Annotated in this window: 53 protein-coding genes (1 of these 53 only partly in view); 27 read left to right on the forward strand and 26 right to left on the reverse strand. The window is 67.2% G+C overall.

The window, feature by feature from the left end:
- The first annotated feature begins 30 nt into the window (after positions 1-30).
- Complete coding sequence (locus tag AB4089_RS13010) at positions 31-354, forward strand: DUF4229 domain-containing protein (RefSeq protein ID WP_441409703.1); 324 nt, start codon at positions 31-33, stop codon at positions 352-354.
- Here AB4089_RS13010 and AB4089_RS13015 read toward each other — a convergent pair.
- From AB4089_RS13015 to AB4089_RS13035, 5 genes are all read right to left on the reverse strand, one after another.
- Positions 351-1,232, reverse strand: coding sequence for a 1,4-dihydroxy-2-naphthoate polyprenyltransferase (locus tag AB4089_RS13015; protein ID WP_441409704.1), 882 nt, complete (start codon positions 1,230-1,232; stop codon positions 351-353). The two genes, AB4089_RS13010 and AB4089_RS13015, sit on opposite strands and share 4 nt — an antisense overlap.
- Before the next feature lie 73 nt (positions 1,233-1,305).
- Positions 1,306-2,466 carry an AMP-binding protein gene (locus AB4089_RS13020; protein WP_441409705.1) on the reverse strand — a complete coding sequence of 387 codons (1,161 nt, stop codon included), beginning with the start codon at positions 2,464-2,466 and terminating at the stop codon, positions 1,306-1,308.
- Positions 2,467-2,474: 8 nt separating this feature from the next.
- The gene (locus tag AB4089_RS13025; RefSeq protein WP_441409706.1) at positions 2,475-3,428 is read right to left on the reverse strand and encodes a 1,4-dihydroxy-2-naphthoyl-CoA synthase; all 954 of its coding nucleotides are present in this window, start codon (positions 3,426-3,428) and stop codon (positions 2,475-2,477) included.
- Positions 3,429-3,449: 21 nt separating this feature from the next.
- Complete coding sequence (locus AB4089_RS13030) at positions 3,450-3,890, reverse strand: VOC family protein (protein WP_441409707.1); 441 nt, start codon at positions 3,888-3,890, stop codon at positions 3,450-3,452.
- Between the two features lie 55 nt (positions 3,891-3,945).
- Entirely contained in the window at positions 3,946-4,707 is a 762-nt protein-coding gene (locus tag AB4089_RS13035; RefSeq protein ID WP_441409708.1) for a CPBP family intramembrane glutamic endopeptidase, read from the reverse strand.
- A gap of 179 nt (positions 4,708-4,886) precedes the next feature.
- Between AB4089_RS13035 and AB4089_RS13040 the strand changes: the two genes are divergently transcribed.
- Entirely contained in the window at positions 4,887-6,536 is a 1,650-nt protein-coding gene (locus AB4089_RS13040) for an ABC-F family ATP-binding cassette domain-containing protein (protein WP_441409709.1), read from the forward strand.
- 269 nt (positions 6,537-6,805) lie between these two features.
- Positions 6,806-8,263 (forward strand): amino acid permease, encoded by a 1,458-nt coding sequence (locus AB4089_RS13045; RefSeq protein WP_441409710.1) that lies wholly within the window; start codon positions 6,806-6,808, stop codon positions 8,261-8,263.
- A gap of 75 nt (positions 8,264-8,338) precedes the next feature.
- On the opposite strand, the gene AB4089_RS13050 is transcribed toward AB4089_RS13045, so the two are convergent.
- From AB4089_RS13050 to AB4089_RS13075, 6 genes are read right to left on the reverse strand one after another with little or no spacing between them, the layout of a single operon-like run.
- The gene (locus tag AB4089_RS13050; RefSeq protein WP_441409711.1) at positions 8,339-9,172 is read right to left on the reverse strand and encodes an HpcH/HpaI aldolase family protein; all 834 of its coding nucleotides are present in this window, start codon (positions 9,170-9,172) and stop codon (positions 8,339-8,341) included.
- The gene (hpaH, locus tag AB4089_RS13055) at positions 9,157-9,942 is read right to left on the reverse strand and encodes a 2-oxo-hept-4-ene-1,7-dioate hydratase (protein WP_441409712.1); all 786 of its coding nucleotides are present in this window, start codon (positions 9,940-9,942) and stop codon (positions 9,157-9,159) included. The genes AB4089_RS13050 and hpaH overlap by 16 nt, the downstream gene beginning before the upstream one ends.
- A gap of 3 nt (positions 9,943-9,945) precedes the next feature.
- Positions 9,946-11,034 carry a 3,4-dihydroxyphenylacetate 2,3-dioxygenase gene (gene hpaD / locus AB4089_RS13060; RefSeq protein WP_441409713.1) on the reverse strand — a complete coding sequence of 363 codons (1,089 nt, stop codon included), beginning with the start codon at positions 11,032-11,034 and terminating at the stop codon, positions 9,946-9,948.
- Positions 11,035-11,068: 34 nt separating this feature from the next.
- Complete coding sequence (gene hpaE, locus AB4089_RS13065; RefSeq protein WP_441409714.1) at positions 11,069-12,583, reverse strand: 5-carboxymethyl-2-hydroxymuconate semialdehyde dehydrogenase; 1,515 nt, start codon at positions 12,581-12,583, stop codon at positions 11,069-11,071.
- Positions 12,584-12,592: 9 nt separating this feature from the next.
- Entirely contained in the window at positions 12,593-13,279 is a 687-nt protein-coding gene (locus AB4089_RS13070) for a GntR family transcriptional regulator (RefSeq protein WP_441409715.1), read from the reverse strand.
- Entirely contained in the window at positions 13,272-14,756 is a 1,485-nt protein-coding gene (locus tag AB4089_RS13075; RefSeq protein ID WP_441409716.1) for a fumarylacetoacetate hydrolase family protein, read from the reverse strand. The genes AB4089_RS13070 and AB4089_RS13075 overlap by 8 nt, the downstream gene beginning before the upstream one ends.
- A 224-nt stretch (positions 14,757-14,980) precedes the next feature.
- On the opposite strand from AB4089_RS13075, the gene AB4089_RS13080 reads away from it, so the two are divergent.
- The gene (locus tag AB4089_RS13080; RefSeq protein ID WP_441409717.1) at positions 14,981-16,894 is read left to right on the forward strand and encodes an FAD-binding monooxygenase; all 1,914 of its coding nucleotides are present in this window, start codon (positions 14,981-14,983) and stop codon (positions 16,892-16,894) included.
- Between the two features lie 85 nt (positions 16,895-16,979).
- Here AB4089_RS13080 and AB4089_RS13085 read toward each other — a convergent pair whose 3' ends face one another.
- Both AB4089_RS13085 and AB4089_RS13090 read right to left on the reverse strand, forming a co-directional pair.
- Entirely contained in the window at positions 16,980-17,750 is a 771-nt protein-coding gene (locus tag AB4089_RS13085) for a dienelactone hydrolase family protein (RefSeq protein WP_441409781.1), read from the reverse strand.
- 143 nt (positions 17,751-17,893) lie between these two features.
- Positions 17,894-18,070, reverse strand: a complete 177-nt coding sequence (locus tag AB4089_RS13090) for a CsbD family protein (protein ID WP_441409718.1) — start codon at positions 18,068-18,070, stop codon at positions 17,894-17,896.
- Positions 18,071-18,181: 111 nt separating this feature from the next.
- Here AB4089_RS13090 and AB4089_RS13095 point away from each other — a divergent pair, with 111 nt between their 5' ends.
- From AB4089_RS13095 to AB4089_RS13130, 8 genes are all read left to right on the forward strand, one after another.
- The gene (locus AB4089_RS13095; RefSeq protein ID WP_441409719.1) at positions 18,182-18,655 is read left to right on the forward strand and encodes an SRPBCC family protein; all 474 of its coding nucleotides are present in this window, start codon (positions 18,182-18,184) and stop codon (positions 18,653-18,655) included.
- Positions 18,655-19,329, forward strand: coding sequence for a pentapeptide repeat-containing protein (locus AB4089_RS13100; RefSeq protein ID WP_441409720.1), 675 nt, complete (start codon positions 18,655-18,657; stop codon positions 19,327-19,329). Before AB4089_RS13095 ends, AB4089_RS13100 begins: the two co-directional genes overlap by 1 nt.
- 109 nt (positions 19,330-19,438) lie before the next feature.
- On the forward strand, positions 19,439-20,650 hold the full coding sequence (locus AB4089_RS13105) for a thiolase family protein (RefSeq protein WP_441409721.1): 1,212 nt from the start codon (positions 19,439-19,441) through the stop codon (positions 20,648-20,650).
- Positions 20,650-21,459 carry an enoyl-CoA hydratase/isomerase family protein gene (locus tag AB4089_RS13110; RefSeq protein WP_441409722.1) on the forward strand — a complete coding sequence of 270 codons (810 nt, stop codon included), beginning with the start codon at positions 20,650-20,652 and terminating at the stop codon, positions 21,457-21,459. Before AB4089_RS13105 ends, AB4089_RS13110 begins: the two co-directional genes overlap by 1 nt.
- 2 nt (positions 21,460-21,461) lie before the next feature.
- A complete protein-coding gene (locus AB4089_RS13115; RefSeq protein ID WP_441409723.1) occupies positions 21,462-22,334 on the forward strand; it encodes a 3-hydroxyacyl-CoA dehydrogenase family protein in 873 nt (290 codons plus the stop codon).
- A gap of 32 nt (positions 22,335-22,366) precedes the next feature.
- Entirely contained in the window at positions 22,367-22,990 is a 624-nt protein-coding gene (locus tag AB4089_RS13120) for a GNAT family N-acetyltransferase (protein ID WP_441409724.1), read from the forward strand.
- Between the two features lie 65 nt (positions 22,991-23,055).
- Positions 23,056-23,736 (forward strand): tyrosine-protein phosphatase, encoded by a 681-nt coding sequence (locus AB4089_RS13125; protein ID WP_441409782.1) that lies wholly within the window; start codon positions 23,056-23,058, stop codon positions 23,734-23,736.
- Positions 23,737-23,760: 24 nt separating this feature from the next.
- The gene (locus AB4089_RS13130; RefSeq protein ID WP_441409725.1) at positions 23,761-26,598 is read left to right on the forward strand and encodes a trypsin-like serine protease; all 2,838 of its coding nucleotides are present in this window, start codon (positions 23,761-23,763) and stop codon (positions 26,596-26,598) included.
- Positions 26,599-26,771: 173 nt separating this feature from the next.
- On the opposite strand, the gene AB4089_RS13135 is transcribed toward AB4089_RS13130, so the two are convergent.
- Positions 26,772-27,980: a globin domain-containing protein gene (locus AB4089_RS13135; RefSeq protein WP_441409726.1), complete on the reverse strand. Its 1,209-nt coding sequence runs from the start codon at positions 27,978-27,980 to the stop codon at positions 26,772-26,774.
- 218 nt (positions 27,981-28,198) lie between these two features.
- Entirely contained in the window at positions 28,199-28,615 is a 417-nt protein-coding gene (locus AB4089_RS13140) for a PaaI family thioesterase (protein ID WP_441409727.1), read from the reverse strand.
- A gap of 165 nt (positions 28,616-28,780) precedes the next feature.
- On the opposite strand from AB4089_RS13140, the gene paaZ reads away from it, so the two are divergent.
- Together paaZ and AB4089_RS13150 are read left to right on the forward strand one after the other, a co-directional pair.
- Entirely contained in the window at positions 28,781-30,883 is a 2,103-nt protein-coding gene (gene paaZ / locus AB4089_RS13145) for a phenylacetic acid degradation bifunctional protein PaaZ (protein ID WP_441409728.1), read from the forward strand.
- A 173-nt stretch (positions 30,884-31,056) separates the two neighbouring features.
- A complete protein-coding gene (locus AB4089_RS13150; RefSeq protein WP_441409729.1) occupies positions 31,057-31,464 on the forward strand; it encodes a VOC family protein in 408 nt (135 codons plus the stop codon).
- Between the two features lie 167 nt (positions 31,465-31,631).
- Here the strand turns inward: AB4089_RS13150 and AB4089_RS13155 are convergent, their stop codons facing one another.
- The 4 genes from AB4089_RS13155 to AB4089_RS13170 form a co-directional block, all read right to left on the reverse strand.
- The gene (locus AB4089_RS13155) at positions 31,632-32,486 is read right to left on the reverse strand and encodes a DUF427 domain-containing protein (protein WP_441409730.1); all 855 of its coding nucleotides are present in this window, start codon (positions 32,484-32,486) and stop codon (positions 31,632-31,634) included.
- A gap of 84 nt (positions 32,487-32,570) precedes the next feature.
- Complete coding sequence (locus tag AB4089_RS13160) at positions 32,571-33,176, reverse strand: TetR/AcrR family transcriptional regulator (protein ID WP_441409731.1); 606 nt, start codon at positions 33,174-33,176, stop codon at positions 32,571-32,573.
- Between the two features lie 99 nt (positions 33,177-33,275).
- The gene (gene paaK / locus AB4089_RS13165; RefSeq protein WP_441409732.1) at positions 33,276-34,604 is read right to left on the reverse strand and encodes a phenylacetate--CoA ligase PaaK; all 1,329 of its coding nucleotides are present in this window, start codon (positions 34,602-34,604) and stop codon (positions 33,276-33,278) included.
- Between the two features lie 16 nt (positions 34,605-34,620).
- Positions 34,621-35,145, reverse strand: coding sequence for a hotdog fold thioesterase (locus AB4089_RS13170; protein WP_441409733.1), 525 nt, complete (start codon positions 35,143-35,145; stop codon positions 34,621-34,623).
- A 220-nt stretch (positions 35,146-35,365) separates the two neighbouring features.
- Between AB4089_RS13170 and AB4089_RS13175 the strand changes: the two genes are divergently transcribed.
- Entirely contained in the window at positions 35,366-35,815 is a 450-nt protein-coding gene (locus tag AB4089_RS13175; RefSeq protein WP_441409734.1) for a cupin domain-containing protein, read from the forward strand.
- Between the two features lie 117 nt (positions 35,816-35,932).
- Here AB4089_RS13175 and AB4089_RS13180 read toward each other — a convergent pair whose 3' ends face one another.
- Positions 35,933-37,129, reverse strand: a complete 1,197-nt coding sequence (locus AB4089_RS13180) for an acyl-CoA dehydrogenase family protein (RefSeq protein WP_441409735.1) — start codon at positions 37,127-37,129, stop codon at positions 35,933-35,935.
- 3 nt (positions 37,130-37,132) lie between these two features.
- The gene (locus AB4089_RS13185) at positions 37,133-37,627 is read right to left on the reverse strand and encodes a MaoC/PaaZ C-terminal domain-containing protein (RefSeq protein ID WP_441409736.1); all 495 of its coding nucleotides are present in this window, start codon (positions 37,625-37,627) and stop codon (positions 37,133-37,135) included.
- 132 nt (positions 37,628-37,759) lie between these two features.
- On the opposite strand from AB4089_RS13185, the gene AB4089_RS13190 reads away from it, so the two are divergent.
- From AB4089_RS13190 to AB4089_RS13200, 3 genes are read left to right on the forward strand one after another with little or no spacing between them, the layout of a single operon-like run.
- Entirely contained in the window at positions 37,760-39,343 is a 1,584-nt protein-coding gene (locus AB4089_RS13190; RefSeq protein WP_441409737.1) for an acyl-CoA carboxylase subunit beta, read from the forward strand.
- An 11-nt stretch (positions 39,344-39,354) separates the two neighbouring features.
- Entirely contained in the window at positions 39,355-39,681 is a 327-nt protein-coding gene (locus AB4089_RS13195; RefSeq protein ID WP_441409738.1) for an EthD family reductase, read from the forward strand.
- A 3-nt stretch (positions 39,682-39,684) separates the two neighbouring features.
- Positions 39,685-40,341 (forward strand): EthD family reductase, encoded by a 657-nt coding sequence (locus tag AB4089_RS13200; RefSeq protein ID WP_441409739.1) that lies wholly within the window; start codon positions 39,685-39,687, stop codon positions 40,339-40,341.
- An 88-nt stretch (positions 40,342-40,429) separates the two neighbouring features.
- Here AB4089_RS13200 and AB4089_RS13205 read toward each other — a convergent pair whose 3' ends face one another.
- Genes AB4089_RS13205 through AB4089_RS13215 form a run of 3 tightly spaced genes read right to left on the reverse strand, consistent with a single transcriptional unit; the run spans position 40,430 to position 43,396 of the window.
- Positions 40,430-41,467: an MBL fold metallo-hydrolase gene (locus AB4089_RS13205; RefSeq protein ID WP_441409740.1), complete on the reverse strand. Its 1,038-nt coding sequence runs from the start codon at positions 41,465-41,467 to the stop codon at positions 40,430-40,432.
- A 4-nt stretch (positions 41,468-41,471) separates the two neighbouring features.
- The gene (locus AB4089_RS13210) at positions 41,472-42,230 is read right to left on the reverse strand and encodes an SDR family NAD(P)-dependent oxidoreductase (protein WP_441409741.1); all 759 of its coding nucleotides are present in this window, start codon (positions 42,228-42,230) and stop codon (positions 41,472-41,474) included.
- Positions 42,227-43,396, reverse strand: coding sequence for an alkene reductase (locus AB4089_RS13215; protein WP_441409742.1), 1,170 nt, complete (start codon positions 43,394-43,396; stop codon positions 42,227-42,229). Before AB4089_RS13215 ends, AB4089_RS13210 begins: the two co-directional genes overlap by 4 nt.
- Positions 43,397-43,512: 116 nt before the next feature.
- Between AB4089_RS13215 and AB4089_RS13220 the strand changes: the two genes are divergently transcribed.
- Positions 43,513-44,184, forward strand: coding sequence for a TetR/AcrR family transcriptional regulator (locus tag AB4089_RS13220; protein WP_441409743.1), 672 nt, complete (start codon positions 43,513-43,515; stop codon positions 44,182-44,184).
- 134 nt (positions 44,185-44,318) lie between these two features.
- Here AB4089_RS13220 and AB4089_RS13225 read toward each other — a convergent pair whose 3' ends face one another.
- On the reverse strand, positions 44,319-45,671 hold the full coding sequence (locus AB4089_RS13225; protein WP_441409744.1) for an MFS transporter: 1,353 nt from the start codon (positions 45,669-45,671) through the stop codon (positions 44,319-44,321).
- A 398-nt stretch (positions 45,672-46,069) separates the two neighbouring features.
- On the opposite strand from AB4089_RS13225, the gene AB4089_RS13230 reads away from it, so the two are divergent.
- From AB4089_RS13230 to AB4089_RS13265, 8 genes are all read left to right on the forward strand, one after another.
- Positions 46,070-47,605, forward strand: coding sequence for a class I adenylate-forming enzyme family protein (locus AB4089_RS13230; RefSeq protein ID WP_441409745.1), 1,536 nt, complete (start codon positions 46,070-46,072; stop codon positions 47,603-47,605).
- Complete coding sequence (locus tag AB4089_RS13235) at positions 47,602-48,423, forward strand: fumarylacetoacetate hydrolase family protein (protein ID WP_441409746.1); 822 nt, start codon at positions 47,602-47,604, stop codon at positions 48,421-48,423. The genes AB4089_RS13230 and AB4089_RS13235 overlap by 4 nt, the downstream gene beginning before the upstream one ends.
- Before the next feature lie 28 nt (positions 48,424-48,451).
- Positions 48,452-50,212 (forward strand): acetyl/propionyl/methylcrotonyl-CoA carboxylase subunit alpha, encoded by a 1,761-nt coding sequence (locus tag AB4089_RS13240; RefSeq protein WP_441409747.1) that lies wholly within the window; start codon positions 48,452-48,454, stop codon positions 50,210-50,212.
- Positions 50,209-51,075 (forward strand): HpcH/HpaI aldolase/citrate lyase family protein, encoded by an 867-nt coding sequence (locus AB4089_RS13245; RefSeq protein ID WP_441409748.1) that lies wholly within the window; start codon positions 50,209-50,211, stop codon positions 51,073-51,075. The genes AB4089_RS13240 and AB4089_RS13245 overlap by 4 nt, the downstream gene beginning before the upstream one ends.
- Before the next feature lie 39 nt (positions 51,076-51,114).
- Positions 51,115-51,600: a MaoC family dehydratase gene (locus tag AB4089_RS13250; protein ID WP_441409749.1), complete on the forward strand. Its 486-nt coding sequence runs from the start codon at positions 51,115-51,117 to the stop codon at positions 51,598-51,600.
- 87 nt (positions 51,601-51,687) lie between these two features.
- The gene (gene pta, locus AB4089_RS13255) at positions 51,688-53,802 is read left to right on the forward strand and encodes a phosphate acetyltransferase (protein WP_441409750.1); all 2,115 of its coding nucleotides are present in this window, start codon (positions 51,688-51,690) and stop codon (positions 53,800-53,802) included.
- A gap of 8 nt (positions 53,803-53,810) precedes the next feature.
- Positions 53,811-54,980, forward strand: a complete 1,170-nt coding sequence (locus AB4089_RS13260; RefSeq protein WP_441409751.1) for an acetate kinase — start codon at positions 53,811-53,813, stop codon at positions 54,978-54,980.
- Between the two features lie 89 nt (positions 54,981-55,069).
- On the forward strand, positions 55,070-55,633 hold the full coding sequence (locus AB4089_RS13265; RefSeq protein WP_441409752.1) for a GNAT family N-acetyltransferase: 564 nt from the start codon (positions 55,070-55,072) through the stop codon (positions 55,631-55,633).
- A 146-nt stretch (positions 55,634-55,779) separates the two neighbouring features.
- On the opposite strand, the gene AB4089_RS13270 is transcribed toward AB4089_RS13265, so the two are convergent.
- On the reverse strand, positions 55,780-56,610 hold the final stretch of the coding sequence (locus AB4089_RS13270) for a hypothetical protein (protein ID WP_441409753.1). The gene runs 1,782 nt beyond the window's last position; the window shows 831 of its 2,613 coding nt (coding positions 1,783-2,613); the start codon falls outside the window, past its right edge; its stop codon occupies positions 55,780-55,782.

The following is a 56,610-nucleotide window of genomic DNA, read 5'->3' on the forward strand; positions in this document are numbered from 1 at the left end:
GGCCGCCGTCCCGGCGGCTAAACTTGTGGGGTGGCTTTCCTCAAATACACCCTGATTCGGCTGGCGCTGTTTGCGCCCTTGTTTGCGCTTTTCCTCTACTTGCAGCTGGGAGTGCTCCTGGCTGCCCTGTGCGCCGGGATGATGTCCTTCGCCGTCAGCTTCCTGTTCTTCCAGAGGCAGCGTGACGCGGCCACCGCGACGCTGCACCACCGGTTCTCCGGCAAAGCCAAGCCACTGCGCAGCGCCGGCGAGGTGGCCGACGCCGAGGCCGAAGACCGCCTCGTGGACGCGAACCCCGACATTGCGGTCCGCGCGGACCAGCGCCCCAAGGATTCCAGGCAGTCCGGGTCCTAGAACCCGTGGCTGAGGACGAGTCCGACTGAAAACAGCGCGGCGAAGCCCAAATTGATCAACCCGGTCTGCTTCAGGACGGGGATCAGGCTCTTGCGGCGCCGCCCGGCGATCATGAGCCAGGACGGCATGAGGCTGGCGGGGATCAGCAGCAGCACGATCAGCATCCACGGCCGTGCGGGCGCCAGGACGATGACCAGCAGGATCGCCACGGCAAGCATCAGCACGTAGCTTTCGCGCGCATGCTTGTCCCCGAGCCGGACGGCCAGGGTTTTCTTCCCCGCCTTCCTGTCGGTGGGGATGTCGCGGACGTTGTTGGCCATGAGCAGCGCGCACGCGATCAAACCCGTGCCGATCGCGCCGATGATGGCGGCGAGGCTGATCTGCCCCGCCTGCGTGTAGGTGGTGCCAAGCGTCGCGACGAGCCCGAAGAACACAAACACGAAGACATCGCCCAGGCCCAGGTAGCCGTACGGGTTCTTGCCGCCGGTGTAGCCCCAGGCGGCCAGCACGCAGCCGACGCCGACCAGGATGAGCCACCAGGCCTGCGTGATGATCACCAGGACCAGGCCGCACAGCATCGCCAGGCCGAACGCCGCGAACGCCGCCCATTTGACGTGCTCCGGGCGGGCCGCGCCCGAGCCCACCAGCCGGAGGGGACCCACCCTGTCCTCATCGGTGCCGCGGATGCCGTCCGAGTAGTCGTTGGCGTAGTTGACGCCGATCTGCAGGAGCAGGGCGACCAGGGCGGCCAGCACGGCGTTCAGCAGGATGAACGAATCCATCTCGTAGGCGGCCGCGCTGCCGATCAGCACCGGCGCGATCGCGGCGGGCAGGGTGCGCAGTCGGGCGCCTTGGATCCATTGTGCGGCTGTGGCCACGGTCAGTACCTCGTTGGTTCGTTGAATACTCGTTGGTTGGTGCATAGTCGGCAGGAAGCCGGAAGCTGCTTGTCTATTTTCCCTGATGGAGCGCATCCAACAGGACCGTCATGCCCAGGCGGTCCGGTTTGCCGTTGGGGAGCATGAGCAGGTCCGCGGCGGGCAGGACCGTTTTCGGGGCCAAAGCGCCCAGCATGGGCCCCCAGGTCTCGTCCCGGCGGTCCGCAAACGCTGCCAGGCCTTCCGGGGAAGTGTCGGCCACGGCAACGTACGCGGCCAGGGCGTGGCCCCATTCGGCAGAGGGCACTCCCGCGACAAAAGCCGCCCGCACGCCGTCGAGCTTTTCCAGCTCGGTCTGGACATGCGCGGCGGAAACCTTGACGCCGCCGGTGATGACGACGTCGTCGGCCCGGCCGAGTACGGTGAGCCGGCCGTCGGCGTCGAGCTCGCCGAGGTCGTTGGTTCGGTACCAGCGGACGCCGTCCTCTTCGATGAACGTCGCGGCCGAGAGCTCGGGGGCCCGCAGATACCCGGCGGCGATGGTTGCCCCGCCAAGCAGGATGCGGCCGTCGTCCTCCACCCGGACCAGGACGTCCTCGAGCGGGAAGCCGTCGTACACGCAGCCGCCGCAGGTCTCGGACGAGCCGTACGTGGCCACCACCCGCACGCCGGCGTCCCGGGCTGCCGCGAGCAGCTCCGCAGAGGCAGGACCGCCGCCGAGCAGGATGGCGTTGAAGCGCCGCAGTACGGCCAGGGTGTCGGCCGAGGGCGCGTCCAGCAGCCGCTGCAGCTGGGTGGGGACGAGCGAAGTGAACCTGATCTTGTCCGTGAGTTCCAGGGCCGCGGCGGTGAAGGCCTCCGGCGTGAAGCCGCCGGAGAGGTCCATCACCCACGGCCGGGTCCCCGCGAAGAGCGAGCGGACCAGCACCTGCACGCCCGCCACGTACTGCACGGGGAGGGCCAGCAGCCACTGGCCTTCGCCCTTGAGCGCAAAGGCGGTTGCCATTGACGAGGCCGCCAGGGCCTCGACGGTGAGGACGGTCGCCTTTGGCACGCCGGTGGACCCGGAGGTCCGCACCACCACGGCCGCGTCCTCGATTCCGGCCGTGTCAGGGAATCCCAGCTCCGGTGAGCCGTCTGGCCCGGCGGAGAGTTCGACGGCGGGTCCCTCGCCGTGGAGGGCAGCAGCCAGCGCCTTGAGCGCGGGCTCGATGTTCGTGGGTCCGGAGTTCACAGTGCGCCTTAGAAGTAGTACGGGAACGCGGACCAGTCGGGGTCGCGCTTCTCGAGGAAGGCTTCCTTGCCCTCCACGGCCTCGTCGGTCATGTACGCCAGCCGGGTCGCCTCGCCCGCGAACACCTGCTGGCCGGCCAGGCCGTCATCAGCCAGGTTGAAGGCGAACTTGAGCATGCGGATGGCCTGCGGGGACTGCCGGGCGATGTCCGCGGCGTACTCCAGCGCGACCTCCTCGAGGCGTTCGTGGTCCACGGCCTCGTTCACGGCGCCCATCCGGACCATGTCCTCGGCGGAATATTCGCGGGCCAGGAAGAAGATTTCCCGGGCGGCCTTCTGGCCGATCTGCCGCGCCAGCAGGGCCGAGCCGTAGCCGGCGTCGAAACTGCCCACGGTGGCGTCCGTCTGCTTGAATTTTCCGTGCTCGCGGGAGGCGATGGTGAGGTCGGAGACCACGTGCAGGGAGTGTCCGCCGCCGGCCGCCCAGCCATTGACGACGGCGATCACCACCTTGGGCATGGTGCGCATGAGCCGCTGGACTTCCAGGATGTGCAGCCGGCCGGCCCGGGCAGGGTCGATGGTTTCTGTCGTTTCCCCATTTGCGTACCGGTAGCCGTCGCGGCCGCGGATCCGCTGGTCCCCGCCGGAGCAGAACGAGTGGCCGCCGTCCTTGGCGGAGGGGCCATTGCCGGTGAGCAGGACGGTGGCCACGTCCGGGGTCATCCGGGCGTGGTCCATGGCGCGGTAGAGCTCGTCCACGGTGCCGGGCCTGAAGGCATTGCGGACCTCGGGACGGTTGAAGGCGATCCGAACTGTAGGCAGGTCCCGGACCACGGAGCCGTCCGACCCTCGCTCCACCTGCCGGTGGTAGGTCATGTCCTGGAAGTCGTCGAAACCGGACACGGTGCGCCACCGGGTGGGGTCAAAGACGTCGGATACCTTGGCGGGGATTTCGTTGCTCACAGTCCGAGTCTAGTAATGGCGTCAGCTGATGCAGAACTCGTTGCCTTCCGGGTCTGCCATGGTGTGCCAGGAATGCGGTCCCTGGTTGGCCGACCAGAGGTAGGTGGCGCCGCGCGCTTCGAGTGCGGCCCGCGCGGCGTCCTTGTCCGCGCCGGCGAGCCTGACGTCCCAATGGATGCGGTTCTTGACGGTCTTCTCCTCCGGGGCCGTCTGGAACAGGATCCGGCGGGCAGGGGCTTTGGCGTCGATTTCTTCGGGCGGCCGGATGGCGGCGCCGGCGCGCCACACGAGCCTGCCCTGGTGGGTCATGGTTTCCGCCTCGGTAGCGAAGCCCTGCTCGATCATGGAGCGGATGAAAACCTCATCCTGCGGCTCCACGGCCCACTCCAGTGTTTCGGCCCACCAGTCGGCGAGCTCGTGCGGGTTTCGGCAGTCAACGGCGATCTGGATGTTCAGTGTCATGGAAAGAACCTACGACGTCGGCGCCCGCGCCGGAAGTGGCACCACGCTGGGTTGGTTAGCCCTGGACCTGCTGCAACTGGTCCAGGACCTCCGGTGGAATCGCGTAAATGAAGACGACTGCCAGGAGGTTCTTCGAAGCGTGGACGAAGTAGGAGAACATCAGGTTCTTCCCGGTCCAGACGTACACGAACACCAGGACGGCGCCCATGGCGAGGTACGGCATCAGCACCTGCAGGGTCATTTGTTCCTGCCCAACGATGTGCAGGGCCGCGAACAGGACCACCGACAGGGCACAGCAGAGCCAGAGGTTGACCCGGCGGCTCAGTTTGCCGATCAGCAGGTGGCGGAAGATGTATTCCTCGACGAAGGGTCCCACGATCACCAGCAGGGGCACCATGAGCCAGACCGGTACCTGCTGCATGAGCGCCTGGAGCCCGGCCTGGTTGGCGGAGGTCTGCACCGGCCCGCTGACGGCTACGAAGATCGCGGTGAGGATGAGCATCGCCACCACGGCCAGCGGCACCATGAGCACCGTGAACCAGGGCCGTGTGGCAAGGACACGGAGGTCGCGGCCGGCAACGCGGTGCGCGGCGGCCAGGGCAAGGACGCCGATGGTCGCGTAGAAGACCAGGTTCACCGCATAGGAGGCCACCGCGGGATTGGGCGAAATCTGCAGCAGCAACGGCACCAACAGCCCGCCTGCGACGGCGAAGAAGCCGGCCACCGCAACATAGAGTCCGGCAGTGATGAAATCGAGCCGGGAGAACCGGTAAAGCTCCGGCTGCGGCGCGGGTGGTGTGCGGAGAGCTGTGCCCATGTCCCCAGCCTAGCGCCGAGGCGAGGCGGCGCGGTGATGCCTGCCGCCTGAGCCCGTCCGGCGGCAGCAGGCAAGTCCGACGGCGGCAGGCGCCCCGGTGCCCCCAGTGCCGGGCGGCGGTGCCATACTGGGGACTCAAGCCGCCGCCGGGCAGGCTGGCACCGACTTGCGAGGACCCCTTGAGCGAACATCTCCGCCTTACCGGCGTATCCCACGGTTACGGGGATCGCCAGCTCTTTGCCGGGGTCGACCTTGTTGTCACTGCCGGTGAGCACGTGGCGATCGTCGGCGAAAACGGCGCGGGCAAATCCACGCTGCTCAGGATCCTGGCCGGGATCGAGGCCGCGGACGAGGGGACCGCCGTCAGCCAGGGCCGCGTGGGCTACCTTGCCCAGACCCATGGCATGCCTGAGCAGTTCACCGTCAGCGACGCGATCGACGCCGCACTGGAATCGCTACGCGCACTGGAGGCCGAGCTGGACCGGCTGGAGGGCGGGCTGGCCGGCGCGGAGGCGGAGGACCTGGAGCGCTACGGGAACCTGCAGACGCAGTACCAGCTCAGGGAGGGCTACGCCGCGGAATCCCGGGTGGAGGCGGCGCTGGACCGGCTTGGCCTGGGCGGCCTGGACCGGATGCGGACACTGGGCTCGCTCTCCGGAGGGGAACAGGAACGCGTGGCACTGGCTTGCGTGCTGGCCGATCCCGCGGACATCCTCCTCCTGGACGAGCCCACCAACCACCTGGACGCCAGCGGCACTGCCTGGCTGGAGGGACGGCTGGCGGCCCACCGCGGCACCGTGGTGGTGGTCTCCCACGACCGCGTCCTGTTGCGCAAAGTGGCCTCCACCGTCATTGAGGTCGATGCCGAACGCCGGACGGTCAACCGCTACGGCAACGGCTATGAAGGATATCTGCGGGAAAAAGCAGCCGAACGCCAGCGCTGGGCGCAGCAGTACCACGGGTGGCTGGACGCGATGGCCGCCGAACGGCTTCAGGCTGACACCATCGCGGGGAGGATGGGCTACGCCCGCCAACGCGACGGCGACAAGATGGGGTTCGACTTCAAGGCCGGCACGTGGCAAAAGGCGGCCACCAGCAAGGTCCGCAATGCCCAGGAGCGGCTCCGCAGGCTGGAGGCAAACCCCATCGACCGGCCGCCGGTGCCCCTGAAGCTGGCGGCGGACCTGCGGGCGGACCTTGGCGAGGGCCCCGCCCTTGAAGCGAAGGGGGTGGCCGTGCCCGGCCGCCTGGTGACGACGGACTTCCGGGTGGAGGCTGGCCAGAAGATCCTCATCACCGGTCCCAACGGGGCGGGAAAGTCCACGCTGCTCTCCGTCCTCGCGGGCACGCTGGAACCGGCCACGGGCACTGTGGTGCGGCACGGCCGGATCGGCTACCTGCAGCAGGAACTGGAACTCCCGCAGCGCCCGGGGCTGCGCCTGCTGCCCGCCTTTGCCGCGGGACTGGGCGGCAACATCGATGAGCACGCCGAGGCCTTGCTGCGCCTGGGACTCTTCCGGGCCAGCGAATTCCACGTCCCGGTGGGAGGCCTCTCGGCAGGTCAACAGCGCAGGCTGGCCCTGGCCCGGCTCCTGCTGGGCGGGTTCGGGACGATGCTGGTGGATGAGCCCACCAACCACCTGGCGCCCGTCCTGGTGGAACAGCTGGAAGCGGCCCTGTCCGGCTTCGCGGGGACACTGGTGATGGTCAGCCACGACCGCGCGCTGGGGGAGTGGTTCAGCACGTGCGCCAGGGACAGCGCAAACGGGCCTGGGGACGGCGCCGGGAACTGGCTCCGGTTCGCGATGAGGGACGGCGCGCTGGCCTGATAGCCGGACGCGCCGGGATTTTCGGTGCCCAAATAGAACATTATTCGGCGATTCCGAAAATCATGCGGCATTAATTAGGAATAGTATCCGCCTGTTGTTGCCCTCGTCACGGTCAAGCCGGGAATTCTAGTACGATGGATGAGCCGCGCGAAGGTTTGACTCTCGTGAGGTTCGGTACATGTTGATGCCCCACCGGGGCCGAAAACCGACTGCTGCGTCACCGAATCCCGGTCCCGTCCCGGCCATAATCCGACCTACAAGGAACCGTTGTGCCATCAATTACCCCCACAGAACTCCAGAGCGCGCCAGCGGAATCCGCCGTCGACTCGACCCTCAGCGCCGAGGGCTACAAGAAGACCCTGAGCGGCCGCCACGTGACCATGATCTCGATGGGCGGCGCAATCGGCGTTGGCCTGTTCATGGGTGCCGGCGGACGCCTGGCCTCGACGGGACCGGCGCTGATCTTCTCCTACGCCATCGCCGGCGTCATCGCTTACCTGTTGATGCGCGCGCTCGGTGAACTGATCATGTACCGCCAGACCTCGGGCTCCTTCGTCAGCTACGCCGGTGAAATGTTCGGCAAGAAGGGCGCCTACATCTCCGGCTGGATGTACTTCATCAACTGGGGCATGACCGGGATCGCCGAGCTCATCGCGATCGGCCTGTACTTCCAGTTCTTCTTCCCCAACGTGCCCGTGGAGGCGTCCGCGATTGCCGCGCTCGCGATGCTGGTGGCCGTCAATCTGCTCAGCGTCAAGGCGTTCGGCGAGTTTGAATTCTGGGCATCCTGCCTCAAGGTCGGCTCCATCCTGATCTTCCTGGCCGTTGGCACCTTCATGGTGGTCACCAACGCCAAGGTGGGCGACGGCCATGCCTCGGTGGCCAACCTCTTTGCCGACGACGGCGGGATGTTCCCCAAGGGCGCCCTCGTGATGGTCCTCGTGCTCAACGCCGTGATCTTCGCCTACAACGGCATCGAACTCGTCGGCATCACCGCCGGCGAGATGCAAAACGCCAAGCGCGAAGTGCCCAAGGCGATCCGCGCCGTCGTGCTGCGCATTGTGGTGTTCTACGTTGGTTCCGTGCTGCTGCTGGCCATGCTGCTGCCCTCGGACCAGTACAAGGCCGGCGTGTCCCCGTTCGTCACCGTGTTTGGCCAGATGGGCCTCGGCTGGGTGGGCGACGTCATGAACATGATCGTCATCACCGCCGCGCTGTCCTCCTGCAACTCGGGCCTGTACTCGATCGGCCGTGTCTTCCGCACCATGGCCAACAACGGGCATGCCCCGCAGTGGCTCACCCGGATGTCCAAGCGCCACGTGCCGTACGCGGCCATCCTGGCCATCGCGGCCTTCTACCTGGTGGGCATCCTCCTGAACATCTGGCTGGGCGGCTCGCACGCCTTCGACCTCGCGCTGAACACCGCCTCGATCGGCGTGATCTTCACCTGGGGAGCCATCTTCGCCAGCCAGATCGCCCTGCGCCACCAGAAGGGCCGCGTGTCCAGCCTGCCCATGCCGGGCTCGCCCTGGACCAGCTGGGCCGGACTTCTCGCGCTGCTGGCCATCACCGTGCTGATCGGCTTCGACACCATGACCAGCAAGACCGGCGAGGTCTTCCACCTGGGTCTCTGGACCCTGGCCACCGTTCCGTTCTTCGCACTGGTGCTGTGGCTGGGCTGGCAGAAGGTCAAGAACAACGCGCCCAAGAACGAGCTCTACAGCTAACTGCTCCAAAGCGCAGCGACGGCGGCAGCCACCTTCACCAGGTGGCTGCCGCCGTCGCGGTTAACCCCGGAATCCTCAGTAGCTGGCGGGGGCGTCGCCAGGCTTGGCCGCCTGGCCCGGCCGGACGTATTCCGCGGCGAGTGCTTCGGAGCCGCGGGCCAGCAGCGCTACGTCGGCGCCCACCAGGATGAAGGCGGCGCCGGCTGCCATGTAATGGTGCGCGGTGGCGGGGTTGAAGGCGTTCACGCCGGCGGGCTTGCCGGCCGCTTTGGCGGCGGCGAGGCAGTGTTCGACGGCGGCGCGCACCTTCGGGTGTTCCTGCTCTCCCAGGACGCCCATGGAGGCGGCGAGGTCGGAGGGGCCCAGGAAGATGGCATCCACGCCGTCGACCGACAGGATCTCCTCCACCGACGCGACCGCGGCTTCGGACTCGATCTGGACCGTGAGGCTGATGGTTCCGGATGCGCGGGCGAGGTAGTCCGGGATCCGGTTCCAGCGGGAGGCCCGGGCCAGGGCCGAGCCCACCCCTCGGACGCCGTGCGGCGGGTAGCGGGTGGCGGCCACCGCGGCCCGGGCCTCGGCGGCGGAGTTCACCATGGGAACCAGCAGGTTCTGGACCCCGAGGTCCAGGTACTGCTTGATCAGCACCGTGTCGTTGACCGGCGGCCGGACCATGGCCTGGACCGGGTAGCCGCGGACGGCCTGCAGCTGGGCGAGGATCGATTCGAGCCCGTTGGGGCTGTGTTCGGCGTCGATCAGCAGCCAGTCCAGGCCGGAACCGGCGCAGAGCTCTGCCACGAGCGGGCTGCCCGAGCAGACCCACATCCCCGCCAGCGGCCTGCCGGCAGCGCCCGTTTGGTTGCGCAGGGCGTCCCGGAACGTGGGGTCGGGGTCTACTCGAAGCGGCATGTGATGCTCCCCAGCGGTCCGTAGTCGGCGTGGACGGTGTCGCCCTGGTAGACCCAGAGCGGCCGGGTGAAGGAGCCGGCGAGGATGATGTCCCCGGCCTTCATGCCGTCCCCGTGGGCGGCAATCTTGTTGGCCAGCCAGTGCACCCCGTTGGCCGGGTGGTCCAGGACCCCGGCGGCGACGCCGGTTTCCTCCACGGTCTGGTTCTTGTACAGGATGGCCGAGACCCAGCGGAGGTCCACGGCGTCCGGCTTCACCGGGTTGCCGCCGACCACCATGGCGCCCATGGCGGCGTTGTCGGCGATGGTGTCCACGATGGTCCGGCCCTCCATTTCGATCCTGGAGTCCAGGATTTCGAGGGCCGGGACCACGTAGTCGGTCGCGTTCAGGACATCGAAGATGGTGCAGCCGGGACCCTTCAGTGCGTCTTTGAGGACGAAGGCCAGTTCCACTTCGACCCGGGGGTGGGTGTACCGGTCCCACTGCACCGAACACCCGGTTTCGAGGACCATGTCATCGAAGATCGCGCCGTAGTCCGGTTCGGTGATGCCGGTGGCGGCCTGCATGGCCTTGGACGTGAGGCCGATCTTGCGGCCTACCAGCTTCCGGCCGGCGTCCTCGTTGCGGCGCCGCCACAGCTGCTGGACGGCGTAGGAGTCCTCCACCGTCATCTCCGGGTAGCGGGCCGTCAGGCGGGGGACCGGGGTCCGGGACCGGGCGGCCTCCAGCAGTTCGTCGGCAATGGCTTCGATCGTCTTCGCGTCCAGCATGACTTAGACCTGCGCCCCGAGCTTGAACCCGGTCTGTTCTCCGGCAGGGCCGTCTTCTTCCTTGCGGGTGTAGGAGAAGCCGTCGGCGCCCACGGTCACAGCCATCTCGCTCTTTTCCTCGCGGACAATCACCGGCTGCGGGTTGCCGTCGAGGTCCAGGACCAGGGAGGCCTCGGTGTACCAGGAGGGGACCACGGGGTTGCCCCACCAGTCGCGGCGCTGGTTGTCGTGGACGTCCCAGGTGATGGTGGGGTTGTCCGGGTCGCCGGTGTAGTAGTCCTGGGTGTAGATCTCGATGCGGTGCCCGTCCGGGTCCAGGATGTAGAGGTAGAAGGCGTTCGAGACGCCGTGCCGGCCGGGGCCGCGTTCGATCCGGTCGCTGATGCGCAGGGCGCCCATCTTGTCGCAGATCTGGATGATGTTGTGCTTCTCGTGCGTGGCGAAGGCAATGTGGTGCAGCCGCGGGCCGTTGCCGCCGGTCAGGGCGGTGTCGTGCACGGTCTGCTTGCGGTGCATCCACGCGGCGTACGTGACGCCGTCGGAGTCCTTGATGTCCTCGGAGACGCGGAAGCCGAGGTCCTCCAGGTATTTGCGGCCCTTGGGGACGTCCGGGGTGACCTGGTTGAAGTGGTCCAGCCGCACGAGCTCGCCGGCGGAGTAGAGATCGTAGCGCTGGGTGAGCCGCTCGACGTGCTCGGTCTCGTAGAAGAATTCGTAGGGGAAGCCCAGCGGGTCCTCGACGCGGACGGAGTCGCCGATGCCCTTGGTGAAGCCGTCCTTGCGGCGCTCGGTGCGGCAGCCCAGTTCCTTGTAGTAGGCCTCGGCGGCGTCCACCTCGGCGGGGGACTTCACCCGGTACGCGAAAGCGGCGGCGGCGGCGACCGGGCCCTTGCGGAGCACCAGGTTGTGGTGGATGAACTCCTCGAGGGAGCGCAGATAGATGGTGTTCTCGTCTTCCTCGGTGACGTGCAGGCCGAGGAGGTCCACGTAGAACTCGCGGGACTTGGCGAGGTCCGTGACCACGAGTTCCAGGTAGGCGCAGCGGACGATGTCCGGGGCAGGGACGGAGGGCGTGGGGACAAAGTTGGTCATGGGATTCTCTCTTCGTTGAAAGGTGGCTTGAAAGTTAGGCGCCGAATTTGGGGGTGTGGACTGAGCCGAGGGTGATGTGGACGGCCTGCTGGTCGGTGTAGAAGTCGATGGAGCGGTACCCGCCTTCGTGGCCCAGGCCGGAGGCCTTGACGCCGCCGAACGGGGTGCGGAGATCCCGGACATTGTGGCTGTTGAGCCAGACCATGCCGGCCTCGACGTTCTGCGAGAAGTTGTGCGCCCGCGTCAGGTTCTGGGTCCAGATGTAGGCCGCCAGGCCGTACCTGGTGTTGTTCGCCAGGGCGAGGGCTTCGGCGTCGTTCTCGAAGGGGGTGATGGCGACGACGGGGCCGAAGATCTCCTCCTGGAAGATCCGCGCGTCCGGGGCGACGTCCGCGAACACGGTCGGGGCGATGTAGTTGCCCTCCGGCAGGTGCTCCGGGCGGCCGCCTCCTGCCAGCAGCCGGCCCTCGGACTTGCCGATCTCCACATAGGAGGCCACCTTGGCGTAGTGCTCCGGGTGGACCAGCGCGCCGACCTCGGTCTTGGGGTCGTGCGGGTCCCCGACCACGATCTTCTTGGCGCGGGCGGCGTACTTCTCGCAGAATTCCTCGTACACGGCGCGCTCCACCAGGATCCGCGAGCCTGCGGTGCAGCGCTCCCCGTTGAGGGAGAAGACGCCGAACAGGGCCGAGTCGATCGCGGCGTCGAGGTCGGCGTCGGCGAACACGACGCACGGGGACTTGCCGCCGAGCTCCATGGACAGGCCCTTGAGGTTGGCCGCGGCGTTGCGGAAGATCGTCTGACCCGTGGTGGTCTCTCCGGTGAAGGAGATCAGCGGCACGTCCGGGTGCTTGACCAGGGCGTCGCCTGCCTCCTCGCCCAGGCCGTTGACCAGGTTGAACACGCCGTCCGGCAGGCCGGCGTCCTTGAAGATCGTCGCCCACAGCGAGGCCGAGAGCGGGGTGAATTCGGCCGGTTTGAGGACAACCGTGTTGCCGGTGGCCAGGGCGGGGGCGAGCTTCCAGGACTCGAGCATGAACGGCGTGTTCCACGGCGTGATGAGGCCGGCGACGCCGATCGGCTTGCGGTTGACGTAGTTGATCTGGGCGCCGGGGACCTTCATGGCGTCGTCGAACTGGGCCACGATCAGGTCGGCGAAGAAGCGGAAGTTCTCCGCCGCGCGCAGGGCCTGGCCCTTGGCCTGGGTGATCGGCAGGCCGGTGTCGAAGGTTTCCAGTTCGGCGAGCCGGGCTTCCTGGGCCTCGACGGCGTCGGCGATCTTGTTCAGGACGCGGGCCCGCTCGCGGGGCTTCATTTTCGGCCACGGGCCGTTGGTGAACGCTTCGCGGGCGGCGGCGACGGCGAGGTCGATGTCCTCCTTCTGGCCGGCGGCCGCGGTGGCGTAATTCTGGTTGGAGACCGGGTCCAGGACGTCGAAGGTTTTGCCGCCCACGGAGTCAACGAACTCGCCGTTGATGTAGTGCTGGATGTGGGTGGGAAGGTCCTGCGGAACGTAGTGGGTGGTGGTCTCAGGTGCAGTGAACGTCATTGTTTTTCCTTACTGCTGTGTAGTTTGGGCGAGGTACGCGTCCAGGGTGGCGCTGCGGTGGCGGCGTGCGGCCTTTTCGATGTCGTCCGGACTGGCGCCGGACTCGATGAGCTGCAGCAGCGCTTCATGTTCCTCCACGGATTCATGGGCGCGGCCGGGGACGAAGCGGAATGTCGATGAGCGCAGTGACGCGAGCCGGTTCCAGCCCCGGTGGACCAGGTCCAGGATGTGCGGGTTGGGGCAGTGCTCGAACAGGACGCTGTGGAAGTCCTGGTTCAGCGCGGTGAACCGGACCGGGTCGAAGTGCTGCAGGCAGTCGCGCATCTCGGCGTTGACTGCCCGGGCGCGGGCCACGTCCGCCTCCCCGATCAACGGAGCCGACAGGGCTGTTGCGGCGCCCTCGACGATGCTGAGGGTCTGCATCGTATAGAGGTACTCCGTGGGGTCGATCCCGGAGACGGTGGCGCCGACGTTCCGTTCGAACTTGACCAGGCCTTCGGCCTCGAGCCGGCGGATGGCTTCGCGGACCGGGACCACACTGATGCCCAGGTCCTCGGCGATCTTCGCCAGCACCAGCCGGTAGCCGGGGGAGTAGGTCCCGTCCACGATCCGGGCCTTGACGGCCGCGTAGGCCTGCTCGGACTTGCTGACTGTGGTGGCTATGTTGGTGCCTGCGGCGGTAGCTGCGTCAGTCATTGGCCTTGCCTGCTTCCCATGCCTGGTAGCGGGTCCGCCAGGCGGCGTTGAGCGGGTAGAGCCCGTCCACGCTGTGGCCCTGCTGCACCATCTCGGCGATGAAGGTTTCCTCGCGTTCCTGGGCGATGGAGTCGTCCGCGAGCTCCTCGGCGAGGGCCGGCGGGATCACCAGGATGCCGTCGGCGTCGGCCACAATGATGTCCCCGGGCTGGACGGTGGTGCCGCCGCAGGCGATGGTGATGTCCGTGTCCCACGGGATGTGCCGCCGGCCCAGGACCGCGGGGTGCGGGTTGGCATAGTAGGTCGGCATGTCCATCGCTGCCACGGCCGAGAAGTCGCGCACGCCGCCGTCGGTGATGATGGCCGCGGCGCCGCGGACCTGGGCGCGGAGGGCCAGGATGTCACCGATGGTGCCGGTGCCCTTTTCGCCGCGGGCCTCCATCACCAGGATCTCGCCCTCGTTGACGGAATCGATGGCCTGCTTCTGGGCGTTGAAGCCGCCGCCGTGGGTCTTGAACAGGTCCTCGCGGTTGGGCACGTAGCGCAGGGTCCGGGCCAGGCCCACAATCCGCTTCTCCGGCCGGGTGGAGGTCAGGCCGTCGATGCTGACGTTGTTCAGGCCGCGCTTGCGCAGCTGGGAGGACAGGGTGGCGGTGCAGACGCTTTCCAGCTTCGCCTTCAGCTCAGGGGTCAGGACCGTAACGGGCCCGACGGCGGGAAGGCCGGCCGCTTCACGGGAACCGTACGCTTCCTCCCGCTGGAGATCATCCGTCTTGGGCCGGGCACCGAAGTCCGCGAACGGCGTCGTGCCTTCCGCAACCCGGGTGGCCAACCGGCCGGTAGAGAGCCCGGTGGGTTCGGTGCTGACTTCCACCTCGACGACGTCCCCCGGCTTGGCCACGGACGCCCCGGCCGGGGTGCCGGTGAGGATGATGTCGCCCTCCTCGAGGGTGAGCAGCTGGGACAGGTCGGCGACCAGCCGGGCGAACGGGAAGAGCAACTCTTCGGTGGTGTCGTCCTGGACCAGCTCGCCGTTGTGCCAGGTGCGGATCCGCAGGGCCGCGGGGTCCACGGCGTCTGCCGCGATCAGTCCCGGGCCCACCGGCGTGAAGCCGTCGCCGCCCTTGGACCGGAGGTTGGAGCCCTTGTCCGCATAGCGGAGGTCGTAGACGCCGAGGTCGTTGCTGGCCGTGACCCACTCGACATGGCTCCACGCGTCCTCGATGCCCACGCGGCGGGCGGCCTTGCCGATGACCAAAGCGATTTCGCCCTCGTAGCCGAGGAGCTCACAGCCGGCCGGGCGCTCCACCGTTGACGGGGCCTCCGCCGAACCGACAGCCAGGGAGGAGGAGGGCTTCAGGAAGTAGGAGGGCTGCTCCGGCGTGCGGCCCCGCTGGGCTGCCCGGCTGGGGTAGTTGATATGCACCGCGATGACCTTGCGGGCCGCGGCCAGGATGTGGTCGGTGACCTGTTCCAAGAATGTCTCCTCATCGAGTACGAAATCGTATACGATGACTATGTCCCAGGAAACGCCGATCGTCAACCCCTCGTTCCTGGGGGTTTTCAAGGCACTTGTAACCCGCGTCATGTCTGCCGTACAGTTCTGGATCACGGAATACATTTCAATAATAGAACACGAAGTTCTATTATCGAACACGAACGACGGCGACAGGCCGCCACACAACGAAGTGAGGAAAGCCCGTGCATTTCCACCATCACGGTTACGTATCCGGTGACCCGCGCGTCCAGCCGGCCGCCGGCGCCGGCATCAACCGCCCCACACAGCTTCCTGACGACGTCGACGTGCTCATTGTGGGCACCGGCCCGGCAGGGATGCTCGCGGCCGCCCAGCTGTCCCAGTTCCCGGGCGTCACGACCCGGATTGTGGAGCGCCGCGCAGGCCGGCTCGCCATCGGCCAGGCCGACGGCATCCAGGCCCGCAGTGTCGAGACCTTCCAGGCCTTCGGCTTCGCCGAGCGGATCATCGCTGAGGCGTACCGCATCACCGAGATGGCGTTCTGGAAGCCGGACCCCCAGAACCCCTCGAGCATCGTCCGCAGCGCCCGCACCCTCGATGACCCGGGCGGGATCAGCGAGTTCCCGCACCTGATCGTCAACCAGGCCCGCGTGCTGGATTACTTCGGCGAGTTCATGGCGAACTCGCCCTCCCGCATGTCGCCCGACTACGGCTACGAGTTCCGCAGCCTGGAGGTCACCGGCGAAGGGGAATACCCGGTCTCCGTGACCCTGGTTCACACGGCCGGACCCGACGAGGGCCAGGAGCGCATAGTCCGGGCGAAGTACGTCGTGGGTGCGGACGGCGCGCGGAGCAAGGTGCGGGCTTCGATCGGCTGCACCATGGCCGGCGACCAGGCCAACCACGCGTGGGGCGTCATGGACGTGCTCGCGAACACGGACTTCCCCGACATCCGGCTCAAGTGCGCCATCCAGTCCCACGACGGCGGCAGCATCCTGCTGATCCCGCGCGAAGGCGGGCATCTGTTCCGCATGTACGTCGACCTTGGCGAGGTGGCCGCAAGCGACAACGGTGCCGTCCGCAAGACCACCATCGAGCAGATCATCGCCAAGGCCAACGCGATCATCCAGCCCTACACGCTGGATGTGCGCAACGTGGCCTGGCACAGCGTGTACGAGGTGGGCCACCGCCTCACCGACCGGTTCGACGACGTCCTCCCGGAGCAGCTCGGCACCCGCACGCCGCGCGTGTTCATCACCGGCGACGCCTGCCACACCCACAGCGCCAAGGCCGGCCAGGGCATGAATGTCTCCATGCAGGACGGCTTCAACATCGGCTGGAAGCTCGGCCACGTTCTGGAGGGCCGCAGCCCGGAAAGCCTGCTCTCCACCTACTCGGCCGAGCGGCAGGTCGTCGCGAAGAACCTGATCGACTTCGACAAGGTGTGGTCGACGCTGATGGCAAAGAAGCCCGAGGAGTTCGAGAACCCCTCCGAGCTCGAGGACTTCTACGTGCGCACCGCGGAGTTCCCCGCGGGTTTCATGACCGAGTACTCGCCTTCGATGATCGTCGCCGAGGCGACACATCAGAACCTGGCCACCGGTTTCCCCGTCGGCAAGCGCTTCAAGTCCGCGCCCGTTGTGCGGGTCTGTGACACCAACCCGGTCCAGCTCGGCCACCAGGCCATGGCGGACGGCCGCTGGCGGATCTACGTCTTCGCGGACGCGGCAGCGCCCGGACAACAGGCGGCAACCCCGTCGCCGACCGCCGACCTCGCCGCGTGGCTGGCCAACGCGCCGGACTCCCCGCTCGCCGCCACCCCCGACGGGGCCGACCGTGACGCGTGGTTCGACGTGAAGGTGATCTACCAGCAGGACCACACAGGCATCGACATCGGCGCCGTGCCTGCGGTGTTCAAGCCGGAGGTCGGGCCGTTCAAGCTCACCTACCTCGAGAAGGTCTACGGCACCGATCCCACGGCGGACATCTTCGAACTGCGCGGCCTCGACCGCGGCGGYGTCATCGTGGTGGTCCGCCCGGACCAGTACGTGGCGAACGTCCTGCCGCTGACAGCGACGGCGGACCTCGCCGCGTTCTTCGCGCCCCTCCTGCGGACAGGGCTGACCAAGACCGTGTGACATCCGAGCACCCGCGCGCCATCCGGCGCGCGGGTGCCCAACCCTTCAGGCGCTCAGCCCTTCAGGTACTCAGCCCTTCAGGTACTCAGCCCTTTAGATGCCGGGCGAAGTGGTCCTCGATCCGCTGCCACGCTTCCGGGGCGGACTGCGGGTCAGGGCCGATGCCCATGACCCGGGAGAGCGGCCGCAGCACCTTCGGGCCGGTCTCCGCATCGTTGAGGAAGGCATGCCCGGCGTGCGGGAATTCCTTGACGTCGTGGGCCACGCCGATGCGGTCGAGCACGGACTCGAGCTTCGCCGCCCCGCCGCGCAGCGTGCGGTCCCTGCCGCCGAAGTTGGCCACGATCGGGCAGGCGCCGGCGAGCGTCTCTTCGGGGTTCTTGGGGAGCCGGCCGTAGTTGACGGCGGCGGCGTCGAAGCCGTCGTTGGCCAGGAGCAGGGCGAAGCCGCCGCCCATGCAGAAGCCGATCACTCCGACCTTGCCCGTCGTCCGGCCGGATTCCTGGAGCCAGTCCCGGGCCGCCGCCAGATCGGTGAAGGCCCGGCCCTCGCCTGCCGCCAGCGCACGCATGGTGGCCACGAGGCAGCGGCGGGCGCCGCCGTCGCTGTACAGGTCAACGGCCAGCGTCAGGTAGCCCGCCGCAGCCATCCGGTCAGCGTGGCGGACGGTGATGTCATCCAGGCCGAAGGCTTCATGGACCATCAGGACGGCCGGAAAAGGCCCTTCGCCCGCCGGGGCCGCCAGATAGCCGCGCAAGACCGGCGACCCGCCGGCGGCAACGCTGGCCYGGCTCAGGTCGACGTTGCTGCGGTCCCGGCCCGCGTGCCTGCCGTGGTCCGTCCCTGTTCCCGCCATGGTGTCCCCTCCGTCGGTCTGTGCGGCCATTCTTGCAGGCTGGCGGCCAAGAGGGGCAAAGGCCGGGCGTAAAACCGGGCACAAAAAAAGCGGCGCCGGACATCCCCCAAAGGAAAATCCGGCGCCGCCAAACTTTGTAAGGACTAGTCCTTTTTGAAGGCGTCCTTGACGTTTTCGCCAACCTTCTTGGCGTCGGCCACAACCTGGTCGCGCTGGCCTTCGGCCCGAAGCTGGTCGTTGTCAGTCGCAGTTCCTGCGGCTTCCTTAGCCTTGCCGCCCAGGTGCTCCGCTTCGTTCTGAATCTTGTCTCCGATACCCATGGTTCAGGCCACCTTTCGTTTCCGGTCCAAATTGCTGTCCGTACAGCCTAACACAAAGCATGCTTACTAATTCAAGTCAGTGCCGCGGGCCGATCCGATAGGCTCGAGATCATGGACCACAAGACCACGCTCACGCAGCACATCAATGCTCCGGCTGACTCGGTCTGGGCGGTGGTGTCGGACATTCCGGGATCTGCCGCCACCCTGTCCGGCGTCGATGCGATCCAGATGCTCACCGACGGGCCCTATGCCGAGGGCACCCGCTGGAAGGAAACCCGCACCATGATGGGGCGCTCGGAAACCGTGGAGATGGGGGTTTCCCAGTGCGAGCCGCCGTCGCCGGGTCGGGCGGGCGGCACCACGGTGAAAGCCCTCCAGGGCGGCGCCGACTACACTTCCCGGTTCTCCCTGGCCGAGCGCGACGGCGGGACTGACCTTACGCTGACCTTTGGCGCTGAAATCATCAAGCCCACCCGGTTCAGCAGGATCATGCTCACCGTGTTTGGTCCCCTCGGCATGCGCATTACCCGCAAGGCGCTTGCGAAAGACCTGGCGGAAATCGCCGCCAAAGCCGAATCCCTCTGATGGCCGGGCGCGCAGCTGACAAAGCCCCCAGGGTCACCGCGCCCCGCCTGGCGCCGGTCCGGCCGGGGGAGTTGCGGGACGATCCTGCCCCGGACTTCCGCCGCGGGGAACGGTACGACGGCGTCCGGTACAGCCGCGCCTCGGCGGACGGGCTGGAGCTCGGCGGCACTGACTTTGCCGAGTGCGAATTCGCCGGCGTCTCCTTCAACGAGACGCAGCTGCGTGGGGCCACCTTCCGTGACTGCATCCTCACCGAGGTCTACGCGCCGGTGCTGACGGCGGCCCGGGCCAGCCTGCGGGATGTGGAGATCGGCAACCCCCGCTGGGGATCGGCGGAGCTCTATGAAAGCGGCTGGCAGTCGGTGCGGATCGACGGCGGCAAGCTCGACTACGTGAACCTGCGCGGATCCAAGCTCACGGACGTGCAGATCAGCGACTGCATCATCAACGAGCTGGATCTGGGCTCCTGCACCGCCACCCGGGTCGCGTTGAAGAACTGCACGATCGGCACCGTGGACTTCAGCGGAGCCCGGCTCAAGGACTTCGACCTCCGCGGCACCGACTTCCGCATGATCAGCGGCCTGGGCAGCCTGGCCGGCCTCGTGATCGACGACTACCAGCTCACCCTGCTGGCGCCGCTGCTCGCAAGCCACCTGGGCGTCGTCGTCGCGTAATCCGGCGGCGTCCGGTTGACCCCCTTGCCCTGCCGTGTAATCTTTATAGAACGAACGGTCGGTAAATTACTCTGCTGCCGGCCCCGCTTTCTTGGTGAAGGATGTTCTCATGGTCGAGGCTTTTCTTGTTGGCGGCGCCCGCACCCCGGTGGGCCGTTACGGCGGCGCCCTCTCCGCAGTCCGCCCCGATGACCTGGCCGCACTGGTGGTCCGCGAGGCAGTGGTCCGCGCCGGCGTCGATCCTGACGCCATTGACGAGGTAATCCTCGGCAACGCCAACGGCGCCGGCGAAGAGAACCGCAACGTGGCCCGCATGGCCACCCTCCTTGCCGGGCTGCCCCTGCACATCCCCGGCATCACCGTGAACCGGCTCTGTGCCTCCGGGCTCAGCGCCATCATCATGGCCAGCCACATGATCAAGTCCGGCGCCGCTGACATCGTGATCGCCGGCGGCGTCGAATCCATGAGCCGGGCACCCTGGGTCCAGGAAAAGCCCCGCACCGCCTTCGCCAAGCCGGGCGAAATCTTCGATACCTCCATCGGCTGGCGCTTCGCCAACCCGCAGTTCACCGCCGGCGAGCTCTCCCGCGACGGCAAGATGACCTACTCCATGCCGGAGACGGCGGAGGAAGTGGGGCGGGTCGACGGGATCTCGCGCGAGGACGCCGACGCCTTCGCCGTCCGCTCCCACGAACGCGCCCTGGCCGCCATCGCCGCCGGCCGCTTCGCCGAGGAAATCGTCCCCGTGACCGTCAAAACCCGCAAGGGCGAAACAGTGGTGGACACCGATGAAGGCCCCCGCGCCGGCACCACCATGGACGTGCTCGCCGGGCTCCGTCCTGTGGTCAAGGGCGGTTCGATCGTTACCGCCGGCAACTCCTCCACGCTCAACGACGGCGCCTCCGCCATCATCGTCGCCTCCGAAGCCGCGATCCAGAAGCTTGGCCTCACGGCCCGGGCCCGCATCATCGACGGCGCGTCCGCCGGCTGCGAGCCCGAAATCATGGGCATCGGCCCGGTTCCGGCCACCCAGAAGGTCCTCAAGCGCAGCGGCCTCAGCGTCGGTGACCTTGGCGCCGTCGAACTTAACGAAGCGTTCGCCACGCAGTCGCTGGCCAGTATGCGCCGGCTCGGCCTGGACCCGGAGATTGTGAACCGCGACGGAGGTGCGATCTCCCTGGGCCACCCGCTGGGCTCCTCCGGTTCCCGGATCGCCATTACGCTGCTGGGGCGGATGGAACGCGAGGACGCCAAGATCGGCCTGGCCACTATGTGCATCGGCGTCGGCCAGGGCACGGCCATGCTGCTGGAGCGCGTCTAGTGGCGGCCCCGGCGCTCGACCCGGCCGGCTTCAGCACGCTCCTGGTGGACCAGCGCGAGGACCGCGTGGTGGTGGTGCTGAACCGCCCCGAGGTCCGCAACGCGATCGACCAGCAGATGGTCGACGAGCTCCACACGGTGTGTGCCCACCTGGAACAGCACCCCAAAGTCCTCATCATCGCCGGCGCCGACGGGGTTTTCGCCTCCGGCGCCGACATCGGTCAGCTGCGCGAACGCCGCCGCGACGATGCCCTGCAGGGCATTAACTCCACCATTTTCGTCCGGATCGCCAAACTGCCGATGCCCGTCATCGCGGCCCTGGACGGCTTCTGCCTCGGCGGCGGTGCCGAGCTGGCGTACGCCGCCGACTTCCGGATCGGCACCCCGTCCGTGCGGATCGGCAACCCCGAAACCGGGCTCGGCATCCTGGCCGCCGCCGGTGCCAGCTGGCGCCTGAAAGAACTGGTGGGGGAGCCGGTCGCCAAGGAAATGCTGCTGGCCGGCGCCGTGCTGCGCGCGGAACGTGCCCTGGCCGTCAATCTCATTACCGAAATCCATGAACCCGCCGAGCTGATGGCCGCGGCCCACAGGCTCGCGGACAGGATCGCCACGCAGGACCCGCTCGCCGTCAGGATCACCAAATCCGTGTTCCACGCCCCGGCCGAGGCACATCCCCTGATTGACCAGCTGGCGCAGGGGATCCTCTTCGAATCCCAGGCCAAGTTCGACCGCATGCAGGCTTTCCTGGATAAGAAAGCAGACAAGAAAGCCGCCAAGACCTCCGCCACAGAACCCGGAAAGCAGAAATAGCCATGGGCAACTCCGTACTCCCCGCCAACCTACCCGCGACCGTCGGAGTGCTCGGCGGCGGCCGCATGGGCGCAGGCATCGCCCACGCATTCCTGATCAAGGGAGCCAATGTCCTGGTGGTCGAGCGCGACGAGGCTTCGGCCGAGGCCGCCCGCGAGCGGGTCGAATCCGCCGCCGCCAAGAGCATTGAGCGCGGCGCCGTGGACGGCAACCTGGACGAGATGGTCTCCCGGCTCGCGGTCACCGTGGACTATGACGACTTCAAGGACCGGCAGCTGGTAGTCGAAGCCGTCCCGGAAGACTGGGACCTGAAGGTCACCGCCCTGCGCGGCATCGAGGAACGGCTTGCCGAGGACGCCTGCCTTGCGTCCAACACGTCATCGCTGTCCGTCAACGGACTGGCCCGTGAGCTGAAGCGGCCGCAGAACTTCCTGGGGCTGCACTTCTTTAACCCCGTGCCGGCGTCGACGCTCATCGAGGTGGTCATGGGCGAGCAGACGTCCGAGGCCCTGGCCCAGGCCGCCCGCGGCTGGGTCGAGGCCCTCGGCAAGACCGCCGTCGTGGTCAATGATGCGCCCGGCTTTGCCTCCTCCCGGCTGGGCGTCGCGATCGCCCTCGAAGCGATGCGCATGGTGGAAGAGGGCGTGGCCAGCGCCGAGGACATCGACAACGCCATGGTCCTGGGCTACAAGCACCCCACGGGCCCGCTGCGGACCACCGACATCGTGGGCCTGGACGTGCGTCTGGGCATCGCGGAATACCTGCAGTCCACGCTGGGCGAGCGGTTCGCCCCGCCGCAGATCCTCCGCGACAAGGTGGCCCGCGGGGAATTGGGCCGCAAATCCGGCAAGGGCTTCTTCGACTGGACCAAGTGACCGGCGCAGGTCCGTGCCCCTAGGATGGTGCGGTGACTTCCCTGGACCGTCCCGCGATCGCCCCCATCACCCTGACCGGCAAATACGTCGTCCTCGAGCCGCTGAGCCAGGACCACCACGACGGCCTCGTCGAGGCGGCCCGCGACGGCGAACTGTGGCACCTCTGGTACACCAGCGTGCCCGCCCCGGAACAGATGGCCGCCGAGATTGAGCGGCGCCTGGCCCTGCAGGACCAGGGGTCCATGCTGCCCTTCGCCACGCGGCTCCTTGACCCCGCCACGGGCGGGCCGGGCCGGGTGATCGGCATGACCACCTACATGAACATCGACGCCGCCACGCCCAGGGTGGAGATCGGCTCCACCTGGAACGCGGCGTCCGCACACGGCAGCGGCAGCAACCCGGACTCCAAGTTGCTGCTGCTGCGGCACGCCTTCGAGACCCTGGGCTGCCCCGCCGTCGAATTCCGGACCCACTGGCTCAACCACCAGTCCCGCGAGGCCATCGCGCGGCTGGGCGCCAAGCAGGACGGCATCCTGCGCAGCCACACCCGCAGCGGCGACGGTGCGCTGCGCGATACTGTCGTGTTTTCCATCCTCGAGCACGAGTGGCCCATGGTCCGCAACGGCCTGGAGGCCCGGCTGGCCAGGGTCCGGTAATGGCGGCCGGCGGCCTGCAGCGGGCTGGCGGAACGGACGGGTCCGGGACGGCGGCGCCCGGAGCGATGGAGTGGGACGGGGCCGTCAACGCGTGGCATGTGGCCGGGGACGTGTACCGGATGGGACGCCGCGAATGGCTGACCGAGGCCGGCTGGCGGCAGGCGTACCGCCACGGCATCCGGACCGTCATCGACCTCCGCAACGAAACCGAAATCCGGCGCCGGGAGACCGACCCGCCGGTGGCGCCGGCCGCCCTGGCCGGTTTCGACGTCGTGATGGCCCCCACCGAAGACCCGGGCAACGCCGAATTCCGCGCGCTCTGCGTGCCCTACCTGAACGACCCGGCCTCCTATGCCGACAACGCCAGGCTGTTCCCGGACCTGCTGGCCGGCGTCTTCAAAGCGGTGGCCGCCGCGGGCGGCGGCGTGGTCATCCATTGCTCTGCAGGCCGGGACCGGAGCGGCATGATTGCCGCCATGCTCCAGGACCTCGCCGGGCACAGTGACGAGGCCATTGTGCGCGGCTACCAGCGCTCCATGCGGGGCATCAACGAGCACCACCGGGACGCCGCCGTCCCGCATCCCCACGAACGGTTCCTGCCCGACGCCGTCCTGTTGCCCCTGCTGGAATCCCGGGGCGAAAGCCTGCTGGAATTTGTCCGGTCCCTGAACACCGCGGACTACCTGATCCGCCATGGGGTGACGTCCGGGGAGCTCGCGACTATCGTTGCCAAGCTCGGCAGATAGGGCTCCCGCGGGTAGGGTGGCCCAGTGAAGACTCCGAAGTTCCAGCCGATAGTGCGGGCCGCTGCCCTCGCGATTGCGCTTGCCGGTACCGTATCCGCCGGTGCCTTGTCCGCCGTTCCGGCGTTGGCCGAAGCCGGCTCCGGCACGCCCGCCCCGGCCCCGTCCGGCTCGACGACGGCGACCCCGGCGCCGTCGGACACTTCCGCTTCTTCACTCCCTGATGCTTCACCGGCTGACTCGTCCTCGGCGCCCTCCGCTGCACCTTCCATTGCGCCTTCCACTGAGACTTCCACTGCGCCCATCAGCGATGCCGGCCTGGCTGAGGCCGTGCAGCGGGACCTCGGCATGACCCTGGCGGAATTCGACGCCGCCGGTGCACTGGCCCGGCGGGCGGCCGACGCCGCACCCTCCCTGCGCGCCCTCCCCGGCTATGTGGGGATCAGCCTCGCCGGCGGCAAGATCGCTGTGGAAGGAAGCAGCCCCGAACTCCTGGCCCGCGTGGCCGAACTGAACGGGACCGGCCCGGCCGACTTCGTGCTTTCCGCCCCTGCGGCCGCGGCTGCTGTCCCGTCTGCCGCGGAGCTCCTGGCCTCCAGCACGCAGCAACTGTTCGAGGCCTACGTCCGCGAGGTCGGGGCCGCCGGGCTGCAGGCGGTCACGTACACCAACGGCCACTTCGTCATCCGCACCGGCGGCACCAACACCGCGCAGTCTGTCCCAGCCCCTGTTCCGGCCGTGGGCACCAAGCCCCACGCCGGCCCTGACGCCGTCCCTATCGCCGACGCCAGCCAGGCCGGGCAACCGGCGGCAGGACCGGGTGYGACGGCGAAGATGTCCGCGGCCGACTTCGTGGCCCGCTACGCAAACGTTGCGCTGGAACAAGGATCGAGGGTCGCCACGGAAGGGGACTTCTTTGGCGGCCAGGGCTACATCATTGACGGGCGCACACTGTGCTCGGCCGGGTTCGGTGCCTACGACGCCACGGGTGAGCCGCTGGTCCTGACGGCAGGACACTGCGCCGATGACGGTGCCGCGAAACAGGCCCGGATTGAAGACCCAGCAGGGGCGCCGGCGGCCAGCGCCGCCGGTTCAGCCACCCCGGGCTCGGGCAAGGCCGCCGGGATCCTGGGGACGTTCGGGTTCAGCCAGTTCGGCGGTCCGGGCAACACCACAGTGGCGTCGGACGGTACCAACGTCGGCACGGACATCGCCGTCCTCAAGGGCATCCGGAGCGGCGTGGATCTCCAGCCCGCCATCACGCGGTGGGACAACCCCGCCAACCCGGGGCCGACGTCGGTAAAGATCGTCGGAACCGTGGCCCCGTTCCAGGGCCAGCCCGTGTGCCGGTCCGGCCGGACGCTCGGCTGGTCGTGCGGGACCGTGGACTCGGTGGGAACCTGGGTCATCGCCGGACCGCACTCCCTCCCGCCGGACTACAACAACGACCTCCGGGCGCTCAACGGCTTCGACTCCAGCACCGTCAAGTCCCGCCCCGGAGACTCCGGCGGACCCTGGATCAGCGGGAACTTCGCGGTCGGCATGCACACCGGGGCCGAGAGCGAAAACGGCGTACAGACCCGGGCCATCGCTACCACTCTCGAGGACGCCACCGGACGGGTCCCCGGCGGTGTCCAGCTGCAGCTGTTCCTGACCAAGCCAACGCTCACGAAGGCCGCCAACGGAGCGGTCACGGCCGGCGAGCCCATTACCGGGCATGTGGACGCCGGCCCGGCCTCCGTGGTGGCTCCCAATTCCAAAGTCCGCATCACGGTCCAAAGCCAGAAATCTGGCCAGAAGGCCGCCCAATCGGTGGCAGTACCAATCGACGCTTCGGGAAACTGGCAGGTCGCCGCGCCGTCGTCGGCCGGGCATTACACGTTCTCGGCTGAAACGGTGAACGGATTCAGCCGCTCCGGGGCAATCTCCCTGTCGGTCGACGTGTCCGTCCTCGCCGCCCCTGCCATCACCTCTCCGACGGAAGGCCCGGCGCTTACCGCCGTCGACACGATCGAGGGCACCGGTGAAGCCGGCCGCACGGTACGGCTATCCGGCGGCTTCACCGGAAGGGGCACAGTCGCTTCAGACGGCCGGTGGAGCATCAAGGTGGCAGACCAGCCGGTCTTCGGGAAGGTTCCGCTCACGGCGGTGCTCACGGCTCCCGGAGAAGTTGACAGTCCCGCAGTGACCCGCACGCTCTCCATCATTCCGCCGGCTCCGGCGGTGTCGAGCCCCCGGGATGGCAGACATGTGCGCCAGGACGCCCTGCCCGCCGGCATCTCCGGCACAGCCATTGACGGTGCCACAGTGACCGTAGCGGTGGACGGTGCGCCCGTTGGATCAGCGCAGGCCGGCTCCGGCAGGTCAGCGGCAGGGACGCTGGCCGAGCTTCAGCCGCGGATTCCACGGAACCTGGCCGGCGGTGCCCAGTGGAGTGTCCCGTTCCCCGCAGAACTGGCCGCCGGAGCGCACACTCTGACGGTGACCCAAGCCATCGACGGTGTCGCTTCGCTGCCGGCTACCGTGGCGTTCACCGTCGACGCCGCAGCCGTTTCGGCGGGCAGCCCTGACGAGACCCCGGCGCCGGGCCAGCCCGCAGCCCCGGGCCCGCCGGCCAACCAGCAACCAGCGGCGCAGCAACCGGTGACCCCCGCCGCGCCGGCCGCCCCGGCGCCGTCTCCCGTCCCGCCGTCGGACGCCTCCGTGACTGCGCGCGGCCAAACGCCGGGCGGTTCGCCAGGCGATGGGGACCAGCTGGCCAGCACGGGCGCCACGGGGCTGCTACCAGCTGCCGGTCTCGGCGCCGCGGCCTTGCTGCTCGGCGCGGCCTTGGTGGCCTTCGGCCGGCTCCGGGCAGGCCGCTAGCAGCATCTCCGGGCCTCCGCGCCTTGGCTACCGGGACCCGGGCTGCGGGCCTACCGCGCTCCGGCTCCTGGCTCGAGTTCGCCGGAACGCTGCCAGTACGCCGCAATTAATCGGCGAGCCCGTAGTGTTCCGGCGAATTCGAGGGCTCGGGGGTGCAGGGCAGCGAGCCGCGGCTACTGGAAATCAGCCAACCAGAGATCCGGGCCGAATACCTCGTATTGAATGTCCTTGGCAGCGACGCCACCGGCGATCAGGGCACTTCGAACCGACTTCAGGAACGGCAGGGGACCGCAGAGGTAGTATTCGGCGTCGTCGGGGAGCTCTACGGCGGTGACGTCCATGAAGCCGGAAAACGCTGCTCGGGACGACTCTCCGGCCTCTGCTGGGGTCAAAAACCACGTCTTCAGTGTCCCGTCCGCCAGCTTCGCAAGATCCTCTTCGACCTGCGCGCGGAGCGGGAAGGATGCCTCGCTGTCATCGGCGTGCAGGAGCATCACCTGGCGTTGCGAAGCGGATTGCACAAGATGGGAGAGCATTCCGGCCATCGGAGTGATGCCGATTCCGGCGCTGGCCATGACGAGGGGCCGGTCCGTGTACTCCAGCACCACGTCGCCGAACGGGGCCGAGAGCACCACCTCGTCGCCCACTTGGACGTTGTTGTGGAGCAGCGTGGACATCTCGCCGTCGGGTTTCCCAAGAGTGTGGACCCGCTTGACCGCGAACTGCCGGTGCTGGCCGTCGTCGGCCTTGGTCAGGCTGTATTGGCGCGGCTGCTGCACGCCGTCGGGCATGGTCATCTTGATGGTGACGTACTGCCCGGGCAGGGACGGCTTGACGTCGCGCTCGTCGGTCCGCTCAACTACGAAGGAGATGACGTCATCGGTCTCCTGGATCCGCCGCACCACCCTCCACGTCCGCCAAATGGTCTCCGGGGACAGGTGCACGGCGTTGTACAGCCCGCGCTCCTTGTTGATGAGCAGGTTTGCCATCAGCCAGTAGACCTCGTCCCAGGCCGCGGCGACCTCGTCAGTGACGGCTTCCCCGAGGACATCCACGATCGCCCACATGAGGTGGTCGTGGACAACCTGGTACTGGTCCGGACTGAGTCCTAGCGACACGTGCTTGTGCGCCACCCTGGAGAGCAGATGATCCGGCACTTGGTCAGGATGCTCCACGAGCGTGCTGGCGAATGCCGCGATGGATCCGGCGAGTGCCTGCTGCTGGCGGCCGTCTGCCTGGTTCCCCCGGTTGAAGAGGCCGTCCAGGAGGTCAGGCCGTGCTTCGAACATGTGTTTGTAGAAGCGCTTGGCGATCTCCTCTATGTGCTCGCCGACCACAGGAAGCGTTGCCTGGATGACGGGACGCGAGGTGTCTGAGAGCATGGCGGACCCTTTCCGGTGCGACCGGTGAAACCCGGCGGTGCCGGGCGACTCGGCACTCCCAAGCTAACAGTCCGGGGAGCGGGCCTTCCGGGTCAATCGGCCCTACGTCGCTGTGGAATATCGAGGTACGGAGTGCGCCCGAGTTCGCCGGTACGGTGCCAATACGCCGTAAATAACCGGCGGGCCCGCAGCGTTCCGGCGAACTCGCGGGCCGGGGCTCAGCCCTTGCGGTCCAGCAGCAGGTTGGTGATCCTCAGGGTGCAGAGCCGCTGGCCCGCCTCGTTGGTGATCAGCACCTCGTGCGTGGTCAGGGTGCCGCCCAGGTGGATGGGGGTCGCCGTGATGGTGATCAGACCCTCGCGGGCCGATTTGTGGTGCGTGGCCGAGACGTCCACGCCAACGGCCGTCTTGCCCAGCGTGCTGGCGTGGATGACGGCGGCCCAGGAGCCTACCGCCTCTCCGACTGCCAGTGAGGCGCCGCCGTGCAGGAGCCCGAACGACTGGCGGTTGCCTTCCACCGGCATGGTCGCCACAACCCGGTCCACGGACTCCTCGAGGATCTTCACGCCCATTTTCTCGTCGAGTTCCCCGAGGGTGATTTTCCACATCTCGGTGCTGCCGGTCTCGGGCGTCATTGCGTCTCCTTTGTTGCCGGCCGGCGGAGGGCCATGCCGGTCGGTGCCGCCGCGGCTAGTGTGCGGCAGGCCTCATTCATGTACTCTAGAACATATTACCGAACGGACGGTCAGTAATGTTCCGGCCGTGTTGATCTTGCCCCGCGATGGAAGGACCCGTCAACGATGACCACCACAGCCGTACCCACCATAGACACTGTAGAGATCGTCCCCAGCTTCATCCGGGGTTCCTGGTGGACCCCCGACGCCGCCTCCGCTGCCGGTGCCGCGCCGGTCCTGGACGCCAGCACCGGCGAGCTCCTGGCCAAGGTGAGCACCGAGGGACTCGACCTCGCCGGCGTCGTGGACTACGGCCGCACCATCGGCCAGGCGGAACTGGGCACCCTCACCTTCCACCAGCGGGCCCTCAAGCTCAAGGAGCTGGCGCAGTACCTCAACGGCCGGCGCGAGGAGTTCTACGCGCTCTCGGCCCAGACCGGTGCCACCAAAGTCGACTCCATGATCGACATCGACGGCGGCATCGGAGTCCTGTTCACGTTCGGCTCCAAGGGCCGCCGGGAACTGCCTAACGCCCAGGTGGTGGTGGATGGCCCCATGGAGGTGCTGTCCCGGGACGGTTCGTTCGCCGGCGAGCACATCTATACCCGCATCCCCGGTGTCGCCGTGCAGATCAACGCCTTCAACTTCCCGGTCTGGGGCATGCTCGAGAAGCTCGCCCCGGCTTTCCTCGCCGGCGTTCCCACCATCGTCAAGCCGGCCACCCCCACCGGCTACGTGGCCGCCGCCGTGGTCAAGGCGATCGACGAATCCGGCATCCTGCCCAAGGGCTCGCTGCAGCTGATTTCCGGCTCCGTCCGCACCCTGCTGGACCACCTGGACTACCGCGACCTCGTTGCCTTCACCGGTTCCGCCTCGACTGCCAACACGCTGAAGTCCCACCCCAACGTGGTCAAGGGCGGGGTCCGCTTCACGTCCGAGACCGACTCCCTCAACGCCGCGATCCTGGGCCCGGATGCCGTCAAGGGCACGCCGGAATTCGACGCCTTCATCAAGTCCCTCGTCACCGAGATGACAGCCAAGGCCGGCCAGAAATGCACCTCCATCCGCCGCGCGATCGTGCCGCAGGAACTGGTGGCCGACGTCGTCGCCGCCGTGGGGGACCGCGTCCGCGAACGCGTTGTGCTCGGTGACCCCCGCGCGGAGGGCGTCACCATGGGTGCCTTGGCCTCCCTCGAGCAGCTCGCCGACGTGCGCGCCGCCGTCCAGTCCATGCTCGACGCCGGCGGGGAGCTTGCCTACGGCACGCTCGACGCGCCGAAGGTCACCAGCGCGGACGGAAGCGTCGGCGTCGTGGACGGCGGTGCCTTCATGTCACCGGTCCTGCTGAGCTGGGCCAACCCGGAGGCCGAGGAGGTCCACTCGCTCGAGGCCTTCGGTCCCGTGTCCTCGGTGATCGGCTACACGGACCTGGCCGACGCCGTCCGCCTCGCCGCCCGCGGCGGCGGCTCGCTGGTCGCCTCGGTCTGCACGAACGATCCCGAGGTTGCCCGCGAACTCGTCACCGGAATTGCCGCCCACCACGGCCGCGTGCTCATGCTCAACCGCGAGGACGCCCGCAGCTCCACCGGCCACGGTTCCCCGGTCCCGCACCTGGTCCACGGCGGGCCCGGCCGCGCCGGCGGCGGCGAGGAGCTTGGCGGCATCCGCTCCGTGATGCACCACATGCAGCGCACCGCCATCCAGGGTTCGCCCAACATGCTGACCGCCGTCACCGGGGTCTGGCACACCGGCGCGGACCGCAACTTCACGCTCGAGACCGAGGGCCAGCACCCGTTCCGGAAGTCCCTGGCCACGCTGCACATCGGCGACGCCATCCGTTCGGAGCTGCGCGAAGTCTCGCTGGATGAAATCACCAAGTTCGCGAACTCCACCGGCGACACCTTCTACGCCCACACCAACCAGGAGGCCGCCGAGGCCAATCCGTTCTTCCCGGGCATCGTGGCGCACGGCTACCTGCTGCTCAGCTGGGCGGCCGGCCTGTTCGTGGAGCCCGCGCCGGGCCCGGTGCTGGCCAACTACGGCCTGGAGAACCTGCGCTTCATCACCCCGGTGGCCGCTGGCGACTCCATCCGGGTCACGCTGACGGCCAAGAAGATCACCCCGCGCGAGACCGACGAATACGGCGAGGTGGCCTGGGACGCCGTCCTGACCAACCAGAACGACGAAATCGTGGCCACGTACGACGTCCTGACCCTCGTCGAGAAGTAGCCGCTTCCTTACCCCGTTGCTCTATCACTTGTGGTTGCCAAAGGACCGAAATGGCAGCCACAAGTGATAGAGCAACCGGAGAGGGGCAGGCGGCCGGCATGTGTCAGCGGGCCAATTTGCAGGCTCTTTCCACCCCGCTGCGGCGTAAAATCTTGCTCGTAGGAGGTGGCGAAATGACCCTAGTACTCAACAAAGCCACAACAGTCCTGCCAGTCGATGATGCAGAACGCGCCCGGCGTTTCTATGCCGAGACGCTCGGCCTCCCGCACCGGGGAGTGGCAGACGACGGAAGCGAATTGTTCGGCTCGGCAGGCGGCCCCATGCTGCAGCTCATGCCAGTCAAGGATGGAAAGCATTCAGAGCACACCACCCTGAGTTTCGAAGTCAGCGAGATCGAACGCACCGTCCAGGAGATGGAAGCAAAGGGAGTCATGTTCCAGGACTACGATCTCCCGGATCTCAAGACCGAGAACCATATTTGTACGACGGATTCCGAGAAGTGCGCCTGGTTCATGGATTCCGAGCACAACATTCTGTGCGTGCACGAGGACATCACCACGGCAGCTGACTACCAGCTCTGAGCCCAGCCCTGGGTAGTCTGCCACAGAAGAAGCGCCACAGAAGTAGCGCCACAGAAGAAGCGCCCCCGGCGAGAGCCGGGGCGCTTCTTCTATGGCCGAGTCTGCCGGGCGGGGCCACATTGACGCGGACCCGCCGATATTTGCCGGCGATCAGCGGGCAGCAGTCGTCAAAGTGCCCCCGGGCCGCCCGGGCCGCCCGCACTGTCCCGACGGGACCAGGGCGTCACGGGGCGCGGCTGGAGGACGCCGTCGACCCTCAGGTCCACGCGCTCGTTGAAGAAGCTGATGAGGCCGTGGATCTGGGCGGCGTCGCGGTACCGGCGGTCGTAGCTCCACGCGACGTTCCGGCCCTCCGCCGACCCCGGGTAGCTCCAGTAGCTCGCCTGGCCTTTGTAGGGGCAGACGGTTCGCTTTGCGCTCTCCTCGATCAGATCCAGCCGGACGTCCGACGGCGGGATGTAGTACCGCACCGGCAGCAACGTCTCGTAGAGGAACTGCGCGCCGGTCGTCCGGGCGAGCGTCACGCCGTCGAGCGCCACCTCCACATCCAAACTCGACGCGCGGATATCGACGCGGTGGAACGGGTCCCGGGGGTGGCCGATGATTTCCTCATCGTCTTCCAGCCAGTCGAAGGCGGAGAAATCCAGCACGACGTAGCCGGCCAGGTCGGGGTCCTCGGGCCGGAAGCCGGCCCGGGGGGCCGTTGCCGTCGCAGTAACGACGTCGAGTTCCTCTCCGGCGCAGGTGTGTTTGCCGAACTTTGTTCCGGGGTCCAKGGAGGTCCGTGCCTCGCCTTGCCGGAGGGCGAAGGCATGCTCCTCCACCGCGGCCGCCGGGAGGGCCGGTGGGGTGAGATCCGCCATCAGTTCCTGCTCCGGCACGGCGAAGATGGGGGTGACCCGGTGCGGTTCCCAGACCAGCCAGGCCTGTGTCGTGTCGACGAGGGGGGTCCCGTCCAGGCTCGCGCGGATCCTTTTGGCAGTGGGTTCGTAGCGCAGGTGGGGGAAAGCGCCAATTAGCACCTTCGATAGTCTGGTGGCCATCCTCACAGCGTGGACCCGGGGCGCCGCGGCGTCAATGCGACTCCGGGCCGCCACGGGCCAGGGTCAGCCGGGGACGTGGAGGCCGTGGAACGCCATGGTGATAACGTCGTCGGCCAGCTTCTCCGGGGAGAGCGAACCGCCGGGCTTGTACCACTCGACGATCGAGTTGATGGTGCCGAAAAGCAGGCGCGTGACCGTGCGGGGGTCGATGTCCTGGCGCAGCGAGCCCTCGTCCCGGGCCTCGGAGATCAGGGCGGCGACCTTGTGGTCGAAGGTGCGCCGGCGCTCCAGGGCGTTGCGTTCGATTTCGGTGTTTCCGCGCAGCCGCAGCAGCAGCGTGACGAACGGCAGGCGTTCCACCAGGACCGAGATGGTCTGGCGCACCACGAATTCCAGCCGGGCATCGGCCGAGCCGGTCTGCGCCTCGGGCCGGTCCAGGATGGCCTCAAGGCCGCCGAGGGCGTGGTCCAGCGCGAGCTTGAGCAGATCGCCCTTGGACGGCACGTGGTGGTAGATCGCGGACTTGGAGATGCCCAGATTCTCGGCGAGGATGCCCATCGAGGTGGCGTCGTAGCCGTGGCGGTTGAAGACGTCGACGGCGATCAGCAGGACCGATTGCTGGTCATAGCCGGGACGGCCGCGCTTGGTGGTGGGTGCTGTGGTGGGCATACTCGCTAGTTTCTCATGAACGGTCGGTCAGCCCGGCTAGCGTGGCCTCGCAGGACACGCCGGCCGGGCCGACCGGGTGGCTGAACAAGCGGGGCCGGGTCAGCCCTTGGGTCGCATGTCGTAGATCCGCCGCAGCTTGCCGTTGGACCGCTCCAGCGAGCCCGGGTCGACGACGTCCACGGCGCAGGAGGAACCGACATGGATCTTGATCTGCTGCTGCAGGACCTTGGCGGCGGCCGCCGCGCCCTCGGCCGTGACGGCGTCGCGGCGCTCAATCTTGACGGTCATCTGGTCCATCCGGTGCCCCTCGGGCCGGGTGAGTTCCAGCTGGAAGTGCGGGCTGAGCTCGGGGATGCGCAGGGCGATCTCCTCGATCTGCGACGGAAAGAGGTTCACGCCGCGCAGGATGATCATGTCGTCGCTGCGGCCGGTGATGCGGCCCATGCGGCGGTGCGCCGGGCGCGCGGTGCCCGGCAGCAGCCGGGTGAGGTCCTTGGTACGGTACCGGATGATCGGCAGCGCTTCCTTGGTGAGCGAGGTGAAGACCAGCTCGCCCGGTTCGCCGTCGCCCAGCACCACCGAGGGGTCGAAAGCGTCGATGATCTCGGGCCGGAAGTGGTCCTCCCAGATGTGGCTGCCGTCCTGCGTTTCCACCGCTTCGCCGGCGACGCCCGGGCCCATGACCTCGGAGAGGCCGTAGATGTCGCAGGCCTTGATGTTCATGGTCACTTCGAGCTCGTGGCGCATTTCCTCGGTCCACGGCTCGGCGCCCAGGACCGCGTACTTCAGCGACGTGGAGGCCGGGTCGATGCCCTGCTTGATCATTGCGTCGGCGATGGTGAGCAGGTATGTGGGGGTGGCCAGGATGGCGTCGGGCTTGAAGTCCTGGATGAGCGTGATCTGGCGTTCGGTTTGGCCGCCGGAGATCGGGATGACGGTGCAGCCGAGGGCCTCGGCGCCGGCGTGGGCGCCCATGCCGCCGGTGAACAGGCCGTAGCCGTAGGCGTTGTGGACCTTCATGCCCGGCCGGACGCCGGAGGCGCGCAGCGAGCGGGCCACGAGCTTGGCCCAGTCGGCGAGGTCCTTCTTGGTGTAGCCCACCACGGTGGCGCGGCCGGTGGTGCCGGAGCTGGCGTGGATCCGGGCGACCTCGTTCTGCGGCACGGCGAACATGCCGAAGGGGTACTCGAGCCGGAGATCTTCCTTGGTGGTGAAGGGGAACTTGGCGAGGTCGGAGAGTTCACGCAGGTCGGTCGGGTGGACGCCGGCCTCGTCGAACTTGCGCTTGTACAGGGGGACGCGGTCATAGGCGTAGGCCACCGTGTGCTGCAGGCGGCTGAGCTGGAGCGCCTCGAGTTCGTCGCGGGAAATGGTTTCCTCGCGGTCCAGGACAGCGTCAGTGGTGGCGGCGGCAGTTTCTTGGGTCATCTGTGGTTCCCTGTTTCTATTTCTTGGAGATGGTGCGGCTGCGGCCGCGGAACTCGGCGATGAGTTCGCCCGGGGCGATATCGGTGGGGAGCTGGCCCGGAAGGGTGGCTGCGGGGGCCGCGCCGGCCGGTACCGACAGCGGTGCCGCGGGCGTGCCCGCGGGGTCGGCGGCGTAGATCTGGATGTCGTACAGCCCGCTGCGTCCGGTGCTGGCGCGGCGGTTCGCGACGGCGGTCAGCACTTGTCCGCGGAAGGCGGGCTTCAGGAAGTTGATGTCGACGCCGGCAGCAACTGTGATGTTGGAATCCTCGCCCGGGAGCGGATTGGCCGGGTTGCAGGAGAGTGCGAAGGCAGTGTCGCCGAAGGCGAAGATCATTCCGCCGTGGGCCATGCCGAAGCCGTTGAGCATTTCCTGCCGGAGTGTCATGCGGATCGTGGAATGCCCGTCGTCCAGCGCCAGGACTTCGATGCCCATCCATTCCGAGGCGTAGTCGTCTTTCAGGATGGGGTGGGTGCCCCCGGAAACCGTCAGTTCAGCCATGCGTCGTTGCCTCCAGCTTTATTTACCGAATGTTCATTAGGTAATCCCATTTTGGACCAAGCTGTCAAGGGCCGCTAGGCGTCGGCGCTCCCGCTGCGACCGAGATTGAACGAACAAGCGTACGTCTTGACTAGCTGATGCGAAGGACACATACTGAATTCGGGCCCCGGCTGCAACGACGAAACCGGCGGCAACTCAAAAACCTTGGAAGGGATTTGCCATGACTGAAGTGGCCTTTGACATCAACCGCAACGTGGACTTGTTCCGCGTGAATCGAGCGGACGAACTGGCCGCGGCGCCGGGGCAGACGCTGAATGCCCGCCGCATCTCCGGCGTCAGTAAGGAAAGCAGTCCGGTTGAGCGACTCTGGTTCGGCAAGGTCTTCACCGGTCCTGGGGAGATCTCGGATGCCCACCACCATGGGGAAGCCAACACGGGAGGGTATGTGCTGAAGGGCCGTGGCTTCATCCGCTACGGCGAGGGCTACAGCCAGATCGTCTACCTGGAAGAGGGTGACTTCGTCTTCGTGCCGCCGTTTATGCCGCACATCGAGGGTAACGCCAGCAAGACCGAGGAACTGGTCTGGATGACCACCCGTACGCCGGACAACATCGTCGTCAACCTGCGCGAACAGAACGTCGTGGACCTCGAAATCGACTACCGTTCCTGATTTCCCCCAAGCAAAAGGGTGGCTACCAAAGGGTAGTCGCCCTTTTTGTTGTCGTTGGTCCAAATATAGGGGCGGCTACCGAACAGGTAGCCGCCCCTTGTCGTTGATAGGTGCCGGTCAGAAGGACCGGGGAAGTCCCAAGTGCTTCTCGCCGATGTAGTTGCGCGTCATCTCGTCAGTAAGCGGCGCGAACGTGTACAGCCGGGCATCGCGGAAGTAACGCTGCATGGGCAGGCCCCGGAAGAACCCCCAGCCGGCCATGACCCGCATGCCAACGTCGGTGGTGGTGGTTGCTGCGTCGGACGCCGCGAGCTTGGCCATGGCGGACCAGGTCTCATTGGTTCCCTCGCTGCCGTCGGACGCTTCTGCTGCCTGGCGCAGGAGGAGCCTGGCGGATTCAATTTTCACGCTGGCATCCACCAGATTGTGCTGGAGCCCCTGGAAGGAGCCCACGGGGCGGCCAAAAGCGTGCCGCTGACGTGCCCATCCGATGGCGGTTTCCATGGCTCCGCGGGCGATCCCCAAAGCCACCGCGGCTCCATTGAGCCGCTCGCCGTTGAGCGTATCCAGAACCTGGCGGAATCCCCTGTCCAGTTCACCCAGGACGTTCGCTGCCGGGACCCGCACGTCGTCGAGGTAGACGTCGCACTGCGCAAGGCCGCGGATGCCCATGGTGTCGATGACTTCGGTCCTGATCCCGGGCGTGGAGCGGGGGAGCAAGAACATGGTGATGCCGTCAATGGCGGAGCGGGTGGTTTCGCTGGTCCGGGCCAGAAGGATCAGGTAGTCCGCGTCCATCGCACCGCCGATCCACTTCTTCTGTCCGGAGATGGAGTAGCTACCGTCGTCCAGGCGTGTGGCGTTGGTCTTCATGGCCCGGGCAACGTCAGTTCCGCCGTCGGGCTCGCTCAGTCCGAAGGACATCTTGGCTTTGCCGGCGTGCAGGGGAGCCAGGAACTCTTCCTGCTGCTGGCGGTTGCCATAGGTGTGAAGGAGCTGGACGCCCATGTACTGGACCACCATGCTCACGGCCACCGACGTGGGGCCGGCGCCGAGTTCCTCAAGAACCACCGCCTGCGCCTGGTGTTTGGGTCCATGGCCGTGGAGCTCGCCGTCGAGCTTGATCAAACCGGCGGCGCCAATCTCGCGGTAGAGCTCGACGTCGTATTCTTCGGCTTCGTCGAACTTGTTGAGCCGCTCCGGCGTGACGTGCTCGGCGAGCATGGCGCGCACACGTGTCCGCAGCGCTGCGAATTCGTCGGGCTCGGAGATTTCGGCCGGCGGTGCCGGGCGGAAATTGTCCTGGATTGTCATGGCCTACTTCCTTTTAATGATGAAGCTGCTGCTGAATGTCATGACGGTGGAACCGTCCTGTTTCAGTACCGAGTAATCAATTTTCCAGATGCCCTGGTCCGGCTTTTTGGTCTCGCGCGCCATGGCTACCGTGGCGTCAACATGGATGGTGTCCCCGATGAACACCGGGGCGAGGGCACGGACTTCATCCAGGCCCAGCCATGCGACCACGTTGCTGAAATAGCCTGTTTGGGTCATCAGGCCCAGGCCCAGGGACATGGTCAGCGGCCCGTGGGCGATGCGCTGTCCGAACGGCGTCGTTGCCGCATAGGTTTCATCCAGGTGCAGGGAGACGACGTCGCCCGTGAGGCCTGCCCACTGGACCAGGTGTGCATCCGTGATGGTCATACCTGCCGTGCGGACCACGTCGCCTGCCACCAGATCTTCCCAGTAGTGGTCAGGGCGGCCTTTGGGTTGCGGCAGCGTGGTGCCGGCCAGTTGGGGATCAATGCTGTGCATGTCTCTCTCCTGTTCGGGTGAATGAGGTCGGAGCCTAGGGGAATCGTAAGTCACCTGGAATAAGACTAGACTAGCGAACGCTTGTTCGTATACTAATTAGGGAACAACAACTCGAATTCCTGGAGGCTCAACATGAGTGAAGCTACGATCGTCGCCCCCGCGCCGGTGCCGGACATCGGAGTCCCCGCAGCAACCGTGCACGAACAACTGACCGAGAAGCTCGCTTCGGCCCGCCTCGGTGGTTCAGAGAAGAACCGCAAGAAGATCGCAGAATCAGGAAAGCTCCTCGTTCGGGAACGCCTGGCAATCCTGTTCGACGACGAAAACTACATCGAGGACGGGCTCCTCGCCCGCTATGAGGAAGGCCTGCCCGGTGACGCCGTCGTCATCGCGTTCGGCCGCGTTGACGGGCGCGAAGTGTGCGTCATCGCCAACGATTACTCCGTCAAGGCCGGCACCTGGGGCAACCGCACGTTCGAAAAGATCACCCAGGCGCAGAAGAACGCTGATGCCGCCGGCATCCCCATCGTTTACCTCTTCGACTCCGCCGGTGCACGCATCGACGAACAGTTCGAGAGCTTCGCCGGCCGCCACGCCTGGGGCAACATCTTCTACAACCAGGTCCAGATTTCCGGTCGTGTTCCCCAGGTTTGTGCCCTTTTCGGCCCGTCGCCTGCGGGTTCGGCCTACGTTCCGGCGCTCTGCGACATGACCATCATGGTCCGCGGGCACGCAACCGCCTACCTGGGATCACCCCGCCTGGCGGAAATGGTCACCGGCGAGAAGGTGACGCTGGAGGAAATGGGCGGCGCCGAGATGCACTGCACGGTCTCCGGCCTGGGCGATGTCCTGGTGGAAAGCGACGAGGAAGCCCTCAACGCAATCCGCGTCTGGCTGTCCTTCCTGCCCGCAAACTGGGAAACCCCCGCGCCGCTGGCCCCCGCAATCGAGCCGCGCCCCGGACGCACCCTGCAGGAAATCGTTCCGCTGCGCGAGGCCGAGGTCTTCGACATGGAGGAATTCGTGGAATCCCTCGTGGACGAAGGATCCTGGTTCCCGTACAAGGAACTGTTCGCTCCCGAGATGCTTACCGGCTTCGCCCGCATCAACGGCCGCCCGGTGGGGCTGGTGGGCAACCAGCCCAGGCACATGGGCGGCTCCATCTTCCCCGACTCCTCGGACAAGGCTGCCCGCTTCATCTGGATCTGCAACGCCTACAACATCCCCATCGTCTTCCTCGTTGACATCGCGGGATACATGATTGGATCTGCCGTGGAGCGCCAGGGCATCATCCGGCACGGAGCCAAGATGATCTTCGCCGTCTCTGAATGCCGGGTTCCGAGGATCACTGTCCTGGTCCGCAAGGCCTACGGCGGCGGCTACCTGGCTATGTCCGGTGCCCCCATGAACCCGGACGCTGTCATCGCACTGCCCACGGCCCGTCCCGCACTGATGGGGCCGGACGCCGCAGTCAACGGCATCTACTACAACCAGATCCACGAGATTGAGGATCCGGCCGAGCGCAAGGCGTTCATCCTGGCCAAGCAAGCCGAGTATGCAGAAGGCATCGACGTCTTCAAGATCGCCAACGCGAACGCTGTAGAAGCTGTGGTCCCCGCCAACGAGCTGCGCGCCGATCTGACCAGGCGGCTGGGCCTGTACTCCAAGCGCAAGATGGTCCCCGTGGAGCGGCGCCAGGCCGTCACCCCGGCCTAAGGCGCGCACCCATGATCAAGGTGGTCGCCGTCATCAAAGCCAAGCCGGAACTGACCCGGGAGGAGTTCCTGCACTTCTGGAACGTTGAGCACCCGGCCTACGTGCGCAAGCTCCCGGGCATCATCCGGTACCGGCAGAACCCCGCAATCGAGCACCGGAAGGCCTGGCCGTACAGCGGCATGGCAGAACTGTGGTTCCGCTCGGTGGCCGACGTCAAGGCCGCGTACGGAGGCTCCGAAGGTAAGGAGCTGTTCGACCATGAGCACCATTTCCTGGAGAGCGTCGAATGGTTCCTTGCCGAAGAAGTCGACGTGCCGCTAGCGGCCGCGGGGGACTGACCGGTGCCCAAACGCATCACCTACCTGGAGAAGCGGGACGGCCTGGCCAGCGACGGCTTTCGCACGCACTGGTCCACCACGCACGCGGAGATTGCCCGTGAGCTGCCCGGCGTGACGGACTACCGGCAGAACCATGTGCTGGAATCCGCGCCGGGACTCGGGGCTGGCCTGTACCGCGTGGACGGCATCGTGGAGCTGTGGTTCGCCGCCGACGACGTCGTGCACGCCGCCTTCGACTCCACGGTGGCGGACCGCCTGATGGTCGATGAGCAGCAATTCCTCAGTGGCCTCACGGGGGGACCGGTGACCGCCGGCGCGCCCCACGCCCCGTGGCCGTTCAAGCTTTGGGTGCTGGCACGCTGGCGCGACGGAATTGACAACGACGTTGAGGCGGTTGACCGCTGGGCGGGGCAGCTGTCTACAACATTCGACGGCGCCCTCGGCCAGGGCGTGAACGTGCTCGTTCCTGGGGCGGATCTGTTGGTCCGCGCGGCCCTGCGCCGCGAGGAACACATTCCTGAGGTTGCCATCTCCTTCGGCTTCGCCGACGAGGCGGCCGCACGTGCCGCCGCCAGCATGCTGCCGGCCCACGTGGACAGGGTCCAGTGTGTCCTGACCGGGCTGCATGCCCGCGTCGCCGAGGAACTCGTCATCATCTGATGGGCGCCGACAGCTGGCAATGCCGCCCGGCCAAAATTCCCGGACTCTACGGAGCCCGGGGATCTTTTTGGTCTGCGTGAATCCAGCCCTAAACCACCGGGGTCAGCCCCGGCACCCCCGCGTGGACGCCGGAGGTTGCCAGATACCGGATGTGGGCGGCCGTCTCGCTCAGGGCCAGCCTGAACTGCAGCGCGCCAAGCGACTCCCAGCCCCGGGACCATGTGAGCTGCCGGGCCACCTCGTGCACCGTGGGCGCGCCCTTGGCCAGGACGTCCAGGACTTCCCGTGAACGCGCCGCAATGTGCTCTTCGAGGACCCTTGCGCGGTGGCCCACGCCACGGAACCGGTATTCGTGTGCAGGGCAGACCTCGTAGTGGTCGTTGCCCGCGATCCGCTGCAGCGACTCAATGTTGTGCCGCAGCGGATCGGTGTCGCCGCGGATCTCCAGGGACACGTTGGGGGAGATGCGGGGGAGGACATGGTCGCCGGACAACACCAGTTCGCCATCGTCATCCCACAGGCAGATGTGCCCCGGGGTGTGGCCCGGTGTTTCCATGATGCGCCAGTTACGTCCGGCCGCGGCCAGGGTGTCAGCGTCGCCCAGCCGCCGGTCGGGGTCGGCGAGGCGGCGCATATCGTGGAGGCCCTGAGGGCTCATGGCGGCTTCGGCCACCCGCCCCTCGGGCACGCCCCAGGTCCGCATGCGCTCGCGGTCCCGTTCCGATTCCGCGTGGGCGTCATCGAACGCGGAGATGTGCCGGCGTTCCTGCTGCCCCAAAGCGATCCACGCGCCGGAGCCCCGCGCAAGGCGCGCCGCCATCCCGAGGTGGTCGGTGGGGAAGTGGGTGGCCACGATCCCGCTGATCTCACGCGGCCCCACGTCCAGAAGGCCCAGGGCAGCCATCAACTGGCCATGTCCCTCGTCGCTGTCAAAGCCGGGATCCACCACCACGCATTCATCGCCGTCGAGCAGCACGTAGCAGAGCGTGTAGCGCATCGGATTTCCGGGAAAGGCAACCGGAACGCTGTGGACGCCGGGCGCCACCACCTCGACCGGCGGGAGGACGCGGCGTTGCCAGGCCTCCTTCTGGGCGGTCCCGGTGATGGTGATGCCGTTGGTCTGCATCGTCTTACTCTGCATGGTTATTGAAAAGCGAAAAGAGCCTGGTGGCGCCGCCGTCGATCAGGAGGTCCGCGCCGTTGATGTTGCGGGCATCGTCCGTCAGCAGGTACGCGATCATGGCGCCGATTTCGGCGGGGTCAACGATGGTCTGGGTGGGGACGCGGCGGCGTACCTGGTCACGGACCTCCTGGATGACCATGGGGGTGTCCACTACGCCGGGGCAGACCGAGTTGATAGTGATTCCGGTACCCCAGAAGTCCTCAAGGAGGGAGCGCGTGAGGTTGGCCAGTCCGGCTTTTGAGGCGGCGTAGCTCGGGTACGGGTAGCCCGTGACGCCGGCGATCGAAGCGATGTTGACGATCCGCCCCCAGCCGGCCTCGATCATTCCGGGGGAAAACGCCTTGATCAGGTTGAACGGACCCACCAGGTTCACATCCAGGGCGCGCCGGAAGGTCTCCGCGGTGCTGTCCGCGAGGTACTTCCGGTCGAGGATGCCGGCCGCGTTGACCAGCGCCTGCACGGGGCCTACTTTGGCGGTCACCTCGGCCAGCAGCGTGCCGACGGCGGCCTCGTCCGCCACGTCGGCGGCAAACGCTACGGCCTTCCCGCCGGAGTCGCGGATGGCCCGGGCGGCCGCCTCGCTGCTCCCGGCGTCGAGGTCCACGCAGACGATGGTGTGGCCGGAGCCGGAGAGGCGGGCATTGATGCCGCGGCACATGCCGCCGCCCGCCCCGGTCACCAGGACATTGAGGGAAGTGCTGCTCATGATGCTGTGTCTCCTTCAGGAGTTCGAGTCGGAGCGCCCGGCGTTGGGAACAGCGGGTCAGGTAATGCTTCTTGCCAGCGGGGATAGTCGGTGTAGCCCTCGGGTCCGCCACCGTAGATGCCCGTGGGGCGCAGGGGCTCCAGAGGTGCCTGTGCCCGGAATCGGTGCGGGAGGTCGGGGTTGGAAATGAACAGCCTGCCGAAGCCCACCAGGTCCGCGATTCCGTCGGCAAGGAGCTGTTCGGCGGAAACCTGGTCATGTCCGCCCGTGACGATGACGACGCCGTCGAACAATCCTGCCAGTTCGGCGGTGGGGATGGAGGCGGCCGGCCGGTCCACGGTGGTGGACCCCGCGATCTCGGGTTCCACCAGGTGGAGGTAGGCGATTCCCAAGTCACTGACAAGGCGCACCACCGAGGAATACAGGGTGCGTTTGTCCGAGTCGTTGGCGTCCATCCAAACCGAGGACGGCGAGAGGCGGACGCCGATGCGTTCCATGGGAAGGTGGCGGGCCACCTCGGTGACTACCTCGCGCAAGAACCGCATGCGGCTTTCGAGGGAGCCGCCGTAGTGGTCGGTCCGGCGGTTGGACCCGTCGTTGAGGAATTGATCGATCAGGTAGCCGTTGGCGGCGTGCAGCTCCACGCCGTCGAATCCGGCCCGGACCGCGTTCCGGGCCGCCGCTCCGTAAGCCTGGACAATCCCGGCGATCTCCTTCGTTGTCAATTCGCGGGGCGTCTCGTAAGGGATCCTGCCGGCCGCACTGCGGTACGGGTAACCGGTGATGGCAACGGGTGAAGGCGCCTTGGGAGGCAGGCCGTCCGGCTGGACGCTGGAATGGGACTGCCTTCCCACGTGCCACAGCTGGGCGTAGACCACGGCGCCCTCCCGCTTTGCGGCCTCCACTACCGGCCGCCAGGCGGTCACCTGATCCGGGGAGTAGAGCCCGGGAACCCGGGGGTAGGCCGAGGCCTGGGGCGTGATGACGGCACCCTCGCTGATCACCAGGCCTGCACCGGCACGTTGCCCGTAGTACTCCTCCATGAGTGGCGTAGGCACGCCGTCATCGTCGGCGCGGCTGCGGGTCAGCGGTGGCAGCACAATACGGTTTCGAAGCGGTTGGCCTCCGAGGGAGAAGCTGTCAAACAGGGTGCTCTGGCGTTCCAAGGATGTCTCCTACTGGCTTACGAGCGTTCGTACGTCTAAAGTGAGTTTGGCGGATGTTGGAAGCCATGTCAATATCCCGCCCCTAAAAGCGGACGCTTGTTAGGATTGACGGAGATATGACCGACACGATCACTGAGGGGGAGGTCAAGATGACCGTCCGAGCGGAACGAAACACTGCCCAGACCATCCGGGAAGGCGCAGCCAAGCTTTTTTTCGAGCGTGGTTACGATGCAACCACGCTGCGGCAGGTGGCCTCGTCCGCGGGGCTCAAGGTCGGCAGCCTCTACAACCACATCGACAGCAAAGAAGACCTCCTGCTGCAAATCATGGGAGGCATCATCGATGACCTGCTCGAGCGCGTCCGGCAAGCTGTCGCTAACGCCGACGGAGGGGACAGTGTCGATCTCCTCCAGGCTGCCTTGGCTGAGCACATCACCTTCCACGCGGAACGTGCCCAGGAAGTCTTCATTGGCAACGCGGAGCTGCGCTCGCTGCCCCAGGGGGCACGTGATGTGGTCATCAAGAAGCGCGCCGACTACGAATCGTTCCTGGAGGCCCTGGTGTCCGCCGCGGGGCAGGCTGGACTCGCGGACGTCATCGACGCCAAAATCCACGTTTACAGCTTTGTAGCCCAGGCCACCCATATCGCAGGCTGGTTCAAGCACGGCGGCCGGTTCTCGCTCGAGGAGATTGTCCGGATCTACACGCGCCTGGCGCTGCGGGAGCTGAAGGTCGTGGACGCTGACGAACGCGTCGGGCGGGTGGTCCTGGACAGCTCAGCCACATAGGCCGCCGAGGCACCGCCTCGCGCCGTTTTCGGGCACCGCCAAAAACCGGAACGCCCGGCTGGATTATCCAGCCGGGCGTTCCGGTCTTAAAGCTGGGTTGCCGCGTCAGGCCATCGACGTCAGACGAGCGGCGGTCAGTGCTCCTCGTGCAGCGATTGCTTGAACCGCTCCGGCAGCGTCAGCGTGGCAATGACTGAGATGAACACCAGGCTGAGGGCGATGGCCGTGAGGGCGGCCGTTCCGTTCTCGGTGTTCTGGAAGATCCAGGCCGCAATGAACGGGATGGGGGCGCCGAAGATTAGGCCGGCGAGGGTCATGCCGAGGGCTGAGCCGGTGTAGCGCATGCTCGTCGGGAGCGATTCCGAGAAGAACGCCGCCTGGGTCCCGGCAGTTACCTGGATGCCGCACAGGGCCAAGGCGATGATCGCGACGCTGGCGGGGTAGTTCATGGAGTTCATGATGGGGAACATGGTGCCGGCAGCTACACCCTGCAAGGCAAGGCCGAGGAGGAAGGTCTTCTTGCGGCCGATGCGGTCGCTGAGCTTGCCGCCGAAAATAGCGGCCGGGATGGAGATCAGGTTGGCCACGAGCAGCAGGCCGAAGGTGATCGAGTTTTCGTAACCGAGTTCCTTGGTCAGGTAGTTCACGGCGTAGGTGACGCTGATCCAGAACAGCCCCGCGGACGCAGCCCAGGACAGCACCAGCTTGATGACGGTTCCCGGCTTCTTCGCGATCACGGCCAGGGCACGCTCCTGGGGAACCAGGGACTCGGCAGCTTTCCTCTGGTTCTCCTTGAAAGCCGGAGTTTCTTCGACCCGCTGGCGGATGAATACGCCCACCACGAGCAACAGCACACCCATCAGGAAGGGGATCCTCCAGCCCCATGCGGCAAAAGCGTCCTTGGAAAGGAACATCGCCAGCCCGGTAAGGGTGATCGAGGCGAAGGTCTGCGCCAGCGGAGAGCCGGTGGCAAGGATCCCGCCGAACAAGCCTCGATGGTTGGTGGGCGCGTGCTCGACGACGAGCACTTGAACGCCGGTGGCCTCGCCGCCGAGGGCGAAGCCCTGGAGGAAGCGAAGCACCACCAGGAGCGTCGGGGCAACAATTCCCGCCACGGCGTAGGTGGGCAGCAGGCCGATCAGCACCGAGGACACGCCCATGAGGATAAGGGTGAACATCAGGACGTTGCGTCGGCCGATCTTGTCGCCCAGGGCACCGAAGACGATTCCGCCGAGGGGTCGGGCCACCATGCCGGCCCCGAAGGTGGCAAACGAGGCGAGGATCGCCGAGTTCGCATCAAAGCTGGGGAAGAAGAGTTGGGGGAAGAGGGTTGCCGACAGGGTGCCGTACACCGCGAAGTCGAACCACTCCAGTGCGGTGCCGAACGTGCCGCTCGCCACGGCGGTCCTTGCTGTCTTCGGATCGAACGTCGGTGCTTCGCGCTCCAAGAGCGGCGGGGGCTGAACAGGATTTGTCAATTCCGACATTGGAACTCACTCCTTGGATAGGTGGAAAGTCAGTGGCGTTCGCCGGTCTCCGTCGTGTGCAGCGAGCCGCAACCACACTCCGCATCCTCTTCGTCAGGGAGGGCTCGGACCCTATGGGGCAATATACCCGGGGTGCGATGGAGAAGAACAAGCGTTCGTTCATGAACAAGCGTTCGTACGAAGTGTAGGGTGTGATGTGGATCTCGCGCAAGAGCCGCCGGGGGATGTCTCTCCGCACCCGCCTGCCGATCGATCGGCGCCCCCAGGCGTGGAGCTGGAGCCCCCTTGCGGACGGAATCAACTCATACTAGACTTTCGAACGAACGCTTGTTCGTTGAAGAATAAGCCCTGTGGAGTCCGGCTTGCCGGACCCGCACCAGCCACACCGAGGAGCAAGCATGCGAACGATTGGTGAGTGGATCAAACTCAACCACCGGCGCTATCCGACGCGCGAAGCCATCGTCGACGGCGCCCGCCGGCTGACCTTCGCCGAGCTCGCCGAGAGCGCATGGGGCCTGGGAAGGGGCCTGCGGGACGCCGGCATCGGCGCGGGTCACACGGTGGGGGTGCTGGCCGGAAACTCGACCTTTAATGCCGAAGTCTTCTTTGGGGTCGCGGCCGCCGGAGGCACCTACGTCGCCTACAACTGGCGTTGGGCATCGGCGGAGCTCGCGGCCGGCATCAAGGAGACCGGCGCGAAGATCATCCTGGTGGAGGAACGGCTCATTCCCAACGCGGTAGAGGCCCTGGAAATACTGGGCCGAACCGAGCAGGAACTGCCGCGGCTGGTTCGCCAGGGTGCCGAGGTCGACGCCCTGCGCACCGGATCCGGTCCGCTGGAGGATGTCACCACACTGGACAGCCCGCTCTGCATCATCTACACGGGAGGAAGCACTGGTACGCCCAAGGGCGTGGTCATTTCCCAAAGGGCAGCAGCAGCCAACGCATTCAACGAAATGTACGACTGCAGGATGGGCAGCCGCCCCGAGGAACGCGGCCTGATCATCACACCGTTCTTCCACTCGGCGGCACTGCTGTGCTGGCTGGTCCCGCACTTCATCGCCGGTGCCACCAGCGTGATCGCCGAGAAGTTCAATGACGAACTCATTGTGGATCTGGTGGGGCGGGAACGGGTCACCAATACGTTCCTCATCCCGAACATGATGCGCCGGCTGATGGAAAACGGCGTCTTTGCGGACCCGGCCATCAAGACCTATCTTAAGGCGGTCCATACGGGCGCCGGCCTGCTGCGGATGCCGGACAAGCAGCTTTTCACTGACCTGCTCCCCGACGCCGAACTGTACTTCCGCTACGGCCTCACCGAGGCAGGGCCCATGGTCACCCGGCTGAAGCCGGCAGACATGCTGGATCCCGCCGTCGACGGTTCGATCGGCACCGAGTACCTGCTGGCCGAGGCGCAGCTCCAGGATCCGTTCGGCGAGCCGGTTCCCCCGGGTGAACTCGGCGAGATCTGCGTCAAGGGCCCGTCCCTGATGACCGGCTACTACGGCCGGCCCGAAGCTACCGCCGAGGCCTTCCGCGGCGGCTGGCTCCACACCGGAGACCTGGCGGTGCAGGACGAGCGAGGGTATTACTTCTTCCGGGACCGGCTGAAGGAAATGATCAAGACCGGTGGGGAGAATGTCTATTCCGCCGAGATCGAGCAGGCGCTGTACCTGCACCCCGCCGTCCTGGAAGCAGCTGTTGTTGGTGTCCCGGATCCGCGCTGGGACGAGGAAGTGCGGGCCGTCGTCGTGCTCCGCAGCGGACTGCAGGCGAACGGCGAAGAACTATCCGCCTTCCTCCGCGGGCACCTGGCAGGCTACAAGATTCCAAAGAAAATCGTCTTCATGGGTGCCGACCAGCTGCCGCGGTCCGCGGCCGGAAAGCTCGTCAAGGCTCAGCTGAAATCGAATCTGGGATGGGGCGCATGAGGCTCGCAACCATTCGGATTGAAGGCGGCACCGCAGCAGCCGTCGAGGTGGACGGTGCCCTGGCGCTCTTGCCGTTTGCAGACGTCGGCGAATGGCTCCGTGCCGGTTCGCCGGCAGTGGACCAGTACGACGACGGCACACGCCTTGCGATTGACGGGGCCGACTTCGCGCCGCTGGTCACCGCCCCCGGAAAGATTGTGTGCGTCGGGCTCAATTACCGCGAGCACATCCTTGAGATGGGCCGGGAACTGCCGCAGCACCCTACGCTCTTCGCCAAATTCTCGGACGCCCTGATCGGCGCCAATGATCCCATCGTCCTGCCGCCGGGTTCCGAATCCGTGGACTGGGAGGCCGAGCTCGCCGTCGTTATCGGAAACAGGGTCTCGCGGGCCTCGGCCGAGGAAGCCGCGGCGGCGATCGCCGGCTTCACGGTGGCAAACGACATCTCAGCCCGCGACTTCCAGCGCCGGACGCCCGAGTGGCTGCAGGGCAAGACCTTCGACGCCACCACCCCGCTGGGGCCGTTCCTGCTGACGGCCCATGACGCCGGAAACGCGCCGGACCTGGAGATTTCCTGCACGGTGGATGGTGCCGCCAAACAAAAGGCGCATACCGGCGACCTGGTGTTCAGCCCCGTTGACCTGGTCCGCTACATTTCCGCGATCACCACGCTCCACCCGGGCGATGTGATTCTCACCGGCACGCCGGGAGGCGTAGGCGACGGCCGCACTCCCAAGGAATTCCTCACCGACGGCAGCGTCGTCACCACCTCGATCGACGGCATCGGCGAATGCCGCAACGCCTGCATCCTGCGCTGATTCCGGCGCCCTAGCTCTAAGGACAATCATGTTCACTAAAATCCTGATCGCTAACCGCGGCGAAATCGCCGTCCGGGTGGCACGCAGCTGCCGCACCCTGGGTATCGAGTCCGTTGCCGTTTATTCGACGGCGGACGCCGCGTCCATGCACGTCCGGGCGGCGGACACTGCCATTGACCTCGGCGATGGTCCCGCCAGCAGCAACTACCTGAGCATCCCCAAGATCATCGCGGCGGCGCTCGAGTCGGGTGCCGAGGCCATTCACCCGGGCTACGGCTTCTTGTCCGAGAACCCGGAATTCGCGTTGGCCGTTGCGGACGCGGGCCTGACATTCATCGGACCGTCCGCGCATGCCATCACCACCATGGGCGGCAAAGTGGCTGCCCGCGATGTGGCGATCCGCGTCCAGGTCCCCCTGGCACCGGGCACCGATGGAGCCATTGCCAGCGCGGCCGCCGTCGAGGCGTTCGGCGCCGAACACGGCTACCCCGTCCTGGTGAAGGCCTCAGCTGGTGGGGGCGGACGCGGCATGCGCCGCATCGACTCCGAACCACAGGCCAAAGAAGCCTTCGACGCCGCCGTCCGTGAAGCCACAGCGGCCTTCGGCAACGGCGAGGTCTACCTCGAGCGGTACCTCACCCACGCACGCCACGTTGAGGTCCAGGTCTTCGCCGACACGCACGGAAACACCGTCTACGTGGGTGACCGCGACTGCTCCGTGCAGCGCCGCCACCAGAAGCTGGTGGAGGAGTCCCCGGCCCCCGGTCTCTCCGACACCCTGCGCCGGAACATGGGCGAGGCCGCCGTCCGGCTGGCCCGCGAGGTTGGTTATGTCGGCGCCGGCACCGTTGAGTTCCTGGTGGAGGACGAGAAGTTCTACTTCCTCGAAATGAACACCCGCATCCAGGTGGAACACCCGGTCACCGAAATGGTGCATGGTGTGGACCTCATCGCTGAGCAGATCCGCGTGGCAGCGGGCGAGGAGCTGTCCATCATGGGCAACCTGACGCCCAAGGGTGCGGCCATCGAGGCACGCATCAACGCCGAGGACGTCGCGGAAGGCCGGTTCCTGCCCGCCCCGGGTCCGGTGGACCTCCTCACCGCACCCGTTGGCGAGGGCCTGCGGTTCGATGCCGGCTACGAGTCCGGCGACACGGTGCTGCCGCTGTACGACAGCCTCATCGGCAAGCTGATCGCCTACGGCCCGGACCGCGAGACGGCCATCAAGCGCCTGCTCGGCGGCCTGGAGCGGCTGCAGATCGAGGGCGTACCCACCACGGCCCCCGCCGCACAGACGATTGTTGCGCACCCGGATTTCCAGGAGCTTCGCTTCAGCACCTTGTGGCTGGAAGAGACCGTTGACTTCACGGAACCCGAGCCCGTGGACCGCGCCAATGTGGAGGTGGGCGGACGCTTCTACATCATCCCCACGTTCAACGACTACGGCAGCGCGGGCGGCTACGCCAACGCCGCCCCCGCCTTGGCCGATCCGTCAGCCGCAGATCCGGCGGCCGCCACCGGCCGGACGCGGCAGGCACGGGCCAAGCGCGAGAAAGTCAGCGACGGAACCGTCAAGGCACCGATGCAGGGCACCATCATCAAGATCAACACGGCCGCCGGGCAGAGGGTGGCCAAGGGCGATGTGCTGTTCGTCCTGGAAGCGATGAAGATGGAGAACCCCATCACCGCGCCGGCCTCCGGCGTGGTCGGTGAGATCACCGCCGTCGTGGGCGATTCCATGGCCGCCGGCACCCTGCTGACCAAGATCACCGAGGAGGTGGCGGCATGAAGCCGTACCGTTCGCTGCTGTTTGTCCCCGGCCACAAACGGGACTGGATCGACAAGGCGCTGAACTCCGAGGCCGACGCCATCATCATCGACCTGGAGGACTCCGTCCCCGGGCAGGACAAGGAACTGGCCCGCACCAACGCCCGCGAAGCCCTGGAAGCCCACGACGGCTCAAAGGGCATCCTGGTCCGGCCCAACGCCCTGGACACCATCTTCTTCGGACGAGACGTGGCCGACGTGACCCACCGCAACCTGACCGCGTTCCTGCTCCCCAAGCTGTTCTCCCGCGATGACGTGGTCCGGTTCGACGCGCTGGTGACGGCGGCGGAGCTCGATCACGGTATCGACCGCGGAACCGTTGAACTGGTGCCCTCCCTCGAAACTGCCGCCTCCATCAATAAAGTGGATGAGATCCTGGCCGGCCCGCGGGTTGGCGGGGTGATGGCAGCGGCCGCCAAGGATGCGGACGTCTCCCGGGAGGTCGGCTTCCGCTGGACCGCCGCGGGAATGGAGACGCTGTACCTCCGGAGCAAAGTGGTGGTGGCGGCCCGTTCCGCCGGCATCCGCACCATTGTCCTGGGGCTCTGGCAGGAGGTGCGGAACCTGGAGGGGATGCGCAGCTTCGCGCAGGACAACAGCGGCCTGGGCTACACCGGGCAGGTGCTGATCCACCCCTCGCACGCTCCGATCGCCAACGAGGAATACGGCCTCACCGAGACGTTGAAAGGCTACTACGAGGGCCTGATCGAGGCTTTCGAGGAAGGCCAGCGCAACGGCCACGGGGCCGTCTCCTACCGCGGGGACCACATTGACCTGGCACACGCCAACCACGCCCGCGAGGCTCTCGCCCTCGCCGCTGCATAACCGCTACCTACAACCCACCCAAGCAAAAGGAGGCCAGTCATGGCCGGAATGTATTTCGAGGATTTCACCGTCGGAGACGTCATCAAGCACGACGTCACCCGCACCGTCACGGAGACGGACAACCTGCTGATCACTGCACTGACCATGAACGTCCAGCCGCTGCACCTGGATGCGGAGTTCGCCAAGAAGAGCATGTTTGGACGCCAGATCGTCAACAGCATTTTCACCCTGGGCCTTGTCACGGGAATCCCCGTCCAGGACACCACCCTCGGCACTACCCTGGGAAATCTTGGCTTCCGGGACATCGAGTTCCCCAAGCCGGTGTTCTTCGGTGACACGCTGCGTGTGGAGACCGAGGCCTTGGACAAGCGTGAATCGAAGTCGCGTCCGGACACCGGAATTGTGGGCATCGAACACCGCGGCTACAACCAGGACGGCGAACTGGTCTGCGTCGTGCGCCGGACGGCGCTGATGCTGCGCCGCGCCGGTCAAACGGCGGAAGCAGTGGCCCCCAGCCATTCCTAGTGGGTTGACTCACGCTCTGACTGGCCCAGGTCGCCGCAGGAGGTGACAGGATAGGAGGACCTGCACCAGCACAGCAAAGGGCGGATCATGGCCAAAGGAATCTACGTCAGCGCGACCACCCCGGGCTCCGGCAAGTCCCTCATAGCGCTGGGCCTGGCGGACACCCTGCACCGGCACGCGGACCGGATCGGATTCTTCAAGCCTGTGGTGCATGGCAACGACGCCGCGGCGGACCCCATGGTGGCCCTGATGAAGGCCCGATTCGACCTCGACGACGAGCGCTGCCGCGGCGGCCTGACGGTTGCCGAGGTCCGGGCGCTGCTGGCCGAGGGGAACAGGGCGGAGATCGATTCCCGGTGCGTGGAGATCTTCGCCGAGATGTCCCGCCACTGCGACGTGGTGATCGTGGAGGGAACGGACCTCACCGGCCAGGACGCCGCCGTCGAATTCGACCTCAACGCCCGCCTCGCGAACAACCTGGCGGCCCCCATCGTGGCCGTGGTGGGCGCGAAGGGGCTCACGGTCGCGGAGGCCGCCGACGCCGTCGAGGTTGCCCGGAAGGAACTGGCGGCGGAACGCTGCAGCCTCCTGGCGATCATGGTGAACCGTGCCGACCCGGAGAATGTGGACGGGATCGCAGCCGCCGTGAAGCCCGGCGCGTCCGGCCGCCCCGTGTACGTCTTCCCGGAGCTGGAGGACATCGCCCGGCCCACCACCGGGGAGGTGGCCTCGGCCCTCGGGATCCGCCAGGTCGCCGGCCGGCCGGACATGGAACGCGACGTGCACGCGATCAAGGTGGCGGCCATGAACGTGGCCAACTTCCTGCACGTGCTCGACGACGGCGCCCTGGTGATCGTCCCCGGCGACCGTGCGGACGTGATGGTCGCGTGCCTCGCGTCCTCCTTCTCGCCGGAGTTCCCGGTGCCGTCGGCGCTCATCCTCACCGGCGGCCTGGCCCCGGACCCCAACATTTACTCGTTGCTGGCGCAGGCGCCGTTCCCCGTGTTCGCGGCCCCGGACGACACCTACACCACCGCCAAACGGGTCTCCGAGGTCCGCAGCGAGATCTGGTCGGGGCACCGCCGCAAGGTGGCCTCGGCCGTGGGGCTGTGGGCGAAGCGCGTGGACGAGGCCGAGCTGGTGGAGCGGCTGCACCTGCCGCGGCTGGAGCGGATGACGCCGCTGCGGTTCCTGCACGACCTCATCGAACGGGCCCGGCTGCAGCGCCGGCACATCGTCCTGCCCGAGGGGAACGACGTGCGGATCCTTCGGGCCGCCGAAATCCTGCACCGGCGGGACGTCTGCGACCTCACCATCCTGGGCAACGAGTCGGCGGTCCGGGAGCTGGCGTCCACCCAGGGCATCGACCTCTCCGGCATGAACATCGTGGACCCCGCGACGTCGGAGCTGCGCCAGCAGTTTGCCCAGAAGTACGCGGAGCTGCGGGCGCACAAGGGCGTGGACCTGGCCCGGGCATTGGAAGTCATGCTCGATGGCAGCTACTTCGGCACCATGATGGTGCAGCTGGGCGTCGTGGACGGCATGGTCTCCGGGGCGGCGCACACGACGGCACACACGATCAGGCCGGCCCTGGAGTTCGTCAAGACCCGGGACGGCGTGAAAATCGTTTCCTCGGTGTTCCTGATGCTGATGCCGGACCGGGTGCTGGTGTACGGCGACTGTGCGGTCAATCCGGACCCGAACGCCGAGCAGCTGGCGGACATCGCGCTGGCCTCGGCCGAGACGGCCCATCAGTTCGGCGTGGAGCCGCGGGTCGCCATGCTGTCCTATTCCACCGGCGGGTCCGGCACCGGGGAGGCGGTGGACAAAGTGCGGCAGGCCACCGAAGTTGTGAAGACACTCCGGCCGGACCTCGCCGTCGAAGGCCCCATCCAGTACGACGCCGCCGTGGACGCCGCGATCGCCGCGTCCAAGATGCCGGGCTCGTCCGTGGCCGGGCAGGCGACCGTGTTCATCTTCCCGGACCTGAACACCGGCAACAACACCTACAAGGCAGTCCAGCAGTCCTCGGGTGCTGTCGCCGTCGGGCCGGTGCTGCAGGGCCTGCGCAAACCGGTCAATGACCTCTCGCGCGGCTGCACGGTGGAGGACATCGTCAACACCGTGGCCATCACGGCCATCCAGGCCCAGTCGGCCGAGGACCAGCCGGCATCCGAACAGCCCGTCGAAGCCAAGGCTTAGGAGGCCCCATGCTTGTGCTCGTCATCAACTCCGGCTCGTCCTCGCTCAAGTACCAGGTGCGCGACGTGGAGGCCGGCAGTGTGCTCACCGAAGGCCTGGTCGAAAAGATCGGCATGGGGACCGGCGGTGAGGGCGACGGCCAGCCCGAGGGCCCGCGCGACCACGCGGAGGCGCTGGAACAGGTGGACGCGGCCATCCACGCAGCGCTGGGGGACCGGGTGCTCGACGCCGTGGGCCACCGGGTGGTGCACGGCGGGGAGCGCTTCGCCGAGCCGGTGCTGGTCAACAACGAGATCACCCGGGCCATTGAACGGCTGAACCCCCTCGCACCGCTGCACAACCCCGCCAACGTCCTGGGCATCCGCGCGATCGCGAAGAAGTGGCCCGAGCTGCCGCAGGTGGCCGTGTTCGACACCGCCTTCCACCGCACCCTGCCCGAGCACGCCTGGCGTTATGCGGTGCCGGAGGAGCTCTACACGAACCACGGGATCCGCCGCTACGGCTTCCACGGCACCTCGCACGAATACGTGGCGCACCGGGCGGCGGCGCTGCTGGATGTTCCGGTGGAGGAGTTCGACGCCGTCATCGCCCACCTGGGGAACGGCGCCTCGGTCACGGCGATCCGCGGCGGCCAGTCCATCGACACCTCCATGGGATTCACGCCCCTTGAGGGCCTGGTCATGGGTACGCGCTCCGGCGACCTCGATCCGTCCATCCTGGTGTTCCTGGGCCGGACCGGCTGGTCTCCCGAAGACTTGGATTCGATGCTGAACCGGCAGTCCGGGCTTAAGGGCCTGGCCGGGAACAACGACATGCGCTCGGTGGTGGAGGCCGCCGAGGCCGGTGACGCCAAGGCCGCGATGGCCCTGGCGGTCGCGTCCTACCGGCTCGCGAAGTACATCGGCGGCTACCACGTGGCCGTCGGGGGCGCCAAGGCCCTCGTGTTCACGGCGGGGATCGGTGAGAACTCGCACCAGTTCCGCGCCCTGGTGGCGCAGCGGCTCGGTGCCCTCGGCGTCGAGCTCGACGCCGGGCTGAACCGGGAACGGTCCAGGGAACCCCGGGTCATTTCCACTCCGACGTCGGCCCTGCCCGTCCTGGTGGTCCCCACCGACGAGGAGCGGGCCATCGCCGAGGCGACGGCCGCCGTGGTCGCCCGGGCATCGGTTGCCCCGTAACCGCCCAACTAGCTCGCAGCAGGGGCCGTTTTGAGCCCCCAAAACGGCCCCTGCTGCGAGTCAGTTGGGCGACGGGTAGCGTTGGGGGAATGACGGACCCCAAACCCCTGCCCGCGCTGCCCCTCCGCACCGAACGGCTGGTGCTGCGGCGCTTTGAAGCCTCCGACCTCGATGCCTTCCACGCCTACCACTCGCTGCCCGAAACCGCCCGGTTCCTGCCTGGCGAAGCGAAGAGCTATTCCAAGTCCATGGAAACCGTGGGACGGTACGCCAACTTCGAGTTCGAGAAGGAGGGCGACTGGGTGGCACTCGCCATCGAGGCCGCGGACTCGCCCGGGCTACTCGGCGAGGTGGTGCTGAAGTGGCTGGAAGGCCGCGGGCAGGCCGAGATCGGCTGGAGCCTGGCCCCGGAGGCGCGCGGAAAAGGGTACGCGGCGGAGGCCGCCGCGGCGATCCTCAAGCTCGGCTTTGAGGACCTGGGCTTCCACCGGATCGACGCCAAGCTCGATGCCCTGAACACGGCCTCGGCGGCGCTCTGTGAACGGCTCGGCATGCGCCTGGAATCACGGCAGGTGGACAAATGGCACTACAAGGGCGAATGGGCCACGGAAGTGGTGTACGCCTTGCTCTCGGACGAATGGAAGGGCCGGTAACGGGGTTCTCGGAGCCTCAGGGCGCGGGGAAGCCCCGATTTGAGGGAATGCCGACCTGACAGGAGCGGCGATATGACGCGGATGGCCGGAATGACAACCTCATTCCGGCCATCTGCGTCAGATCGGCCGCGGTTCTGGTCCCCGCGCTAGGGTGCCAGCGGCGCGGTGGACGCGGGCGCGGGTGGGGCAGTGCCCGATGCCGGAGCCGGCGCAGTCGGTTGCTCCGCCGCCGGCGCCGTGGCACCCGAGCCGGCACCGGAGCCGGGGGCGGGAGCCGACGACGCCGGACCGCCGGGCGGCGCGGTCGGCACAGCGCCGCCGGACGGCGCCGTCGTCCCGGAAGTCCCCGTCGTGCCGGAAGTCCCCGTGGCGCCGCTGCCTCCCGGTGACGGCGCCGCCGTGCCGGAAGTCCCCGTGGCCCCGGGCGAGCCGGTGCTGCCGGCTCCGGACGGCGCACCCGGAGTGGCTTCGGATGAGGCACCCGGAGTGGCGCCGGGCGTTGCACCCGGTGTCGGGCCCGTTCCGGAGGACCCGGCCGGGGTGGCGCTGGGATCGGCCTTGATGAGCGCCATGATCTGTTCCTTGTACGCGCTGAGCCGGCCCTGGATCTCCGAGAGCGGCCGGTTCCGCAGATCCTTGCCGTAGGCGGCGATCTCCTGCCACAGCGCGTTGAGCCTGGCCGTGCCGTCGCTGCTCAGGGGCCCGTCGAGGGTGAGTACCAGTTGGCTGGCCAGGGCGTAGGTCAGGCACCGGAGGCAGTTGTAGTTGGCCGAAGCGGAGAGGTTTTCCGGGACGATCACATTGGTCTGGCCCACGATCAGGACCACCTGGAAGCCCACCGCCACGGCGGCGCAGTCCGCGCAGCTGGCAAAGGCGTAGGCCTCATTCCTGGTGTCCACGGTCTCGCCGTCGTCCGCCCAGACCAGGGCGAAGGCAACGTCGTAGACCACGGAACCGTCGGTGGTGTTGACCGCGAG

It is taken from the genome of Arthrobacter sp. 2MCAF15 (assembly GCF_052115605.1).
GTDB lineage: Bacteria > Actinomycetota > Actinomycetes > Actinomycetales > Micrococcaceae > Arthrobacter.

Excerpts from the sequence above, each read along its gene's own strand:
- AB4089_RS13035 (WP_441409708.1), bottom strand. The coding sequence starts at position 4,707 with ATGGGCACAGCTCTCCGCACACCACCCGCGCCGCAGCCGGAGCTTTAC.
- hpaD (WP_441409713.1), bottom strand. The coding sequence starts at position 11,034 with ATGACCAACTTTGTCCCCACGCCCTCCGTCCCTGCCCCGGACATCGTC.
- AB4089_RS13135 (WP_441409726.1), bottom strand. The coding sequence starts at position 27,980 with ATGCTCTCAGACACCTCGCGTCCCGTCATCCAGGCAACGCTTCCTGTG.
- hpaE (WP_441409714.1), bottom strand. The coding sequence starts at position 12,583 with ATGACGTTCACTGCACCTGAGACCACCACCCACTACGTTCCGCAGGAC.
- AB4089_RS13240 (WP_441409747.1), top strand. The coding sequence starts at position 48,452 with ATGTTCACTAAAATCCTGATCGCTAACCGCGGCGAAATCGCCGTCCGG.
- AB4089_RS13125 (WP_441409782.1), top strand. The coding sequence starts at position 23,056 with ATGGAGTGGGACGGGGCCGTCAACGCGTGGCATGTGGCCGGGGACGTG.
- AB4089_RS13265 (WP_441409752.1), top strand. The coding sequence starts at position 55,070 with ATGACGGACCCCAAACCCCTGCCCGCGCTGCCCCTCCGCACCGAACGG.
- AB4089_RS13260 (WP_441409751.1), top strand. The coding sequence starts at position 53,811 with ATGCTTGTGCTCGTCATCAACTCCGGCTCGTCCTCGCTCAAGTACCAG.
- AB4089_RS13230 (WP_441409745.1), top strand. The coding sequence starts at position 46,070 with ATGCGAACGATTGGTGAGTGGATCAAACTCAACCACCGGCGCTATCCG.
- AB4089_RS13250 (WP_441409749.1), top strand. The coding sequence starts at position 51,115 with ATGGCCGGAATGTATTTCGAGGATTTCACCGTCGGAGACGTCATCAAG.
- hpaH (WP_441409712.1), bottom strand. The coding sequence starts at position 9,942 with ATGCTGGACGCGAAGACGATCGAAGCCATTGCCGACGAACTGCTGGAG.
- AB4089_RS13195 (WP_441409738.1), top strand. The coding sequence starts at position 39,355 with ATGATCAAGGTGGTCGCCGTCATCAAAGCCAAGCCGGAACTGACCCGG.
- AB4089_RS13100 (WP_441409720.1), top strand. The coding sequence starts at position 18,655 with ATGGCCGGGCGCGCAGCTGACAAAGCCCCCAGGGTCACCGCGCCCCGC.
- AB4089_RS13190 (WP_441409737.1), top strand. The coding sequence starts at position 37,760 with ATGAGTGAAGCTACGATCGTCGCCCCCGCGCCGGTGCCGGACATCGGA.
- AB4089_RS13070 (WP_441409715.1), bottom strand. The coding sequence starts at position 13,279 with ATGACTGACGCAGCTACCGCCGCAGGCACCAACATAGCCACCACAGTC.
- AB4089_RS13245 (WP_441409748.1), top strand. The coding sequence starts at position 50,209 with ATGAAGCCGTACCGTTCGCTGCTGTTTGTCCCCGGCCACAAACGGGAC.
- AB4089_RS13150 (WP_441409729.1), top strand. The coding sequence starts at position 31,057 with ATGACCCTAGTACTCAACAAAGCCACAACAGTCCTGCCAGTCGATGAT.
- paaK (WP_441409732.1), bottom strand. The coding sequence starts at position 34,604 with ATGACCCAAGAAACTGCCGCCGCCACCACTGACGCTGTCCTGGACCGC.
- AB4089_RS13180 (WP_441409735.1), bottom strand. The coding sequence starts at position 37,129 with ATGACAATCCAGGACAATTTCCGCCCGGCACCGCCGGCCGAAATCTCC.
- AB4089_RS13175 (WP_441409734.1), top strand. The coding sequence starts at position 35,366 with ATGACTGAAGTGGCCTTTGACATCAACCGCAACGTGGACTTGTTCCGC.
- AB4089_RS13090 (WP_441409718.1), bottom strand. The coding sequence starts at position 18,070 with ATGGGTATCGGAGACAAGATTCAGAACGAAGCGGAGCACCTGGGCGGC.
- AB4089_RS13115 (WP_441409723.1), top strand. The coding sequence starts at position 21,462 with ATGGGCAACTCCGTACTCCCCGCCAACCTACCCGCGACCGTCGGAGTG.
- AB4089_RS13030 (WP_441409707.1), bottom strand. The coding sequence starts at position 3,890 with ATGACACTGAACATCCAGATCGCCGTTGACTGCCGAAACCCGCACGAG.
- AB4089_RS13185 (WP_441409736.1), bottom strand. The coding sequence starts at position 37,627 with ATGCACAGCATTGATCCCCAACTGGCCGGCACCACGCTGCCGCAACCC.
- AB4089_RS13140 (WP_441409727.1), bottom strand. The coding sequence starts at position 28,615 with ATGACGCCCGAGACCGGCAGCACCGAGATGTGGAAAATCACCCTCGGG.
- AB4089_RS13160 (WP_441409731.1), bottom strand. The coding sequence starts at position 33,176 with ATGCCCACCACAGCACCCACCACCAAGCGCGGCCGTCCCGGCTATGAC.
- AB4089_RS13095 (WP_441409719.1), top strand. The coding sequence starts at position 18,182 with ATGGACCACAAGACCACGCTCACGCAGCACATCAATGCTCCGGCTGAC.
- AB4089_RS13235 (WP_441409746.1), top strand. The coding sequence starts at position 47,602 with ATGAGGCTCGCAACCATTCGGATTGAAGGCGGCACCGCAGCAGCCGTC.
- pta (WP_441409750.1), top strand. The coding sequence starts at position 51,688 with ATGGCCAAAGGAATCTACGTCAGCGCGACCACCCCGGGCTCCGGCAAG.
- paaZ (WP_441409728.1), top strand. The coding sequence starts at position 28,781 with ATGACCACCACAGCCGTACCCACCATAGACACTGTAGAGATCGTCCCC.
- AB4089_RS13225 (WP_441409744.1), bottom strand. The coding sequence starts at position 45,671 with ATGTCGGAATTGACAAATCCTGTTCAGCCCCCGCCGCTCTTGGAGCGC.
- AB4089_RS13170 (WP_441409733.1), bottom strand. The coding sequence starts at position 35,145 with ATGGCTGAACTGACGGTTTCCGGGGGCACCCACCCCATCCTGAAAGAC.
- AB4089_RS13220 (WP_441409743.1), top strand. The coding sequence starts at position 43,513 with ATGACCGACACGATCACTGAGGGGGAGGTCAAGATGACCGTCCGAGCG.
- AB4089_RS13205 (WP_441409740.1), bottom strand. The coding sequence starts at position 41,467 with ATGCAGACCAACGGCATCACCATCACCGGGACCGCCCAGAAGGAGGCC.
- AB4089_RS13105 (WP_441409721.1), top strand. The coding sequence starts at position 19,439 with ATGGTCGAGGCTTTTCTTGTTGGCGGCGCCCGCACCCCGGTGGGCCGT.
- AB4089_RS13210 (WP_441409741.1), bottom strand. The coding sequence starts at position 42,230 with ATGAGCAGCACTTCCCTCAATGTCCTGGTGACCGGGGCGGGCGGCGGC.
- AB4089_RS13050 (WP_441409711.1), bottom strand. The coding sequence starts at position 9,172 with ATGCCGCTTCGAGTAGACCCCGACCCCACGTTCCGGGACGCCCTGCGC.